The 50,781-nt window shown below is 63.0% G+C and carries 42 protein-coding genes and 1 tRNA gene (1 of these 43 running past the window's edge); 21 read left to right on the top strand and 22 right to left on the bottom strand.

The annotated features are described in order from the left end of the window. The first annotated feature begins 215 nt into the window (after nucleotides 1–215). Together ACTJJN_RS18980 and ACTJJN_RS18975 are read left to right on the top strand one after the other, a co-directional pair. Nucleotides 216–292 (top strand) — tRNA-Asp (locus ACTJJN_RS18980). A gap of 200 nt (nucleotides 293–492) precedes the next feature. Then, complete coding sequence (locus ACTJJN_RS18975) at nucleotides 493–1,317, top strand: DUF2242 domain-containing protein (protein ID WP_012053268.1); 825 nt, start codon at nucleotides 493–495, stop codon at nucleotides 1,315–1,317. 290 nt (nucleotides 1,318–1,607) lie between these two features. Here the strand turns inward: ACTJJN_RS18975 and ACTJJN_RS18970 are convergent, their stop codons facing one another. From ACTJJN_RS18970 to ACTJJN_RS18920, 11 genes are all read right to left on the bottom strand, one after another. Continuing rightward, on the bottom strand, nucleotides 1,608–2,648 hold the full coding sequence (locus tag ACTJJN_RS18970) for an AraC family transcriptional regulator (RefSeq protein ID WP_017147831.1): 1,041 nt from the start codon (nucleotides 2,646–2,648) through the stop codon (nucleotides 1,608–1,610). 4 nt (nucleotides 2,649–2,652) lie between these two features. Then, nucleotides 2,653–3,771: a nitrilase-related carbon-nitrogen hydrolase gene (locus ACTJJN_RS18965; protein ID WP_014754038.1), complete on the bottom strand. Its 1,119-nt coding sequence runs from the start codon at nucleotides 3,769–3,771 to the stop codon at nucleotides 2,653–2,655. Nucleotides 3,772–3,943: 172 nt separating this feature from the next. Next, nucleotides 3,944–6,499 carry a fimbria/pilus outer membrane usher protein gene (locus ACTJJN_RS18960; protein ID WP_014754037.1) on the bottom strand — a complete coding sequence of 852 codons (2,556 nt, stop codon included), beginning with the start codon at nucleotides 6,497–6,499 and terminating at the stop codon, nucleotides 3,944–3,946. An 83-nt stretch (nucleotides 6,500–6,582) separates the two neighbouring features. Beyond that, on the bottom strand, nucleotides 6,583–7,329 hold the full coding sequence (locus ACTJJN_RS18955; RefSeq protein ID WP_014754036.1) for a fimbrial biogenesis chaperone: 747 nt from the start codon (nucleotides 7,327–7,329) through the stop codon (nucleotides 6,583–6,585). A 71-nt stretch (nucleotides 7,330–7,400) separates the two neighbouring features. Continuing rightward, entirely contained in the window at nucleotides 7,401–8,000 is a 600-nt protein-coding gene (locus tag ACTJJN_RS18950; RefSeq protein ID WP_012053263.1) for a fimbrial protein, read from the bottom strand. Nucleotides 8,001–8,117: 117 nt separating this feature from the next. After that, a complete protein-coding gene (locus ACTJJN_RS18945) occupies nucleotides 8,118–8,765 on the bottom strand; it encodes a response regulator (RefSeq protein ID WP_012053262.1) in 648 nt (215 codons plus the stop codon). Nucleotides 8,766–8,834: 69 nt separating this feature from the next. Further along, the gene (locus tag ACTJJN_RS18940) at nucleotides 8,835–12,047 is read right to left on the bottom strand and encodes a hybrid sensor histidine kinase/response regulator (RefSeq protein ID WP_012053261.1); all 3,213 of its coding nucleotides are present in this window, start codon (nucleotides 12,045–12,047) and stop codon (nucleotides 8,835–8,837) included. 84 nt (nucleotides 12,048–12,131) lie between these two features. Continuing rightward, entirely contained in the window at nucleotides 12,132–13,325 is a 1,194-nt protein-coding gene (locus ACTJJN_RS18935) for an EAL domain-containing response regulator (protein ID WP_012053260.1), read from the bottom strand. Beyond that, nucleotides 13,322–16,129 carry an ATP-binding protein gene (locus ACTJJN_RS18930; RefSeq protein WP_012053259.1) on the bottom strand — a complete coding sequence of 936 codons (2,808 nt, stop codon included), beginning with the start codon at nucleotides 16,127–16,129 and terminating at the stop codon, nucleotides 13,322–13,324. The genes ACTJJN_RS18935 and ACTJJN_RS18930 overlap by 4 nt, the downstream gene beginning before the upstream one ends. A gap of 70 nt (nucleotides 16,130–16,199) precedes the next feature. Then, complete coding sequence (locus tag ACTJJN_RS18925) at nucleotides 16,200–17,189, bottom strand: fimbrial protein (protein WP_012053258.1); 990 nt, start codon at nucleotides 17,187–17,189, stop codon at nucleotides 16,200–16,202. A 25-nt stretch (nucleotides 17,190–17,214) separates the two neighbouring features. Then, complete coding sequence (locus tag ACTJJN_RS18920; RefSeq protein ID WP_014859530.1) at nucleotides 17,215–17,919, bottom strand: fimbrial biogenesis chaperone; 705 nt, start codon at nucleotides 17,917–17,919, stop codon at nucleotides 17,215–17,217. A 197-nt stretch (nucleotides 17,920–18,116) separates the two neighbouring features. Here ACTJJN_RS18920 and ACTJJN_RS18915 point away from each other — a divergent pair, with 197 nt between their 5' ends. Continuing rightward, a complete protein-coding gene (locus ACTJJN_RS18915; RefSeq protein WP_029611775.1) occupies nucleotides 18,117–18,461 on the top strand; it encodes a hypothetical protein in 345 nt (114 codons plus the stop codon). Nucleotides 18,462–18,589: 128 nt separating this feature from the next. Here the strand turns inward: ACTJJN_RS18915 and ACTJJN_RS18910 are convergent, their stop codons facing one another. The 3 genes from ACTJJN_RS18910 to ACTJJN_RS18900 are packed head-to-tail and all read right to left on the bottom strand — an operon-like array spanning nucleotide 18,590 to nucleotide 20,556. Beyond that, entirely contained in the window at nucleotides 18,590–19,429 is an 840-nt protein-coding gene (locus ACTJJN_RS18910) for an oxidoreductase (RefSeq protein WP_014754031.1), read from the bottom strand. A 43-nt stretch (nucleotides 19,430–19,472) separates the two neighbouring features. Beyond that, nucleotides 19,473–19,760, bottom strand: a complete 288-nt coding sequence (locus tag ACTJJN_RS18905) for a putative quinol monooxygenase (protein WP_012053254.1) — start codon at nucleotides 19,758–19,760, stop codon at nucleotides 19,473–19,475. A 31-nt stretch (nucleotides 19,761–19,791) separates the two neighbouring features. Next, nucleotides 19,792–20,556, bottom strand: coding sequence for an SDR family NAD(P)-dependent oxidoreductase (locus tag ACTJJN_RS18900; RefSeq protein ID WP_014859533.1), 765 nt, complete (start codon nucleotides 20,554–20,556; stop codon nucleotides 19,792–19,794). 297 nt (nucleotides 20,557–20,853) lie between these two features. On the opposite strand from ACTJJN_RS18900, the gene ACTJJN_RS18895 reads away from it, so the two are divergent. Beyond that, entirely contained in the window at nucleotides 20,854–21,759 is a 906-nt protein-coding gene (locus ACTJJN_RS18895) for a LysR family transcriptional regulator (protein ID WP_012053252.1), read from the top strand. A gap of 311 nt (nucleotides 21,760–22,070) precedes the next feature. Here the strand turns inward: ACTJJN_RS18895 and ACTJJN_RS18890 are convergent, their stop codons facing one another. From ACTJJN_RS18890 to ACTJJN_RS18880, 3 genes are all read right to left on the bottom strand, one after another. Continuing rightward, nucleotides 22,071–22,976, bottom strand: a complete 906-nt coding sequence (locus ACTJJN_RS18890; RefSeq protein ID WP_012053250.1) for a helix-turn-helix domain-containing protein — start codon at nucleotides 22,974–22,976, stop codon at nucleotides 22,071–22,073. A gap of 212 nt (nucleotides 22,977–23,188) precedes the next feature. Beyond that, nucleotides 23,189–23,443: an Atu4866 domain-containing protein gene (locus tag ACTJJN_RS18885; protein ID WP_014754027.1), complete on the bottom strand. Its 255-nt coding sequence runs from the start codon at nucleotides 23,441–23,443 to the stop codon at nucleotides 23,189–23,191. Nucleotides 23,444–23,472: 29 nt separating this feature from the next. Further along, nucleotides 23,473–24,210: an SDR family oxidoreductase gene (locus ACTJJN_RS18880; RefSeq protein WP_017147827.1), complete on the bottom strand. Its 738-nt coding sequence runs from the start codon at nucleotides 24,208–24,210 to the stop codon at nucleotides 23,473–23,475. Between the two features lie 511 nt (nucleotides 24,211–24,721). On the opposite strand from ACTJJN_RS18880, the gene ACTJJN_RS18875 reads away from it, so the two are divergent. The 5 genes from ACTJJN_RS18875 to ACTJJN_RS18855 all read left to right on the top strand — a co-directional run bounded on the left by ACTJJN_RS18875 (nucleotide 24,722) and on the right by ACTJJN_RS18855 (nucleotide 30,730). Then, complete coding sequence (locus ACTJJN_RS18875; RefSeq protein WP_029611774.1) at nucleotides 24,722–25,645, top strand: NADP-dependent oxidoreductase; 924 nt, start codon at nucleotides 24,722–24,724, stop codon at nucleotides 25,643–25,645. 347 nt (nucleotides 25,646–25,992) lie between these two features. Beyond that, nucleotides 25,993–26,256: a hypothetical protein gene (locus ACTJJN_RS18870; protein ID WP_324737504.1), complete on the top strand. Its 264-nt coding sequence runs from the start codon at nucleotides 25,993–25,995 to the stop codon at nucleotides 26,254–26,256. Between the two features lie 189 nt (nucleotides 26,257–26,445). Further along, nucleotides 26,446–27,300, top strand: coding sequence for an AraC family transcriptional regulator (locus ACTJJN_RS18865; protein ID WP_230623073.1), 855 nt, complete (start codon nucleotides 26,446–26,448; stop codon nucleotides 27,298–27,300). A gap of 263 nt (nucleotides 27,301–27,563) precedes the next feature. Beyond that, the gene (locus ACTJJN_RS18860; RefSeq protein ID WP_004577419.1) at nucleotides 27,564–29,600 is read left to right on the top strand and encodes an NADPH-dependent 2,4-dienoyl-CoA reductase; all 2,037 of its coding nucleotides are present in this window, start codon (nucleotides 27,564–27,566) and stop codon (nucleotides 29,598–29,600) included. A 236-nt stretch (nucleotides 29,601–29,836) separates the two neighbouring features. Then, complete coding sequence (locus ACTJJN_RS18855; RefSeq protein WP_014754022.1) at nucleotides 29,837–30,730, top strand: 1-aminocyclopropane-1-carboxylate deaminase/D-cysteine desulfhydrase; 894 nt, start codon at nucleotides 29,837–29,839, stop codon at nucleotides 30,728–30,730. On the opposite strand, the gene ACTJJN_RS18850 is transcribed toward ACTJJN_RS18855, so the two are convergent. Both ACTJJN_RS18850 and ACTJJN_RS18845 read right to left on the bottom strand, forming a co-directional pair. Then, nucleotides 30,721–31,266: a cytochrome b gene (locus tag ACTJJN_RS18850; protein WP_003247218.1), complete on the bottom strand. Its 546-nt coding sequence runs from the start codon at nucleotides 31,264–31,266 to the stop codon at nucleotides 30,721–30,723. The two genes, ACTJJN_RS18855 and ACTJJN_RS18850, sit on opposite strands and share 10 nt — an antisense overlap. A 162-nt stretch (nucleotides 31,267–31,428) precedes the next feature. Beyond that, nucleotides 31,429–32,451, bottom strand: a complete 1,023-nt coding sequence (locus ACTJJN_RS18845) for a DUF1853 family protein (RefSeq protein ID WP_017147824.1) — start codon at nucleotides 32,449–32,451, stop codon at nucleotides 31,429–31,431. Between ACTJJN_RS18845 and ACTJJN_RS18840 the strand changes: the two genes are divergently transcribed. The 11 genes from ACTJJN_RS18840 to ACTJJN_RS18790 all read left to right on the top strand — a co-directional run bounded on the left by ACTJJN_RS18840 (nucleotide 32,450) and on the right by ACTJJN_RS18790 (nucleotide 44,512). Next, nucleotides 32,450–33,340 carry an NAD(+) kinase gene (locus ACTJJN_RS18840; protein WP_003247220.1) on the top strand — a complete coding sequence of 297 codons (891 nt, stop codon included), beginning with the start codon at nucleotides 32,450–32,452 and terminating at the stop codon, nucleotides 33,338–33,340. The genes ACTJJN_RS18845 and ACTJJN_RS18840 overlap by 2 nt on opposite strands. Continuing rightward, the gene (locus ACTJJN_RS18835; protein ID WP_003247221.1) at nucleotides 33,340–34,311 is read left to right on the top strand and encodes a metallophosphoesterase; all 972 of its coding nucleotides are present in this window, start codon (nucleotides 33,340–33,342) and stop codon (nucleotides 34,309–34,311) included. The genes ACTJJN_RS18840 and ACTJJN_RS18835 overlap by 1 nt, the downstream gene beginning before the upstream one ends. Further along, nucleotides 34,308–35,195, top strand: coding sequence for a rhomboid family intramembrane serine protease (locus ACTJJN_RS18830; protein ID WP_440781512.1), 888 nt, complete (start codon nucleotides 34,308–34,310; stop codon nucleotides 35,193–35,195). The genes ACTJJN_RS18835 and ACTJJN_RS18830 overlap by 4 nt, the downstream gene beginning before the upstream one ends. Nucleotides 35,196–35,208: 13 nt before the next feature. Further along, nucleotides 35,209–35,469: a YeaC family protein gene (locus ACTJJN_RS18825; RefSeq protein WP_003247224.1), complete on the top strand. Its 261-nt coding sequence runs from the start codon at nucleotides 35,209–35,211 to the stop codon at nucleotides 35,467–35,469. Next, nucleotides 35,466–36,296, top strand: a complete 831-nt coding sequence (locus tag ACTJJN_RS18820; RefSeq protein ID WP_003247225.1) for a DUF2797 domain-containing protein — start codon at nucleotides 35,466–35,468, stop codon at nucleotides 36,294–36,296. The genes ACTJJN_RS18825 and ACTJJN_RS18820 overlap by 4 nt, the downstream gene beginning before the upstream one ends. A 13-nt stretch (nucleotides 36,297–36,309) precedes the next feature. Next, nucleotides 36,310–38,967: an aminopeptidase N gene (pepN, locus tag ACTJJN_RS18815; protein WP_047604543.1), complete on the top strand. Its 2,658-nt coding sequence runs from the start codon at nucleotides 36,310–36,312 to the stop codon at nucleotides 38,965–38,967. A gap of 271 nt (nucleotides 38,968–39,238) precedes the next feature. Continuing rightward, entirely contained in the window at nucleotides 39,239–40,279 is a 1,041-nt protein-coding gene (locus tag ACTJJN_RS18810; protein WP_440781511.1) for a WD40/YVTN/BNR-like repeat-containing protein, read from the top strand. Beyond that, the gene (locus ACTJJN_RS18805; RefSeq protein ID WP_180689488.1) at nucleotides 40,276–42,675 is read left to right on the top strand and encodes an efflux RND transporter permease subunit; all 2,400 of its coding nucleotides are present in this window, start codon (nucleotides 40,276–40,278) and stop codon (nucleotides 42,673–42,675) included. Before ACTJJN_RS18810 ends, ACTJJN_RS18805 begins: the two co-directional genes overlap by 4 nt. A 151-nt stretch (nucleotides 42,676–42,826) precedes the next feature. Then, nucleotides 42,827–43,117 (top strand): DUF5629 family protein, encoded by a 291-nt coding sequence (locus tag ACTJJN_RS18800; protein WP_003247229.1) that lies wholly within the window; start codon nucleotides 42,827–42,829, stop codon nucleotides 43,115–43,117. Continuing rightward, entirely contained in the window at nucleotides 43,083–44,213 is a 1,131-nt protein-coding gene (locus ACTJJN_RS18795; RefSeq protein WP_440781510.1) for a lactonase family protein, read from the top strand. The genes ACTJJN_RS18800 and ACTJJN_RS18795 overlap by 35 nt, the downstream gene beginning before the upstream one ends. Before the next feature lie 122 nt (nucleotides 44,214–44,335). After that, a complete protein-coding gene (locus ACTJJN_RS18790) occupies nucleotides 44,336–44,512 on the top strand; it encodes a hypothetical protein (protein ID WP_003247232.1) in 177 nt (58 codons plus the stop codon). Nucleotides 44,513–44,584: 72 nt separating this feature from the next. Here the strand turns inward: ACTJJN_RS18790 and ACTJJN_RS18785 are convergent, their stop codons facing one another. Genes ACTJJN_RS18785 through ACTJJN_RS18775 form a run of 3 tightly spaced genes read right to left on the bottom strand, consistent with a single transcriptional unit; the run spans nucleotide 44,585 to nucleotide 50,054 of the window. Next, nucleotides 44,585–45,178 (bottom strand): glutathione S-transferase, encoded by a 594-nt coding sequence (locus ACTJJN_RS18785; protein ID WP_003247233.1) that lies wholly within the window; start codon nucleotides 45,176–45,178, stop codon nucleotides 44,585–44,587. Further along, nucleotides 45,175–48,819, bottom strand: coding sequence for an AAA family ATPase (locus ACTJJN_RS18780; RefSeq protein ID WP_440781509.1), 3,645 nt, complete (start codon nucleotides 48,817–48,819; stop codon nucleotides 45,175–45,177). Before ACTJJN_RS18780 ends, ACTJJN_RS18785 begins: the two co-directional genes overlap by 4 nt. After that, entirely contained in the window at nucleotides 48,816–50,054 is a 1,239-nt protein-coding gene (locus ACTJJN_RS18775; protein WP_003247235.1) for an exonuclease SbcCD subunit D C-terminal domain-containing protein, read from the bottom strand. The genes ACTJJN_RS18780 and ACTJJN_RS18775 overlap by 4 nt, the downstream gene beginning before the upstream one ends. 489 nt (nucleotides 50,055–50,543) lie before the next feature. Between ACTJJN_RS18775 and ACTJJN_RS18770 the strand changes: the two genes are divergently transcribed. Then, a protein-coding gene (locus ACTJJN_RS18770) for a DUF2628 domain-containing protein (protein ID WP_003247236.1) crosses the window boundary here: on the top strand, nucleotides 50,544–50,781 show its 5' portion. The gene runs 194 nt beyond the window's last position; only the first 238 of its 432 coding nucleotides appear in the window; its start codon is at nucleotides 50,544–50,546; its stop codon lies off the right edge, out of view.

Here is a 50,781-nt window from a genome sequence, read left to right as displayed (position 1 = left end):
GCGGTAGTTCAGTCGGTTAGAATACCGGCCTGTCACGCCGGGGGTCGCGGGTTCGAGTCCCGTCCGCTGCGCCATCTTCGTTTCAAGGTCCCTAGAACACCTTGAAGCAAACACAAGAGAAGCGATCGTGTTATCGCTTTTTTTGTGCCTGCCCTGAGGCGATCGCGCCGGAAGGGTAGACCCAGGTTTCAATCGGGCGCAAGCCTGAATGATACGCAGCGGTAGTTCAGTCGGTTAGAATACCGGCCTGTCACGCCGGGGGTCGCGGGTTCGAGTCCCGTCCGCTGCGCCATCTTCGCTTTAAGGCCCCATGAACGCCTTGAAGCAACGTTAAAGCGACCTTCGGGTCGCTTTTTTCGTTGGTGCGCCTGGCAAGTGCCTGCCTTTACCCAGATTTACACCAGCCTGACAGATTCTTCACCGACCAGCGGTTCCTGTGCCTGCCTGCTGTGTTGCACAATAGGCACTTTCCCGACATACCCGGAATTCGCAATGACCAGATCTTCCGTCTTTGGTGCGCTCGGGCTGGCCCTGGTGCTGGCGGGCGTGACCGGTTGTTCCTCGAAAAAAGCGGCCGTCTACGAGCACGAGAACTTCGATGACTCGGGCACCTTCTCGCGCAGCTTTCCGGTGAGCGATGCCGGCTCTTGCGAGGCCGCCCGGCGTGCTTTGCTTAGCCAGGGATACATCATCACCAGCAGCGGCGCCAACCAGGTGGTGGGTAACAAGAGCTTTCAGCAAAACAGCGAGAACCACCTGCAGATCAGCTTCAATGTCACCTGTGCGCCGGACGTGAGCGACGATCAGCGCTCGACCATGTTCGCCAACGCCCTCCAGGACCGCTATGCGCTGAAGAAGTCCAACACCTCCGCCAGCCTGGGCGTGGGGGTGCTGGGTTCGGTGTCGATGCCGATCGGCTCCAGTGACGACTCGATGGTCAAGGTGGCCAGTGAGACGGTGACCGCGGCGCAGTTCTATGACCGCTATTTCGCCTTGGTGGAGAGTTACCTGCCCAAGCCGAAAAAAGTGAGCAAGGCCAAGGTCGAAGCGCCAGCGCCGAAGGTTGAAAAACCGGCGGCTGACCTTGGGCTTCCGGAGCAAGCGGCGGCAAACCCGGTGGCGCCGGCCCCGGCAGCTGCGCCGTTGGTTGAAGCGACGCCTGCACCTGCGGGGGTAGCCCCGGCCAGCGAGGCGGCAGCGGCGCCGGTGGTGGATGACAGCCAGGGTTCGCAGCCTGTGGCCCCGCCGGCCGAAGCTGCACCCATTCAGGTGCAGCAGGATGCCCAGCCGGCCGAGGCCGCCGCCCCCTCCCTTTGATGGGTCGCCTGAACCGGCCTTTTCGCCGGCAGCCCGCGAAAGGGCCGGTTCAGGCTGTAAACATCCCCTGTTACAGACGCCTCGCGATAACTTCCTGAACACCTGCTACGTTTACCACTCATAAGCTTGTCATCATCCCTTCATCCCACCTGCTTAGGCTGAAGGCGATACCTACAAAGGCAAAATGAGCAAAGAGGACGCAGGGCAATGGATGAATACCAGGAAGAACTTCTCGAAACCCAGGCTTACGAACTGGACACCCCGGAACCGGCCGACGACGCCACCGAACTCTAGCCCGGCTGCCGCTGGCTGCGGCGGAACGCCCCCGGCGTGAGGCCCGTCCAGCGCTTGAATGCGCGCTGGAAGGCCTCGGCCGAAGCAAACCCCAACAGATAGGCTATCTCGCCAAAGGCCAGTTCCGTATCACGGATGTAGGTCTCGGCCAGGTCGCGCCGTGTTTCGTTGAGCAAGTCGCGAAAACGCGTGCCTTCTTCGGCGAGCTTGCGGCGCAAGGTCCAGCTTGGCAGTTGCAAGTGCAGCGCCACTTCCTCCAGGTCCGGTTCACGGCCGCCATTGAGCAGCGGGCCCAGCAGGTGAGTAATGCGCTCACCCAGGCTACGCACTCGCGTGCGCTGCAGCAGCTCTGCTTCGCACAACTGCAACAGGTGCTGCCAGGTACTTGGGCAATGCGCTGGGTTGGCCAGTTGCAAGGTGGCGCGGCTCAGACGCAGCTGATTGCCGTCGGCGGCGAATTGCACAGGCGTGCTGCAGAGCGTTTGGTAGCGGGCGGCATAGGAGGGCGCGGCAAACTCGATCTCCAGGCGTTCAGCCTGCACTGGGGTGCCGGCAAGGTCGGTCAACTGGGCCAGCCAGCCGGCCAACAGTGAGTCGACCACAAAGCGGTTGTAGTCGTTATACGGGCTGATGGAGTAGAAGCGCAGCCAGGCGCCCTGGGCATCTTCCACAAAGCGGGAATGGCCACGGTAGTTGGCCGCGTAAAGCGGCTCGAAGCGCAGCAGGGTGCGCGCGGCCTCACCCAAGGTGGGGGCCTGGGCCGCGGTGACCCCGGCCAGGCCAGCATGCGCCAGACGACTCAGGCGCCCCATACGCAGGCCTAGAGCAGCCTCGCCGCTCATTTCGATTGCCGCGTGGCCCAGATGCATGTAGCGGGGGATGGACAGGCGTGCGCCGGCTTCGCCCAGGCGTGTCGCGTCCAGGCCGTAGCGGCGCAGCAATGGTTCAGGGTCGTGGCCCAGCTCGCGCAGGGCTTCGCTCAAAGGCTGGACAAAACCCACCGACAGTTCGCCCAGGCGCACGCGGGGGCGGGCCATGGGCTTACAGCCACACATTCAGCAGGCGGGCACCTGGGCTGGGAGGGGCGGCAAGCAACGCTCCCGACTGGCGGGCAAAGCCCTGGCCATCGCTGCCCTGTTCCCAGAACTGCCCGCGCATGAACACGCTCATACTGCTGATGTCGGTTCCGGCCACTTCGGTCAGGCGTTGCCAAGCCGCCTGTTCACTGACTTCGCCGCGCTGCAAGGCCAGCCCGGCGCTGGCATCCTGGTGGCGATTTCCCCGCCAGGGTGCTTGCCAGCTGCCCTTGCCACTGAGAAACGCTGGGTTGGCGATCAGTTGTACGGCTTGTTCAGTCAGTTGCTGGTGGTTTTCCGGGTACCAGCTGTCACTGCCCACCAGTATCCCCAGGCGCCCGGCCGGGGTCTGCACGACCTGCAGCGGGTGCTGGCGGCCGTCGTGGACGTAGCGGCGCATTTCACTGTCGGGATATTGCTGGCGCTGGGGCTGCCCCAGTAGCGAGCCGTCACCGGCAAACACCACACTGCTGTTGAACAGCGGGCCACGGCCGGTATGCAGTACGCCTTGTTTCACATAAGGTTCGGGCAGCACGATCGAACCGGCCACCAAGGTGACGCCAAATTCCTTGGCCAGGCCGCCGAACAGCTGCTGGTAGTCTGCGGCCATCTGCTCGGCCTTCATGCGCAAGTGCGCATCGGCGCGCCAGTCGTCGCCGTCAGCGCCAAGAACCGCGAGGCCATAGCGCAGCGGGTTGCTCAGTTCCAGCCATTGTTGGGCTTCGTGGCTCTGGGTGACTTGATACAGCTCGCTCTTCTCTCCGCGCGCCCACAGCCAGGTACCGATGTGTTCCGGCAGCACCACCACCGTGCGCGGGTTCACCAGGCCTTGGGCGCGGGCTTGCTCCAGATAGGCTGCGAGCTTGCGGTGCAGGCGTTGCAAGTTCTGATAGTCGCCCGGGTACAGCAGTGGTTCGACACCGAGCAGGTTGCCGTGCTCGCCCGGGACGCCATGGTTAAGCGCCAGTTCGATGCGCAGGTCGGACAGGTAGTGGCCTTCCGGGCGCTGTTGGGTCCAGAAGCCATAGCCGCAGAGGGCGGCGATCATCACCAGCGCCAGAGCGCTTGCCAGGAGTTTTCGCATCAAGCGTGGGTATTCGCTAAAAATGGAGTGGCCATGCGGGAAATCAAGGACATGGTGCGGCCTTATTCATCAGCATCGGAATCCTTGTTGCGCTGCCTTCTTGCAGAGTCGCGTTTGATCATACCAAAGCTACCGGGCGCTTATGAGCATTCTCTGCAGACAAGAGCGGGTGTCACGGCCGGCAAGCCAGGCGCTGACGTTCATAGTTAACTGCCTTGTCCCGTTCCGGAAGGTTGTAAGGTGCCGAACACTGGCGCTCACCCCACTTGATGGTCAGGCTGCCCTGGTCCTGTTCCAGGAGTAACAATGCCTTGCCGCTCGGGTCGGAAATTGCCAGTTGCTGGCCCGCAGCGTCCTCGACCGAGGCCCCGAACGGTATCAGTTGACCGCGCTCGTCGAACAGCTCGAACTGCACCCGACGCCCGCTCTTGCCGGTATAGCGGGCAAGCACCACGGCACCGCGGCGAGGCACCAACTGCTGGGTGGCATTGTCGATTTCGATGTCGCCCCCCAGGTCACTGGTGTCCAGGCTGATCCAGTTGACGCGATAGGGCTGGGCGCTGGGGATCACCGCATAGCCATTGCGCCCGGTCTCCACACCGCTATAGCTGCTGATCTTTGCGCCCTTCACACCCGGCACTTCGGCCAGGGCGAAGGTCTCACTGAGCGACTGGCCGAGGTTGATGCCGCCCTGGTGGGCAACCACGGCGCCGGCAATGTTCAGGTTCTGCGAGTCGTAGCCGCGCCCCTGGCTATAGCCCAGGCTGATGTCGGCCACCGAAGTGCGGGTGTTCAGGTTGGCCGATGCCGAGCTGCCGCTGGTGCGGCTGTGGCCGCCCTGGATCGAGTAGAAGGTGTCGCTGGTCTCCGACAGGTAGCCGTTGATGCCGGCCTGGGTGGTGTCGTTGCCCTTCTGTGTGCTGGTGGTGACGAACGCCCGCGGTGCGCGGGCGCGGCTGCCGAGTGGGAACGATACCGACAGGTTGAGCTGGGTATCTTGCCCCGAAGGGCCTGAGTTCCCCAGCTCCTTGGTGCGGCTGACGTCCAGGTTGTAGGAGATCTCGCCCCAGTTGTTGCTGTATCCGGCGGTCAGGCTCTGCGAACCGCCGCGGTTCCAGTAGCGCTGGTCGGTGGCGGTCAGATACAGGCTGCCGAACGCGCGGTTGCGGCCCAGGCTCTGGTTGATGGTCAGGTCGGTGCGGGTCTTGGAGTTGCCACTGCGCTTGATCGCGCTGGCGCTTAGGTCCTCGACATGCTGGGTGAGGGTACGGAAGCCCTCGGTGGAATAGCGGTAGGCGGCCAGGGTAAAGTTGGTGTCGGTGCCGGTGAATGTCTTGGCGTATAGCGCCCGCAAGCTGTTGCCCTGGGTGGTCTGGCCCTGGGCCTTGCTCGAGGAGTGGGTGACATCGAGCGAAAAGGCGCCCAGCAGTGTGTTCAGGCCGCTGCCCACGGCCATTGCCTTATAGTCTTGGGTGGCTTGCAGGCCAAAGACGCCCGTCACGGTGTTGGTCAGGCCGTAAGCCAGCGTCGTACTGAGCATCTGCGGCGTGGCCAGGCCCTCCGTGTTGCTGTTGTAGCGTCCAGCGGACAGGCTGTACTTGACCTGACCGCCACGGACCATGAGCGGCAGGCTGGAGAAGGCCTGCACGGTGACCCGTCGACGGCCGTCGGCCTCGATGATGGTGACTTCCAGGTCGCCATTGGAGCCACTGGGGTAGATGTCGCTGATCTCGAACGGGCCGGGCGGTACGTTGGCGGTGTAGAGCACGTAGTTGTTCTGGCGAATCTCGACCCTGGCGCTGGTCTGCGCCACGCCACGCACCACAGGTGCGTAGCCGCGCTCGCTGTCGGCGCGCATGCCTTCGTCCGAAGCCAGCTTCAGGCCGCGGTAGCGCACGCTGTCGAACAGGTCGGTGTCGCTGAAAATGTCACCGGCGCTGAACTGGCCTTTGAGCGCGGTCACGTCGTGCTGCACATAGCTGCGGTTGCTCTTGAAGGTGTCCGGCTGCCCGGTGTCGCTGCTGAAGTTCGACTCGTTGCGCAAGCGCCAGCTGCCCAGGTTGATGCCGTTGCGCAGGCTCAGGTTGTTGGCGATGCGGGTCTCGGCATCGCCGGCGCTGCGGCTGGTGTTGAACTGATAGTTCACGAACGCCGCAGACACCCCTGCGTCCCACAGTTGCGGGTCGACGTAGCCGCGCAGGCCGCGTTTCATGGCAACCTGCGGGATGCTGGCGGACAGGCGCAGGTGACCCGAGTCGTAGCTCAGGCTGGCCTGGTCGATCAGTGCGGCCAGGTCGTGGCAGGCCGAGGCGGTATCCAGGCGCCCCTGTGCCTTGAGCTTGTCCATGTCGATACCCAGCTGCTCGAGCAGTTCCAGGGTCAGGCAGGGTTCCACCCGCCCAGTCTGTGGGTGGCGGTTGAATTCGATGTCACGCCGGCCTACCAGCACTTCGTTGCTGTACAGGTCTACCCGGTAGTTGCCCGGCAGCACGCTGTTGGCCGACAGCAGCATTTGCAGGTCGACCGCCGATTGCGCGCCCTGCAGAAAGGTGGTGTTGAAGCCCTGCAGGTGGGCGGCGTCCTGCGCCGATGCAAGGCTGGGCAGCGCGGTGCAGATGACCAATGACAGGGCGTTGAGCTTCCAGGCCGGACGAAGCGTGCCGCCACTGAACGCGTGCGCGCCTGCATCGGCTCCCTCGACGGGGTGGGGGGCGATGGACAGAGACATACCAGAAACCTATTTCATATCCCGGCACGGGCTGGGCACGGGGAGGCCGCACGCGACCAGGGCACGAGGTGGGGGCTACGATTTCACAAGGTGATGGCGAGTTCGGCAGGCTTGGCGCTACCCGGCTGGGCAGTGTTCAAACGCAAGGAATATCCATGTTGGGCGCCATAGTCGTTGATGCTCTTGAACGTCAGCGTCAACGGGCCGTCCACCTGGGAAAATACCGAGGTGAATGTCTTTTGTTCGCCAGGGGCGATCATGGTCGAATCGGCGTTAAGCACGGTTTGTTTCCCGCTTTTAAGTTCGATATCGGCCATCGACACGTGATACAGGCTGGGGTTGTTCACGGTCAGTTGTGGCTTCCCGGCGCGCTGGGTCAATTGCCAGACCAGTTGTTCGGGGGCCAGCAGGGCATTGCCGGGCAAGTTGGCCGGGCGGAAGAAAATCTTGATACGTTGGCGCACCGCCAACTGCAAGGTATTGGCCTGGGTACTGGCTTGCGGAATTTCCTGGACATTGAGCCAGACCACCGACTCGCGATCGGTCGGCAGGCCTTGGCCTTCATAGAGAATACGCAGCAGTTGTTCCTGCTTGGGCAATACTCTGGCCAACGGTGGAGTAATGGCGAACGGTGCCTGTGCACGGTCGCCGGCATCTACCCAGGATTGCACCAGGACTTCCTGGTTGCCATTGCGCACGATGACATTGGCTTCTTTGTGCGCACCGTCGAACACGACGCGCGTAGCGCTCAGGGAGATGCTGGCAGTTGCCTGGGCGGCGACGAGCATGCCCAGCAACCCGAGAACGGGGTACAGAGAACGACGCAACATGGTTGGTTACCTTGCGGGGCGAAGAAGTGGCGAGGCTGGTCAGCCTCGCGCAGGGAGCAGCGGCGAAGTGATTACTCGTACTGCAGGATGAACGGCAGGGTGGCGTCACCGCGACCGGCGGTGGCAGTGCCGGCGGCGCCCGTGGTGACGTACGCCGCAGAGAAGCTCAGGGTGGCGTCGCCGCCCTCGGCGCCAGTGCCGTGTACGTCGCTCTGGATCTTGGCAGTGGCAGCCGAGCTCAGGTCGATCAGGTTGCCATTAGGGTCGAGCAGGGCAATGCCAACGTTGGCGGCAGTGCCGGTGCCTTTGGTCAGCGCCAGGACCTTCTTGCCGGTCACCAGGCCCGAGCCGCCGCTGTTGGCATCGAAGATCATCGCCACCTTGGTGCCGAGGTTGCAGTTGACGTTGAGGTTGAAGTCCTTGCCGGTCACGCGGCCAGCCGTCGGGTTTTCGGCGGTGCCCATGTCCTTGATCGAGACGCTGCCCATGTCTACGGCGATCACGCGGTCGGCGTTGGCACCATCGACCGAGCAGGCGTCATTGTTGATCACGCCGGTGAAGGAAATCTTGCCGCTGCCGCCGTTGACTGGCCCGGTGGCCTCGACGGCCAGTGCACCGGCCGAAGCGGTCAGGAGCGAGAGGGTCAGGGCGGCCAGGGAAAATTTATTCATATTGATGTCCACATGAGAGTGAGTAAGTGCTGCAACTTAATGCACGCTCACAATAAGTCAGGTGGTTTCTCTGGCCCATCAGACGAATCTTAATGGTGGGGCAATGACGCTCGCTAGTTAATTAAAGATATGACTCGCCAGGCAATAGGCCAACAATTCCTGATCGCTGTTCACTTCAAGTTTGCGCATCGCGGAAACTTTCTGCGCACTAATGGTCTTGGTACTTCGATGTTGGCTACGGGCGATCTCACTGACACTTTGTCCGGCAACAAACAGGCGCAGTATTTCGAATTCCTTGGGTGACAGGTTTTCCACCCGTTGATCGATGGCGGTGTTACAGGCGATCACCGACTGCCTTGCCGGTGCCGGCGCCCGGTAGGTGCTGTTGCGGGCGACGGCATTGAGGGCCTTTTCGATTTCGCCATGCAACTGGCTCTTCTGGATCACGCCGTCCACGCCCAGTTCCTGCAGCCGTGTCAGGATCAGCGGGTTGGAAATCATCGTCAGCACGAGGATGCGGACGGCGGGATAGTGACGTTTGAGGTAGTCGATCAGTTTCAGGCCGTCACCGTAGGGTGAGTCTGCCGGCATGTTGTAGTCGGAGATGACCATGTCCACGGGTTGGCGTTCGAGCAGTTCGATCAGCCCTTGCGAACAGACGGCTTCGCCGACCACGCTAAAGCGTGGATCGCGTTCGACCAGTTCCCGGACGCCGAGCAGCACGATGGGGTGATCGTCGGCGATGATGACCTTGAGTTTTTCCATAAAAGACGACCCGTTAGCCGGTGCGGATGGGAGGGTTGTTTCCATGCGCTATCAGCGCTGAAGTTGATTCTATGCGAGGGCATCGAGTATTGCTGACAGCCTGTCCAGCACCCCCCCCAGCTTATCGGCCAGGGCTGCGTCGAGCGGCGACTCGGCCAGCGCGGTTTCCAGCGCACAGCACTGCTCGGCCAGGGGCCGGGACTGTACCGCGCCTAGGGCGCCGGCGATGCTGTGCAGGCGCTCGCCAAGACGCCGCTGGTCGCCTTGCTCAAGGGCCAGGCGCAACTGCTGCATATCCTCGCGCAGGGTGGTGATGAACAGCGCGCGCATGGCGTCGGACACTTGCACGGTATCGGTGGCTGCAGGGGAGGGGGAGGCGCTGAGGCTGTCCGCTTGCGCGCGGCTGGGTGCTTCGGCCAGTGCTGGCCGACACAGACGGACCAGATGGCTGCGCAACGCCTGCAGGCTCAACGGTTTGACCATCCAGGCATTCATGCCCACCTCGAGGCAGCGCTGGCCTTCTTCTCGCAGTGCATTGGCGGTGACGCCGATGATCGGCAACCGGGCGTCGTGCTGGCGCAGGGTCCTGGCCAGTTCGTAGCCATTCATCAATGGCATGTTTACGTCGGTCAGGACCAGGTCGAACAGGCCTGGCTGCCAGCGTTGCATGGCCTGTTCACCGTTGGTCGCGACCACCGTGGTGCAGCCCAGCGCCTCGAGTTGCTCCTGCAGGATCGCCTGGTTGATCGGATTGTCCTCGGCCACCAGGATATGCAGGCGCAGAGCGGCGCGTTGCTGTTGCGCGGTGTTCTGGTCATCGGGCGACCCGCCCTGGCGCACGACCGCGATGAGCTGGGCGATGGCCCGCACGTCATGCAGGTCTACCCGCCAGCAGCCGTCGACGAACGCGCCGGGGGTAGGGCCGTCGCTGCTGGCGCAGATCCGTTGGCCATGCCAGGTGGCGGCGTCCGGGCAGTCGAGCAGGTCTACCAGCAGGGCCTGGTGGTTGTCCTTCTCCAGGGGGGGAATCGTCAGGGTCGCGGCGATACCCAGGCGCTGCAGCCAGTCGACGCCATGCTGGGCAAGCTCCGGTATCGGCGCACGCACATACACCGGGGTCGGGTCGGGCACTGCGCTTGGGCTGTCGCTCAGCGCCCCCTGGGCCAGTGGCAGGCTGATGTTGAGGGAAAAGCTGCTGCCCAGCCCCGGCTCACTGACCACCTTGATCTGGCCACCCATCATGTCGGCCAGCCAGCCGCAGATCGGCAGGCCCAGGCCCGCACCGCCCTCGCTGGAGGCGTCGGCGACCTGGTAGAACAGCTCGAAGAGCCTGGCCTGCTGTGCCTGGGAAATGCCAATGCCGCTATCGGCAACCTGCCATTGCAGGCGCACGTGGGTGTCGTCGAGCGCCAGCACGCGGGTGCGCAGCACCACCCGGCCGGTGTCGGTGAACTTGATGGCGTTGCTCAGCAGGTTGTTGAGGATCTGGCGGATGCGTATCGGATCGCCCACCACCTGCGCCGGCAGGCGGGCGTCATGGCAGGCATAGAGCAACAGGCCCTTGCGCTCGGCGAAGGCGCGATAGGTGCGCACGGTGTCCTCGAGCATGTCCAGCGGGCAGAACGGCACGGGTTCGAGCGCCATCTGCCCGGATTCGATCTTGGTCACGTCGAGCACGTCACTGATCAGCTGGAACAGGGTTGCCGAGGAGCGCTGGATAGTGTGCAGGTAGCCTTGCTGGCGTGCATCCAGGTGCGTCAGGCCAAGCAGCTCGAGGGTGCCCAGCACGCCGTACAACGGGGTACGGATCTCGTGGCTCATGGTGGCCAGGAACAGGGTCTTGGCGGTGTTGGCGGCGTCGGCGGCGCGCCGGGCTTCGTCGAGCGCCTGGGCGTCCTCGACATGGCGGGTGACGTCGTTGAATGCGTAAAGGCGCACGTCTTCGCCGTGGTAGCGGGTCGACACGAAACCGACCTGCAGGTGGCGGCCTTCGACCTGCAGGTAGTGCTCGCCACTGCGGGTGTGGCCCACTGCCGAGGCGAGGGTACTGACCAGCTCGCGGGTGCCCTGCCATTGCTGCGCCCGCTGGTTCTCCAGCAGCACCTCGTTGTCGGCGCTGCGGACCACGCACAGGCCGGTCGGGGCGGTGTCGATGACCACCCGGCTGAAGGCCTCGCTCTCGGTGATGATCTCGTGGGCCGCGCGCGCAGGCAGGATGACCTGGCGCTGATACCAACGGATGACCACCCGGCCCAGCCCGATGAGGACCAGGAACGTGGCGGCGATGCCGGCCAGCGACCAGAACGCGTAACGGAAGAAGTGCCGGTAGGTCACGGTGTAGATCGCACTCCAGCCACCGTTGGCCTGTTCGTGGAGACGGAATACCAGGCCTTCGGGCTTGATGTTGAGGCCTTCATGCACCCCCTTCAGGGGCGCGGGCGCGCCGATCAGCACCTCGCCGGCTGGGGTGATGAGGTTAAAGTGGTCATACACGGTCCAGTCCATGATGCGTTCGAAGTCATCGATCTGGGCCAGGTCCACCAGCGATGCAACTTGCGTGGCTTGGCCCTCTGCCTTGCCCGAGCGCAGGGGGACGTTGGCGTAGGCCAGCACGCGTGGCGGGGAGGCCTGGTCCGGCTGCTCGACATAGCTGCGCCAGACGATCCTGCTGCCTGGGCCCCATTCCTTGTCCTGAGGCTGGCGCGCAATGACCTGCCTGATCACATCGATGAACGGTTCATTCTCCAGCTTGCCCCGCCCGCGTCCTGCGGCGGGAACCGTAATGTCGTAACGGGCATCCGGCGAGAACAGGAACACCTGCGGCGATCGGTACGGAGAGGCCGACCAGAACATGCTGTAGAAGCTGGCCAGGTTCGCCCCCAGGGTGAAGATGTCCGATACTTCGCGGTCAGCCAGGTTGCGTGGGTCGAATTTGAGGCTGAACGGCATGGAAAATGGAAAGATCTGGCCCTTGTAGATGTCCGGCCCTTCCTCGGGCATGGGTGCCAGCGCCGGCTCGAGCGCACGTGGGTAGTCGAGCAACTCCCCCTTGGCGCTGCGTTGCACGAGGGCCTCAAGGAAGGTTTCCTGCTCCTGTACATTCTCCATCAGCCGGGCGAAGTGGATGCTGACCGTGTCGCTGTGTTCGTCGATCAGGCGCTCGAGCGACCAGAGACTGAAGCCGGCCAGCAGCAGCGCCAGGCCCAGCAGGACGGTCATGCCTTTGTTCAGGCGCAGAGAGCTGCGGGCCAGGTTTTCCAGCAGGGCGTTGTACTGTTTCATGCAAGGGTCCGCAAGGGCGTGGGGGCATCGATACCCAACGAATATTACCTTTGATGCCCGGCCGGCGCTGAGAGTTACAGCCGGTCAGTAGGCTGACGGGGGACCGTCGTTGTGCAGCAGGCGCTGGAACTGTTCCGCCGACACGGCATGGGAGATCAAAAAGCCCTGCACCTGGTTGCAGTCGACCTTGCGCAGCATTTCGAGCTCCTGAGGCGTCTCGACCCCTTCGGCGACCACGGTGAGCCCGAGCTTGCGACCCAGGGCAACGATGCTGGCCAAGGCCGAGGCCAGGCTCTCGCTTTCATCGCAACGCTGCACCAGCGCCCGGTCTATCTTCAGTTCGGTGAAGGGCGTCGAGACCAGGCTCATGTACGAGCTGTAGCCTTTGCCGAAGTCGTCCTGGGACAGGCCGAAACCTTTCATGCGCAAGCGGCAGGCGCCTGCATAGAAGTTGCTCAGCTCTTCGGGAATGGAGCATTCCATCAGCTCGAAGCACAGCTTGCCGGGCACGCCTTGGTGGTGCAGGACGAATTCCAGCAGCCGGTCGGCCAGGTCATGGCTATTCAGCAGGTGAGTCGGCAGGTTGATCGAAACCGGGATGTCATAGCCCCGTTCGCGCCAGCGCGCCTGGGCATCCATGGCTTGCTTGAGCATCACCCACAGCAGCCTTTCCTCCAGGCCAAAGGCATTGATCGTTGGCAGGAAGGTGCCTGGCAGCAACACCCCTTGCTCCGGGTGCATCCAGCGCACCAAGGCCTCTGCCGCGACGATGCGACCATTGTGCAAGGACTTCTTGGGTTGGAACCAGGCCTGAAAAGCTCGGTTGTTCAAGGCATCGACCAAGGTCTGGCGATCGAACTCGGGCGTGGCCGGTGCCGCCTGGGCCGGTGCCTGATGGTGCAACTGCAATTGGTCGATCAGGCTGCGCAGCGCGGCGGGTTCGACCGGCTTGGAGATCAGCCCGAGCACGTCCACGCCGAGGTTCTTGGCCACCAGGCTCGCCGCCATGAGCATGCGCCGCGAGGCCACGCTCATGATCGCCAGGCCTGGCTTGTGGCGCAGGCCGGCAAGGTGCTGGATGAATTGCACACCGTCCATGCCGGGCATCAGCAGGTCGGTCAGCACCAGGTCGAAGTCACGCTGGCGCAGGCGCTCCAGCGCTTCCTGGCCATCCCGGGCTGCTTCCAGGTTGAAGCTGCCAAGCTCGCTGAACAAGTGTTGCAGGTACATATGCTGGAAGGGGTGGTCTTCGACGATCAGGATGTTAAAGGTCTTCAAGGGCTACCTCGATACGGGGCCAGGCAGTTGAACAGGACTTGCAGGTTGAAGGGCTTGATCAGGCAGCGATCCATGCCGGCGGCCAGGCACAGTTCTTCCTCGCCGCGCAGGGCATTGGCAGTGGCGCCGACGATGGGGCGGGTGCAGCCCAACTGGCGCAGGGCCCGGGTCAGTTCGTAGCCGTTCGTGCCGGGCATGTTGACGTCGGTCAGCAGCAGGTCGAAATGCTCGCGCTGCCAGGTTTGCAAAGCCTGCTCGCCATCGCTGACCAAGGTCACGCTGCAGCCGAGCTCCTCGAGCTGGTCGCGCAGGATCAACTGGTTGATGACATTGTCCTCGGCAACCAGCACGTGCAGCCCCAGCGGCTCGGTCAAGGGGGCCGGCGCGGCGGGGTCCCTGGGACGGCGCAGGCCCTGGGCCTGGCCGACAGCATGGTGCAGGGCGCCCAGGTCGTTGAGGTTGACCTGCCAGTGACCGGCCTCGTGCCGCGCCTCCCAGCAGTCCTGGGCGCTGGCCAGGATTCGCGGGCCGGGCCATTCGGCGACCAGCCAGCGTTCGACAGTGCCGGGATGCAGCTCGACCAGCAGTTCGCCGGGCAGGGCGCTGCCTGGCGCCGGCGCGCCGACCTGCGCACGCGCCCCCCAGCGGCAGAGCCAACCACTGATGGCTTCAGCCAGTTCGTGTACGGGCGATACCACGTGAATGCGTTCGCCCAGCAGGTTGAACGGGGCGCTGGTGCGGCCTGACGCCACTTCCAGGGGTAGGGTCAGGCTGAAGCTGCTGCCCAGGCCCAGCTCGCTGACCAGGCGCAGCTGGCCATTCATCAATTGCGTCAGGCGCTGGCAGATCGGCAGGCCGAGCCCGGTGCCGGGAATGACTTGGCTATGGCCTTCGGTCTGGTAGAAAGGCTCGAAGATGAACGGCTGGTCCTGTTCAGCGATGCCCTTGCCCGTGTCCGAGACCTGCCACAACAGGCAGGAGCGTTCGCCGTCGCGGTTGAGCAGCCTGGCCCGCAGCACCACGCGGCCGCAATCGGTGAACTTGACCGCATTGCTCAGCAGGTTGTTGAGGATCTGGCGGATCCGGTTGACGTCGCCGATCAGGTGTTCCGGCAGGCGTGGGTCCAGGCAGCTGTAGAGCTGCAGCCCCTTGCTCCTGGCTGCCGCGCTGTAGCCCTGGACCACCTCGCGGACCAGGTCCGGGGCACTGAACTCGCTGAGTTCGAGGGCCAGCTGACCGGCCTCGATCTTGGACACGTCCAGCACGTCGCAGATCAACTGCAGCAAGGTTGACGAGGAGCCTTCGATTGCCCGCAGGTAATCGCGCTGCTGGGCGTCGAGCACGGTGCGCGACAGCAGCTCCAGGGTCCCCAACACGCCGTACAGCGGTGTGCGGATTTCGTGGCTCATGGTCGCCAGGAACTGGGTTTTTGCTTCGTTGGCGGTGTCGGCCGCGCGCCGGGCGTCCTCCAGCGCGGCCTCGATCTGCTTGCGTGCGCTGATGTCGCTGAACGCGCAAAGCAGCACCGGCTCGCCCTTGTAGCGGGTTGGCGAGCAGCTCAGGTACAGGTGGCGCCCTTCGGCGCTCTCGAAATAGTCGCTGCACTGGCCTTCGTGTCGCTCGAAAGCCTGCTCGATCCATTGCGCGCTACGCGCACCGCGTGCCGGGTCCTGGCCCAGCCACTGCTGGGCCAGGTGGTTCTCCAGCACCACCTGGCCATCGCTGCGGCGCAACACGCACAGGGCGACAGGTGCGGTTTCGATGACGTCGCGGCTGAACATCTCGCTTTCCACCAGCGCGCGGATGCGTTCAACCGTGGGGGTGAACAAGCGCTGGTCGAACCGCTGGATCAACACCCGAATCAAGGTGATGCTGAGCACGCAGAACAGCAAGGCACCCAGCAGCTGCTGCCACAGACCGGCGAGGATCGCGGACAGGTCGATTGCGTAAACCAGTTGCCAGTCCGAAGACATCAACGGCTTGCTGATGACCAGGTACTCCGGCAGGAGCCCCTGGCCGGCGAAGCCGAAGAAGTTGTTACCCACGGGATGGTGCAGCGAACGGTCCAGCGCCGGGCCTGGGGTATTGGTGAACACCAGCATGCCGTCGGCATTGAACATCATGAACTTACCCGCGCTGGCATCCTCGAGCGACGGCGACACTGCATGGCTGTCGATTTCCAGGCCTAGCCAGCCAGAGTCCGGGTCGCGTGCGTCCAGGCGCAGGAAGATGAACAGGCGCGAACCTTGGGCGCCCTGGTCGGCCAGCCACAGTTCCCGAGGGGCCGTGGCCCGCAGTTCCGCAGCGCGCAACTGCTCCAGCAGGGCGGGCGAAGGCAGCGAGGCCTGGGCGTCATCGTTGTACAGCCAGCGCATGGGGGCCTGAGCCGCTGTGTCGACATACAGCAGGTTGACCCGCCGGGCCTCTAGGTAGGCACACATGCGCTGGGTCAGCCACAGGCTCCAGCGTTTGCCCGGCTGGCTGCCCAGTTGCAGGTGCACTTCCTCGCCCGGTGCCAGGGGCAGCCAGTCGACACCCGGCGCCGTTTGACGCACGGCTGCTAGGCTCAGGCTCTCCAGCAGCGCCTCGCGGTTGGTGAAGAAGGTATGGGCCTCGGCGATCGCGCTGCTCATGGCACCATGGCGCCGAGCGATATCGGTGTTGAAGGTAAAGGACAGGAAATTGTAGGCCGCGCCGAGAATGCCGGCCGATAGCACGATCGCCAGCAACCGAAGCAGGCGGCGTGCTGCCTCGGGATTGGAGAGCAGGGGGTTGATCTGTTGCAGGTAGGCTTTGAGTCGCATCCCGCAAATCTAGGCAGGCCGCTGGCAACTGGACATCAGACGATCCTTAAAGGCCGCCTGGCCGAAGGTTTTACTGGTAGTACAGGTCGACCAGCGCCGTGGCTTCGAACGGACCGGAAATGGGCGCCGAGCGCCAGATCAGGTCGGCGCGGAACGGGTTGTGGATCACGCCCGGCGCAGCCAGGTCGGCCAGCTTGAACCAGGTGGCGAAAGGCACCGGCTGGTTGCTGTCCTGCTGGGTCAGGGCAATGCCGACGGAGGTGTTGTTGGCGGGCACCAGCAGCTTGTCGATGACGCTGGCGCTGCCAGCGACCGGGGTGAAGCGGGCGCTGACGGTGTAGGGCGTGTCGCAGGATCTGGTCAGGTCGAGGCTGAAACTGGCCGAGCTGGCGACCTGGCCGACCTGTGCCGAGCTGGCCAGGGCACGGCGGAAATTGACCACCGAAGGCAAGATGGTCAACTCGGGAGAGCAAGGCACGAAGCGGATGTTGTTCATGCCGGTGACGACATAGTTGAGGTTGCTGTCGGGTTTGGGGTTGAGCATGTACCCGCCGTCCAGCTGGAATACCCGGTATTCGCTGAGCGTGCTGGCTTGTCCGTTGGTTGGCGTTGCGCCGTACTTTTCGATGAACACCGTAAAGTTCAGGGTGAAGCGGGCCTTGTACCAGCCTGTACAGTTCGCCCAGTCGCAACCATGAAACGAGTTGTAGCCAGTGGTGACGGCGCCCGAAGTCTGAGTGATTTTCTGCGAGCCGTAGCGAATCCCGACCCGTATGCCCTTGCCTATACTGGCTTTGGCCGGGTTGACATAGAAATAGACATCTTCCTTGATGCCGGTTTCATAGTCGTCGGCGCAGATGACCGGAAGCGAGTGTGGTGCCGACTCCCAGATGATCGTGCCGTCAGGCGCGTCGGCCGGTACCGCCAGTGCAGTGCCCAGTGCCTCCTTGAATACCGTCGCCATGGACGGGTCCAGCTTGCAGGACAGCGCGTAGCTGGTGGCGGGGCAGCTGGCGGCGACGAAAAGCAGGCCAAGCAAGTGTTTCCGGATCAGGTTCATGAGTGGGTATCCTGTGGCGGTGTGTTCACGGCAGCGCGATGTGGTGGCGCTTCTGCAGGCCGATATCGGTGAGTTCGCTGAACGCCACGCGACTTTGCGCGGGCAGGGGCGAGGGCGCCTCGAGGGTGAGCGATGCCCCCGGGCGCAGCAGAACGTAGTCCGCAAGCTGGCGCGACTGCCCGGGGCTGTCGAGCTGGAGGTTGACCAGCGAAACATGAAAGGCACTCGGGTTGCTGACTTCGATCAGGCCAGGCTGACGTGCGCGCCATGCCAGCCCCTCGACCGCCTCGCTGGCCGAGCCTGGCAGGCCGGCGGGGCGGTAGAACAGCTTCAGGCGCTGGCGAACGGCGAATTGCAGGGTATTGGCCTGTTCGGGTTTGCGCGGGATCTCGAGGATGTTCAGCCAGAACAGTGACTCCCTGTCCTCGGGCAGGCCCTTGCCGGCGTACAGCACCCGCAGCATGTGCCGGCCGTTGGGCGGTATCAATGCCAACGGTTGGACGATGGCGAAGGGCGCATCGGCGCGTTCGTCGGTACTGCTGACCCAGCTTTGCATGACGGTGTCGAGGTCGCTGCGATTGACCACGCTGATGCTTGCTTCCTTGTTCGAGCCTGGGTAAATGAGGCGTGTGCCCTCGACTTTGAGCTGGCCCCAGGCACCGGACGCCAGGCCCATCAGGACCAGCGCCGCCATGGCTGGGCGCGAGAGGGTATGAAGCAAGCGCGACATGGTCAGGGCAGGGCTCCGGTGAGGGTGACTGGGAAGGGCCTGGGCATCCTAGACAGCTGGGCCGCCCCCGGCTTTGAGACGTTTCTTAAATTGCCGCGTGGTTTAAATGCCTGCTTTGTGAACTGCCTCACGCGCGCAGACGGCCCGGTCACTGCTCATCCGATAGGCTCAAACGTGGGTATCGGGGAGTGGAAACCATGAGCGGCAAGCGATTCGCATTGAGTGTTGCAATGAGTCTGGCCCTGGTCGGTCAGGCCCAGGCAGGCGCCGTCGTCGCCTCGGGCATGCTGCAGTTCACTGGCAGCATCGTCGAGCCGTCCTGCACGACTACCGTGGGCAGTGCCGGTTGGCGTATGGATGACTGTCCGGCGCTGGCGCGTGACAGCGTCATCGGCATTGAGGGCGTGGACGGCCAGGCACTGCCGGCGCTGGCGGTACGCGTCGATCAGGGGGCCACGGTCGACCAGGCCTACAGGCTGGTCGACGGGCGCGGCGAGCCGCTGACCCAAGGCCATTACGTGGTGATCCTGACCTCACCTTGAGGGCGGGCAGCCGCTCGCTCGCGCTTTGGAGAACATCTTCAGCTTCAGCGCTCAACACAACATGAATTGCCGTACAGGCAATCCGCCAGTTCGTTTGGATGGCAGCTCGGGAAGCGAGCCGCTGGTTCTCAACCCTGGGACGCTGGAAAATCGACGCCGCGAGCGGTGGCTTCCCAGAGGCTGAACTCCGTACGCATGGCGGACAGCTTGGCCATCGCCACATCGAATGCTCTGTTGCCCAGCAGCAGGCGGTGTGGTGGCTGAGGCGAAGTAACCGCAGTATGAATCGCCGCAGCTGCACGGGCCGGGTCCCCCTCCTGCTTGCCGACCGAAGCGTGGTAGGCACGGCGCGCCTTACCTGCGGTAACCTCGTAATCCGCTATCGGTTCCGGCACTTCACCCGATGAGCCTGCCCATTCGGTGCGAAATGCGCTGGGCTCGACCGTCATGACACCGATCCCCAGGGGCTCAAGCTCAGCACGCAAGGTTTCCGATAACCCCTCGACAGCGAACTTGCTCGCGCAGTAGTAGCCTACTGCGGGGAAGCCCGCGAGCCCACCTATGGAGGTCAGGTTCACGATCATGCCCTGACGCCGCTGGCGCATGCCGGGCAGCACTGCCTGGATCATATGGGAGGTGCCGAAGAAGTTAACGTCGAACAGGCGGCGCGCCGCCTGCGGGTCTGTTTCCTCGACAGCGGCGAAGTAACCGATACCGGCGTTGTTGACCAGTACATCCACCCTGCCGAATACGCGTTCAGCTTCAGCCACCACGGCCTTGGCCTGTTCGGCATCGGTTACATCCAGTGGCAGTACCAGCGATTGGCCGAGGCTGGCGAGATCCTGCACCTGTTCGGTCTTGCGTGCGGTGACAACCACGCGCTCGCCTTGCTTGAGCAAATGGGCTGCAATGTGGCGGCCAAAACCGGTGGAACAACCGGTTACCAGCCAGGTGTTCTGTGTACTCATGGGAGGGTCCTCCTGCAAGTGGTCGGGTTCAGTGCTTGATCGTCTAGGCGCGCCGCTCGAACGTATGGACCTTGGGGACCTCGCTGCAGAACGTGTCGAGTTCGGTCATGAAGGCCTGCACATAAGGTGTCTGCAGATGTCCGTCAAAGGCCTCGGACGAGTGCCAGTCCTCGTAAACGAGCCAACCCTCGACCGAGTCGCCCGATTGGTAGATGTCGTAACGGACGCAGCCAGGCTCCTGCCGTGTGGGGCCGACCAGCGCCAACAGGCGCTGGCCGAGGGCACCGCTTTGCCCGGGGCGTGCGGTGAAGAACGCGAGCTTTGTGAGCATGCTATGGGCTCCTTTATGGGTGATAGACCGATCAACCGGCGGTCACGGTCATGCCGCCGTCGGCCATGACAACCGAACCGACCATGAAGCTGGCCCGTTCGGACGCGAGAAACGCGACGAGCTCGGCAATTTCTTCCGGCTGTGCGGCACGGCCGATGGGGGCCGCTTCGCCGTGCTTGGCAAGAAAGCCAGGACCGTCTTCGACCACGTCATTGAGGATGTTGGTGACCACGTCGCCGACGCCGATGGCATTGACGCGGATACCGTACTCGATGGCTTCGAGTGCCAGCGTACGGGTCAGCTGTGCCAGCGCACCCTTGGAGGCGGTGTAGGCCGCGATGGTTGGAAAGGCGAAGTAGGCGGCATAGGAGGCGATATTGACGATTGCGCCGGACTTGTTAGGCATCATTGCCTTGACTGCCTCGCGGCAATGCAGAAAGGCCGCGGTGGTATTAACCGCCTGGATGCGCTCCCAGTCTTCGCGGGTCATGTCGATGACCAGTTTGTTGATGATGATCCCGGCGTTATTCACCAGGATGTCCAGCCGGCCGAACCGCTCGACGGCAAGGCCGACGGCACGTTCTGCAGCGCCATCTTCGCTGATGTCCGCCACCAGTGGGACCAGCCCTGGACGTGCGAGGTCTTCTACGGCAGGGTCGATATCTTCGGCAACGACCTTGGCGCCACGTGCATGCAGCAAAAGCGCAATTGCCTTGCCGATGCCACTGGCGGCGCCGGTGACCAGCGCGACTTTGCCTTCGACTTCATGGGGAATGTTGGGCGTGATAGTAGTCATGATGCTCTCCTGCGTTGTGAGCCGAGGAGACATTCGCCGGCTCTAGCCCGTAAGGGACGGCTTTACTGTCGCGCAACGCGCAGAGAGAGGCTTTCGTAAGCTTGCCGAGGCTGTCGGGATTTTGCGCCGATATGCAGTCTCTCGGTCCGTAAGCGCAAATCATGCTTTGAATCGCCAGCCAACCCCGCCATCCAGGAGCGGAGTAAACACAGGGGCACCTGGCTCACCGGGGCTTTGACCCGCTGGCTTACCTGCAAACCTCAGATAATATGAGCCGGAACGTTCGAGAGAAGAGCAATGATTTCAGACCCGGGTACCCCAACGCTCGATCAACTGCGGGTATTTCTTGCAGTAGTCGATGTCGGCAGTTTTGCTGGAGCAGCGCGCAAGTTGCATCGCGCCACTTCAGTGGTGAGCTACTCCATTGCCAACCTGGAACTGCAGCTGGGCGTCAGCCTTTTTGATCGCAAAACCACCCGTAAGCCGCAATTGACCGACGCCGGCCGGACAGTGCTGGCCGAGGCGCGCACCATCTACAGCAGCATTGACGGGCTGCGCGCCAAGGTTCGCGGTTTGCTGCATGGCCTGGAAGCCGAAGTGCATCTCGTGCTTGACGTAATGTTGCCTCGCGAGCGTATGGTCGATGCGCTGAAAGCCTTCCGAGAAACGTTTCCAACCGTATCCCTACACCTGCATATAGAGGCGCTTGGCGCAGTGACCCAACGGGTGCTCGACCGCGGCGCCACGTTGGGTGTGAGTGGCCCTCTGACCACAAGCATTGATGGCATTGAACGTATCGGCGTAGGTAAGGTGGCGCTGGTTCCGGTGGCCGCGCCTGACCACCCGTTGGCGCAACCGGGTCCACACCCGCCGGGTTCAGGTCGCGCACATGTTCAACTGGTTCTGACAGATCGTTCACGGCTCACTGCAGATCAGGAATTCGCGGTGATCGGCACACGCACGTGGCGCCTGGCGGATTTGGGCGCCAAGCACATGCTGCTTCGCGAAGGCATCGGCTGGGGCAACATGCCGATAGACATGGTTCGCGATGACCTGGCCACCGGACGCCTCGTGCAAGTCGAACTGCCCGACTGTTTTGGCGGCGATTATGCGTTCGATGTTATTTACCGCACCGACACGCCTCCCGGCCCGGCCTCGAAATGGCTGATCGAACGGTTTAAGGCTCAGGCCCGATCCTCCTGACCATTCGAAAAAGTCGAACCTGACGCCCGGCGCATCTATGAACAGGAGTATGTGCTCTTCGTGCGTGTCAAGGACGGCAAGCTTGCCTTTATCCGTGAGTACTTCGACCCGGTCCGGGCTGCCGTTGCCCTGAATGCGCCGATTCCTGCGTTGGCCAGTTAAGGTGTCGCTCGCGCTTACGCAACGCCGCTGCACGGTTGCCGCTTCGCTGAGCCCCTGGCTGTTCGGCTGGAGGGATCTTGAAGGCACACTGGGCGGTCGGTAACAAAAACCGATGCGTTCGCCGAGCTTCTATACGGCATCATATTCCCCTATTGGCGGTATTGCGTGGGCGTTACGCCCACCTCGCGTTTGAACACCTGTGAGAAATGGCTGTGACTGCTATACCCAACCTCCAGGCCTATATCGATGATGCTCTGATCGGTCTCGAGGAGAAGCTGCCGGGCCCGAGCCATCCTCAACCTGATGAAGAACTGCAAGGGTGAATATCCGGCGGCTTTTTTGAACATTCGGCTGAAGTGGCATTCACTCATCCCGGCAACCTCGGCCAACTGCCTTAAATTGAAGTCCCTTGCCAGATCGGCTTCCATGGCCGCCAGCACGCGCCGAAACTTGTACGCAGGGAGAGCGTTGCGGCGTGGGCGATCGTCCGCTGAGCTATCCAGATAATTGCGGGCAAGGTAGACGGCGATGCATTGGGCCAGACCCTGCAAATAGAGCGGGCTTGCGCCACGTCCCATGAGTTCCAGCCGAACATGCTCCAGCAGTACCGACAGTCCTTCGTCACGCCCGCCTGACACTTCCCGCAGGCGAACGGCCTCGACAGGCCCGCCCATTACTTCATGGATGGCTTTTTCCAGGAGCGGGACACCGAGATAGATGTGCATGACTTCAAAGGCGTCTGCGCTGGAGACGTTCCAACGCATCTCATACGGTTGCGCCGAAGTGGTCAAAAAGAAATCGCCTTTAGCAACTTCGCTGGTTTCCCATTGGCCCCCAAGCTCACGTTCCTGTACGGCAGCGTTTCCCGAAATGATCCAGACCAGCAAGGGTTCGGCCACCGCTGGGACGATGAAGTTACCTTCCTCACGTTCCCGGTTGAAAATCTGCACCAAGATGTCCCGGTCGGCCAGCACGTCCGAAGCGGCAATTCGCTTGCCCCGGATGTGTGCCTCCAAACCATGGGCAGAAGTCCGCTCTGTCACATCCAGGGTCATAGTGTCCTCCCTCTTTCTTGGCGAGTACGCAGGATAAAAGCTGCCTCGCTTCCTGGGTGCCGTACGGTCAGGTACAGGTTCAAGGCGGACAGCGCGCGGTGTATTTCACCTGATCTGGTCACGGCAGTGAGAACACACTCTGGACGCAACGGCAGGGCTTTCAGGGTTCAGAGTCACGACAAAGCCGGAATGTCTCCATTCCGGCTTGCGCTTCAACGTTCGGGGTATAAAACCATCCCGGCGTGGTACAACACATTGTTGCGAAACTCACCATCAGCGGTAAATCCAGTGTCATCGACATACTCGATGTGATCACCCTCCAACCAATAGCGGCCCTGGTAAGCACTTGCTTGCCGACCGCGTGCTTCGTCGTAGCGGCCCCCGGGCAAGAGTTCATGGCGAATCCGACCGTCAGCCGTCACCCACATGCCAACGTATGTGTTCTGGTTTCCATATGGCTTGCCCATCTCTGTTCCTCGCTATCGTCAATAGAGCATCAGAATGGACTCGCGGTTGGACGCACGATCAGCTCGCTGACGTCGACATCCGCTGGCTGCTCGACCGCGTAGGCAATCGCACGGGCAATGGCCGCAGCGGGAATCGCGATCTTGCGAAACTCCCTCATCTCCGCGCGTCCGCCTTCATCCGAAATGCTGTCGGCCAGCTCCGATTCGGTAACGCCTGGTGCAATCACCGTGACTCGAATATCACCCCCGACCTCTTGACGCAGACCTTCGGAAATTGCCCGGACGGCATATTTGGTGGCGCAGTACACCGCAGCAGTAGGGCTCACGGCGTAGGCACCAATTGAGGCGATATTGATGATCTGGCCAGCACGCTGCTGTTGCATGAGCGGCAGCGTTGCAGCAATACCGTGTAGTACGCCGCGAATGTTCACGTCGATCATCCGGTTCCACTCATTGACCTTCAACGCTTCCAGTTTCGAGAGTGGCATTACGCCGGCATTGTTGATGAGTACATCGACGCGACCATGCAATTCGACAGCGAAATCGATGAAGGACTGCATGTCGTCCAGGCTGGTGACGTCCAGTGCCAGCACATCAGCGGTACCGCCTGCTGAACGAATGTCATCGGCCAGGGCTTCAAGGCGGTCGGTACGGCGGGCCCCCAGAACGACGCGAGCGCCTTTGCTGGCGAGCAGGCGGGCTGTGGCTTCGCCGATACCACTGCTGGCGCCTGTAATCACGATGACTTTGTGTTCGATGCCGTGCATTTTTTTCACTCCTGTTACTGGTTTCAGAGGCACCTGCTGACCGGCAGGTGTTGAAGCAAGAGTAAAAATCCTGGGGGGAACAGCGTTATGTGATTCCTGCGGCAGTCATGCACGATCCTGCTTGATTGATCTGCGACTCCTCTCAGCCCTTTGCCCGATCCTGGACTGTCTGAGGGCTGCACGAACCGGATACAACTTTTCTATTTATTCGAACATAAATGCCGAAACTAACCGGCTATTAAGCAAAGGCGTATGGAGCCACACTCTCACCCGAACTGCTGCAGTCGTACTGGCGTTGTTCAGTGTTCTCACCGCAGCGATTTTCCACAGCGCGCTGGCCGACCAGGCCCAGTTCATCCATTTCTTCAAGAACATCGCGATGGCCGGTGGCTTGCTGCAGACCGTGGCTTTTTTGGTGCAGGCCGCTTCAGCTTGGACGCCCGTCGTCAGTAGTCGAAGTGCAGCACCACAGAGCATCTGGGGCATCATCACCTTACCAATGGGAAAAACTATGAAAGCTATCCAAGTGGCACAGTACGGTCAGGTTCAGGGGTTGGAACTCAAAGATGTCCCAGATTTGGTGCCCAATGACGACCAGGTTTTAATCAATGTCGCGGGGAGTGGAGTCAACCCGATTGACTGGAAGATCCTCTCAGGGGCAATGAAGCAATTCATCCCATTGTCTTTGCCCTATACGCCGGGGGTCGAGGTTGCCGGTACCGTTGCAGCGGTTGGCAAAAATGTCCACGGGTTTGTTGTGGGGGATGAGGTATTCGGTTTCATAGGCATAGTCGGTGGCTACGCGACTCAGGCCGTGGTAGCCGCCGACAGGCTTGCGCATAAGCCCGCCGGCCTGCCGCTCCTCCACGCCAGTGGCATTCCTGCTGCAGCGCTTACCGCCTGGCAAGCACTGCATGAACACGCCAACCTACAGTCGGGTCAAACAGTGTTGATTCACGGGGCTGCGGGAGGTGTAGGAAGTTTCGCCGTACAGCTGGCTCGCCTGGCCGGTGCCTATGTATTGACAACGGCCTCGGCCGGCAACCGAGACTACCTGTTTTCACTCGGGGCGCAGCAGGTCATTGACTATACCGCGCAACGGTTCGAAGACGTGGCTGAAGAGATCGATGTTGTTCTCGACCTGGTAGGAGGAGAAACGCAAGACCGTTCGTGGACGATTGTCAAACGAGGAGGTGTACTTGTATCTACCGTCAGCCCACCCGACCCGCAGAAGGCGCTTGAACACGACGCTGTCGGCAAACATTTCGCTACCCGTTCGGACGGGCGCCAGTTAGCACAGATCGCGCAATTGATTGCTGAGGAGAAGTTGCGCGTCGAGGTTGAGGTGATGCCACTTTCCAAGGTGACCGACGCTATAACGCTGAGCTCAGGGGGGCATACCCGCGGCAAGCGTGTCCTGGATGTCAATCGTTGAACAGCGGTTAACTGTATTAGGCTCTTTATGCAAAGCCTGGGAAAGGGATGCCTGCTCCTGCCTGAAGCCTGAGCCCCGAGATGCCTCGCCGCAGGAATGTGCAAAATCATCGCAGGAAACCCATAACGGGTTCATTACCGCCGCCTTAATCTGAGCCCAAGCAGCAAGCGAACCCACTGCTGCTGCCGGCCATCAGAGCGACCAAGCCTGGAAGCATACAGGCATCAACGTCACGCATTGCACTGACAACCGGCAACGAATCCATCGCTAATTTCGGAGTCGCTGTCATGAAAAATGTTAACAAAATGATGATTGGAGTCGCCTTAACTGTTCTGAGCGCAAGTTCGATGGCGCTTCCAGCCAAAGAGCAAGGCAACTGGACCCATAAACCTTGCAAATACCTGTGTGCACCAATCCTGGTCGAGGACGGTGCAGACCGACTCAATGGCCGTCGGGTTGCCGAGGACGGTGCAGACCGACTCAATGGCCGTCGGGTTGCCGAGGACGGTGCAGACCGACTCAATGGCCGTCGGGTCGCCGAGGACGGTGCAGACCGACTCAACGACCGGCGTGTAGCCGAGGACGGTTCGGACCGAGTCATCAATGCCTGATGTGCCTGGGCTGCGCCAAAAGCCCGGAAAAACCGGGCTTTCGGCAGATCAAATGATCCATTCGGCATCTACCCAAATGGATGCGAACCCACCTATCCTCTGCAATCGGGACAGCCGAACGGGGAGGTAACGGTAGGGAGTGATCTGGACGATGAGCTGACACGCCTCAGGGCCGAACTGGCATCAGCGATGCAACGTTTTGCTCCGACATACGGCGTCTATCAAACGGCGATTGATCCGTTGCATTTCATACGCAGCGACACGCCAACAGACGTCATCCATACGGTTCATAAACCGGGATTGTGCATAATTGTACAGGGCCGGAAACAGATCCAGTTGTGGGATGAAAGCTATACCTACGATCAACTGAACTATCTGGTTGTCTCTGTGACACTGCCTCTGGCTGGGCAAGTGACCGAGGCCTCTCCAGAGAGGCCCTACTTCTGCATTCGCCTGGATATCGACCCGGCAGAAATCGCTCAGCTGATTGCCGACGTCAGCCCGATCGGCGTACCCAGCCAGCCATCTCGTCGCGGCCTCTATCTGGACAGGATTGATACCCCATTGCTTGATGCCATGTTGCGACTGGTACGTCTGTTGGATGTGCCCTCCGATATCCCGGCATTGGCTCCGCTGGCCCTCAGGGAAATATTCTACCGGTTGCTCAAAGGCCAGCAGGGCCAGCGATTACATGAGATAGCCATCAACGACAGCCAGACCCACCGGGTGACAAGAGCTATCGAATGGTTGAACAACAACTATGCGCAGCCGCTGCACATCGATGAGTTGGCGAGCTATGTCAATTTGAGTAATTCCACGCTTCACCACCGATTCAAGGCAATCACCGCGATGAGCCCGTTGCAGTACCAGAAACAACTGCGTCTGCAGCACGCACGAAGGTTGATGATTTCAGAAGGGCTGGATGTTTCCACGGCCGGGTTCACGGTGGGCTATGAGAGCCCGTCACAGTTCAGCCGAGAATACAGCCGGATGTTCGGAGCCCCTCCAAGCAAGGACATCGCAAAGATTCGATCGATGGGATGAGTTGCAAGGTGGAACGGGCATGCAAAGAGGCTCCCCCTATGCCCCGCAAGCAAGTAAAGGGGGGCAGCGTAGGGGTATTGATACCGGTCGGGCCTATGCGTCAGCCCTCAGCAGTCTCGCTGTGCGCCAGGATCAATAACTTGTCAGTTTCGATCATTGAGCCCTTTCAAACGGCTGTTTAATGTCGCTGACAGACAAACGACGGGGCCCGCCACCCAGTGAGGTGCCCGCAATCCGTGATCACGCCATCAGGGGACCTTTCCATGGCCGCCGACCGCTACCCGCACCTGCTTGCCCCGCTGGACCTGGGCTTTACCACCTTGCGCAACCGCACCCTGATGGGCTCGATGCACACCGGCCTCGAAGAGCGCCCCGGCGGCTTCGAGCGCATGGCTGCATACTTTGCCGAGCGCGCCCGCGGTGGCGTTGGCCTGATGGTCACTGGCGGCATTGCGCCCAATGATGAAGGCGGGGTGTATTCCGGTGCGGCAAAGCTCAGCACCGAGGAAGAGGCCGACAAGCACCGCATCGTCACCGAGGCGGTGCACGCTGCCGGTGGCAAGATCTGCCTGCAGATCCTGCATGCCGGGCGCTACGCCTACAGCCCACGCCAGGTGGCACCTAGCGCGATCCAGGCGCCGATCAACCCGTTCAAGCCCAAGGCGCTGGACGAGGAGGGTATCGAGAAGCAGATTGCCGACTTCGTCAATTGTGCCGTGCTGGCCCAGCGTGCCGGTTACGACGGTGTCGAAATCATGGGTTCGGAAGGTTACTTCATCAACCAGTTCCTGGCCGCCCACACCAACCACCGCACCGACCGCTGGGGCGGCAGTTATGAAAACCGCATGCGCCTGGCAGTGGAAATCGTCAGCCGGGTGCGTGGCGCGGTAGGGCCGAACTTCATCATCATCTTCCGCCTGTCGATGCTCGACCTGGTCGAGGGTGGCAGCACCTGGGACGAGATCGAGCTGCTGGCCAAGGCCATCGAGCAGGCCGGCGCTACCTTGATCAACACCGGAATCGGTTGGCACGAGGCGCGTATTCCGACCATCGCCACCAAAGTGCCGCGTGCGGCCTTCAGCAAAGTCACCGCCAAGTTGCGGGGCGTGGTGAGCATTCCGCTGATCACCACCAACCGCATCAACACCCCGGAGGTGGCCGAGGCGGTGCTGGCCGAGGGCGATGCGGACATGGTCTCGATGGCCCGACCGTTTCTCGCCGACCCGGACTTCGTCAACAAGGCCGCAGCCGGTCGCGCGGATGAAATCAACACCTGCATCGGCTGCAACCAGGCCTGCCTGGACCACACCTTCGGCGGCAAACTGACCAGCTGTCTGGTCAACCCGCGTGCCTGCCACGAGACCGAACTCAACTACCTGCCTGTACGTACGGTGAAGCGCATTGCCGTGGTCGGCGCCGGCCCGGCTGGCCTGGCGGCGGCCACCGTGGCGGCCGAGCGGGGCCACGCGGTGACCCTGTTTGACGCCGCCAGCGAGATCGGTGGCCAGTTCAACGTGGCCAAGCGGGTGCCGGGCAAGGAAGAATTCTTCGAAACGCTGCGTTACTTCCGCAACAAGGTCAAAAGCACGGGCGTCGACCTGCGCCTGAATACCCGTGTGGATGTGCAGGCACTGGTGGGCGGCGGCTTTGATGAAATCATCCTGGCTACCGGCATCGCCCCGCGTACCCCGGCCATTGCGGGCGTGGAGCACGCCAAGGTGCTCAGCTACCTGGACGTGCTGCTCGAGCGCAAGCCTGTGGGCAAGTCGGTGGCCGTGATTGGCGCGGGAGGTATCGGCTTCGATGTGTCCGAGTACCTGGTACATGAGGGCGTGGCCACCAGCCAGGACCGAGCGGCATTCTGGAAAGAGTGGGGCATCGATACCCACCTTCAGGCGCGAGGTGGTGTGGCCGGGATCAAGGCCGAGCCGCATGCCCCGGCGCGGCAGGTGTACCTGTTGCAGCGCAAGAAATCCAAGGTGGGTGACGGGCTCGGCAAGACGACCGGCTGGATTCACCGCACCGGGTTGAAGAACAAGGGGGTGCAGATGCTCAACAGCGTCGAGTATCTGGCTATCGACGATGCCGGCCTGCACATTCGTGTGGACGGCGGCGAGCCGCAGGTGCTGGCGGTGGATAACGTGGTGATCTGTGCCGGGCAAGATCCGCTGCGCGAGCTGCAGGAAGGGCTGGCGGCGGCGGGGCAGTCGGTGCACCTGATTGGTGGCGCGGATGTGGCGGCCGAGCTGGATGCCAAGCGGGCGATCAACCAAGGCTCGCGGTTGGCGGCTGAGCTCTGAGGTCGTTGGGGCTGCGTGAACCCGACACCTGCACGTGTAGGAGCGGGCATGCCCGCGAAACAGGTGACGCGGTGGATGGCACCGGCTTTGCCGGTGTTCGCGGGTGAACCCGCTCCTACGACGGCCTGTGCCGGGGTATCGATGCCTGTGTCGAGCCACCCTGGCACTGTGATGCCTCGGCGGGGGTGACTCATCGATTACAAGCGCTTGCGGGATTACCCTGTACACTGCGATCCATGCATGTATTCGACCTCCCCCCAGCCCCCCTGCAGTTTCTGGACTTGCCCTGGCTGCGGCAAGCCCAGGTCCAGGCCGCCATTCTGCGCCTGGACCTGATTGACCCGCTGATCAGCGGCAACAAGTGGTTCAAGCTACGCCACCACCTGCAACAGGCCGGCGCCAGCCATGCTCCAGGCCTGATCAGCCTTGGCGGCAACCATTCCAACCACCTGCACGCCTTGGCCGCTGCCGGCAAGCGTTTCGGCTTCGCCACCGTCGGCCTGTTACGCGGCCATGCCCAGGACACGCCAACCGTGCGTGACCTGCAGGCGCTGGGCATGAAACTGCATTGGCTAGGCTACGGCGGCTACCGTGCGCGCAACGAGCCAGGCTTTTGGGCTTCCTGGCAGGCGCGCTATCCAGGCTGGCACTGCATCCCCGAAGGGGGCGGCGGGCTGGCCGGTGCGCAGGGCTGCGCGCTGATCATGCAGCAGGCGCGCGCGCAAATCTCGGCCTTGGGCTGGTCAGACTACGACGCCTGGTGGTTGGCTGCCGGAACGGGGACTACCTTGGCCGGCCTGGTGATGGCCGAGGCAGGGGCGCATGCCGTGCATGGCGCCTTGGCCGTACCCAGGGATCATGGGGTGCCGGAGACGGTGGCAGCACTGGCCGGCACGCACGGCTACCAGCTACACGACGCCTGCCGTGGCGGTTTCGGAAAATTCGACGATGCGCTACTGACGTTTATCGCCGACTGCGAGCAGCACACTGACGTGCCGCTCGAAGCCCTCTATACCGGCAAGGCTCTGCTGGCCTTGCGTGATCAGGTCGCTGCCGGGCTGTTCAAGCCCGGCAGCCGCCTGATCTTCGTACACACAGGTGGCCTGCAGGGGCGACGCGGTTACTTGTAAGGCAGCATGCGCAACAGCGTGTTGTCGCGCTGCACATAGTGGTGGTAAAGCCCGGCCAGTGCATGCAGGCCGATCAGCCAGTAGCCCCAGCTGCCAATACGCTCATGCCAGCCTTTGATGAACTTGGCCTGGTCCGGGTTCGGGCCGATCAGATGGGGCAGCTCCAGGCCAAAGAACGGCACCGGTTTGTCGGCGGCGCTGAGGATCAGCCAGCCGGCCAGCGGCAGGCCGATCATCATCAGGTACAGTGCCAGGTGCATCAGGTGCGCCAGGCCAGTCTGCCAGGCCGGTGGTTTTGGCACGATGGGCGGCGTCGGGCGGCTCAGGCGCATGGCCAGACGCAGCCAGACCAGCACGAACACGCTGAGCCCGAGCATGAAGTGCAGGTCCTTCATCAGGTTGCGTTCGACGCTGTCCTTGGGGAACAGGCCGCGCAATTCGATGAGCGCATAGACAGCGGCCAGCAGCACCAGCATCAGCCAATGCAGGGCGATGGACAGGCGCGCGTAATGGGTCGCGGGGTTGGATGAAACCATGATCGGTCCTCGTCATCAGGTCGGAAAGGCGCTCTTGCTGGCGCTCAGGTACCATTGTAATGGTTACCAGAAACGAATCTTTGCGCTGGGTCTGTGAAAATTCTGTTGCCAGCCACCGGCCTCTTCGCGGGCGGGCCCGCGAAGGGGCCGGAACAGGCGACATCAGTTACCGGGCAGATACGGCCAGTCATCAGCCACCAAAAACACCCGCTCTGCCTCCTGCCAGGCACCCTCGGCATCAGGCACCAGTCGTACCAGCAACTGCGCCGGTGCCTGCTGCTCCAGCACATGCAGCCACGCCGCAAACTGCTCCGCCTGCCAGCACTCACCTGACGCCACCCTAGCCGGCGCCAGCCAGGCATGCCGCTGCAGCGGCTGCCAACGCTCGCCCTCGGCCATCACCCAGTCCCGCCGACGAAGCCAGCGCCCGCGCAAATGTTGCGGGTTGGCGCCCTCCGGCGCCTCGGCATGCCCAGGCTGTGGATAGAACAGGTAACCACCCAGCCACATTTGCGCCTGCACCTGCTCCACCCCTAGCTGGGCCAGCGCCTGACGGCTGTGCGCCCCCTTGGACATGGGCAACTGGTGCCCCGCCAGGTGCGCAAGCTTGGTCCCCAGCCGGTCATGGCAACCTGGCCCCAGCCAGGCATGGGGATCGTGCCCGGCGCCTTCCGGGCCCAGGTACAGCTTGATCGCCAGTTCCAGGTGGTGCACGCCGTCGCAGTCGCGCAACACCACGTCGAGCTCGCCCAAGGTGCGCCCGCCGTCGCGAATCGCCAGGTTGGCGGCCAGCAGCTCGATGCCTGGCGCCTGGCCCAGGGCAAATTGCCACAGGCGTTCGTAGTAATGCCCCAGGCGCCGGCTGCCCAATTGCGCCAGCCACTCGCGCAACGGTCGGTCATCGGCATCCAGGGCCCGCAACCATTGTTCAAGGCGTTGTGGCTGCTGCGCCCACAGGCTGCCCGCCAGCGGGTGTCGCTGGGGGCAGGGCGGGGCGCTGAGCAGGGGCGGCGACAACAGGGCCCATGCCAGGTCACGCACGGTAGAGTGCTGCAGTTGTCGGGGCAGGTCGTGAAGCTGGGCGAATGGCGTCATCCTGCGAGCATAGCCGGTTTGCCGCTGCCCGGTGGTTTCGCCCATAATCGGCGCATCGTCACCCGCCGCAGAGCCTCGCAGGAGCCCCATGGAGCAATTTCGCAATATCGGTATCATCGGTCGCCTTGGCAGCTCGCAGGTGCTCGACACCATTCGCCGACTGAAAAAATTCCTCCTCGATCGCCACCTGCACGTGATCCTCGAGGACACCATTGCCGAAGTGCTGCCCGGCCATGGCTTGCAGACGTCCACCCGCAAGCTGCTGGGCGAGGTCTGCGACCTGGTCATCGTGGTCGGCGGCGACGGCAGCCTGCTGGGCGCTGCCCGCGCGCTGGCCCGGCACAACATTCCGGTGCTGGGTATCAACCGTGGCAACCTGGGTTTTCTCACCGACATCCGCCCCGACGAGCTGGAACAGAAGGTCGCCGAAGTGCTCGACGGCCACTACCTGGTAGAAAACCGTTTCCTGCTGCAGGCCGAGGTGCGTCGCCACCACGAGGCCATCGGCCAGGGCGATGCGCTGAACGACGTGGTGCTGCACCCGGGCAAGTCCACGCGCATGATCGAGTTCGAGATCTACATCGACGGCCAGTTCGTCTGCAGCCAGAAGGCCGACGGCCTGATCGTCGCCACCCCCACCGGCTCCACCGCCTATGCGCTGTCGGCCGGTGGCCCGATCATGCACCCCAAGCTCGATGCCATCGTCATCGTGCCGATGTACCCGCACACCTTGTCGGGCCGGCCGATCGTGGTTGACGGCAACAGCGAGCTGAAGATCGTGGTGTCCAAGGACCTGCAGATCTACCCGCAGGTGTCCTGTGACGGCCAGAACCACTTCACGTGCGCCCCCGGCGACACCATCACGGTCAGCAAAAAGCCGCAAAAGCTGCGCCTGATCCACCCGCTGGACCACAATTACTACGAGGTCTGCCGCACCAAACTGGGTTGGGGCAGCCGCCTGGGGAGCAGTGACGACTGATGCTCGATCCGGCGCGAAGTTTTGACATCATCGGCGACGTGCACGGCTGTGCACTGACCCTTGAACGCCTGCTCGACGCCCTCGGATACAAGCGCGTGGCTGGCGTGTGGCGCCACCCGCGACGTCAGGCGCTGTTCCTTGGCGACATCGTCGACCGCGGGCCACGCATTCGTGAGGCGCTGCACATCGTCCACGACATGGTCGAAGCCGGCCAGGCGTTCTGCATCATGGGCAACCACGAATACAATGCCCTGGGCTGGGTCACCCCGGCGCTGCCTGGCAGCGGCAAGGCCTATGTCCGCGAACACACGCCGCGGCATGCCCGGCTGATCGACGAAACCCTGACCCAGTTTGCCCAACACCCCGGCGATTGGCACGATTTCGTCAACTGGTTCTACCAGCTGCCGCTGTTCATCGACGCAGGGCGCTTCCGTCTGGTGCACGCCTGCTGGGACCCGCGGCTGATCGAGCCGCTGCGCCGGCAATACCCCGACGGACGCATCGATGAGCACTTCATCCAGGCCTCGGCGGTCAGTGGCAGTTTTGCCGACACGGTGTGCAACCGCCTGTTGCGCGGTACCGACATGCGCCTGCCGGACGGGCTGACGCTGACCGGCGGCGACGGCCTGACCCGCGCGTTCTTCCGCACCAAGTTCTGGGAAGAAGACCCGAAAACCTACGGTGACATCGTGTTCCAGCCCGATGCCCTGCCCGAGGAAGTGGCCAGCACCCCGCTCAGCCACAGCCAGAAGAACGCCTTGCTGCGTTATGACGAAGACCAGCCGATGCTGTTCGTCGGGCATTACTGGCGCAGCGGCCGACCGGCACCGATCCGCGCCAACCTGGCCTGCCTGGACTACAGCGCCGTGCTCTACGGCAAGCTGGTCGCCTACCGGCTGGATGATGAAACCCGTATAGACCCACACAAGTTCGTCTGGGTCGACGTCGACCGCCCACAGGCCAACCAATGAACATTATCGAAGTGATGCGCCTGCCGCTGTCGGTCGACCTCAGCGGCTTCGTCCACCTGTTGCAACGCCTGCAGGTACCGCACCGGGTCAGCGAGGAGGGCGATGCCCAGGTCCTCTGGGCCCCCGACACCCTGGCCGAAGATGTGCTGCAGCTTTACCAGCGCTACCCCGACGGCAACGCCGACCTGCCGGCCAGCGCCGACCCTGTAGGGGCGGGTTCGCCCGCGAATGCCCCCACACAACCTTCCCTGGCAGCCCAGGCCAAGACCTGCAAGATCACCACCCTGACCCTGCTGCTGTGCTTCATCGTCGCCGGCCTTACGGGGCTTGGTGACAACTTCACCACCATCAGCTGGTTCACCTTCCTCGACTTCCGTGTCCAGGGCGACTACCTGTACTTCACCTCGCTGGCGCAAACCCTGGATGACGGCCAGTGGTGGCGCCTGGTATCACCCATGCTGCTGCATTTCGGCGTGCTGCACCTGGCCATGAACAGCCTGTGGTACTGGGAGCTGGGCAAACGCATCGAACTGCGCCAGGGCCCGTGGGCGTTGCTGGGCCTGACCCTGCTGTTCAGCCTGGTGTCCAACCTGGCCCAGCACTACACCAGTGGGCCGAGCCTGTTTGGTGGTCTGTCCGGCGTGCTGTACGGCCTGCTCGGGCATATCTGGCTGTACCAGTGGCTGGCGCCTGACCGTTACTTCAACCTGCCCAAGGGCGTGCTGGTGATGATGCTGATCTGGCTGGTGGTATGCCTGACCGGCGTGGTCGGCACGCTCGGCCTTGGCCAGATCGCCAATGCCGCCCACGTCGGCGGGCTGCTCATCGGATGCCTGACCGGGCTCTTGGGTGGGGCGCTGGCCCGGCGTAAACTGTCGGCTTGAATCAGGAGACACTATGTCCACTTTCGCGCAAATGATTGAAAACATTACCCCGGAAATCTACCAGAGCCTGAAACTGGCCGTGGAAATCGGCAAATGGTCCGATGGCCGCAAGCTCACCGCCGAGCAGAAAGAGCTGTCGCTGCAGGCGGTCATCGCCTGGGAGATGAAGAACCTGCCTGAAGACCAGCGCACCGGCTACATGGGCCCGCAGGAGTGCGCGTCGAAGTCCGCGCCCATCGCCAACATTCTGTTCAAGTCGGACTCGGTACATTGATCGAACTCGCACGTGGCTCGTTGAGCAAGATGGCCGTAAGCCTGCAGGCACCGGTGGTGCAGTACAGCTTCCGCCTGGATGACACGCAGGTGCCGGTCAACCCCATGATCGGTCAGCGCCTGCGCCTGGAATACCTCGGCGCCATTCATTGCAGCCATTGCGGCAAGCGCACCAAGACCAGCTTCAGCCAGGGTTACTGCTACCCGTGCATGACCAAGCTGGCCCAGTGCGATGTGTGCATCATGGCCCCGGAAAAATGCCACTACGACGCCGGCACCTGCCGGGAGCCGTCGTGGGGCGAACAGTTCTGCATGACCGACCACGTCGTCTACCTGGCCAATTCGTCGGGGATCAAGGTCGGCATCACCCGTGCCACCCAGCTGCCCACCCGCTGGCTCGACCAGGGCGCCAGCCAGGCGTTGCCGATCATGCGCGTGGCCACCCGGCAGCAATCGGGCCTGGTTGAAGACGTGCTGCGCAGCCAGGTGCCGGACCGTACCAACTGGCGCGCGCTGCTCAAGGGCGATGCCGAGGTGCTCGACCTGCCGGCCATCCGGGAGCAGGTCTTCGAAGCCTGCGCCGACGGCCTGCGCGAACTGCAGGGGCGCTTTGGCCTGCAGGCGATCCAGCCGCTGCCGGACGCCGAAGTGGTGCAGATGAACTACCCGGTCGAGGCGTACCCGAAGAAGATTGTCAGCTTCAACCTCGACAAGGACCCGGTGGCCGAGGGCACGCTGCTGGGCATCAAGGGCCAGTACCTGATCTTCGACACCGGTGTGATCAATATTCGCAAGTACACGGCCTACCAGTTGGCCGTGCTCCAGTAAAAAGGACCTGCACATGCGTACCGAACAACCGCAAGTGATCTACCTCAAGGATTACCAGGCGCCGGAGTACCTGATCGACGAGACGCACCTGACCTTCGAGCTGTTCGAGGACCACACGCTGGTTCACGCGCAACTGGTCATGCGCCGCAACCCGGCACGCGGTGCCGGCCTGCCGCCACTGGAACTCGATGGCCAGCAGCTGGAACTGCTGCGCGCCTCCCTGGATGACCAGGAATTGCAGCCAGGCGACTACCGGCTCGACGCCGACAGCCTGACCATTCAGCCCAAGGCCGAGCGTTTCACCCTCGACACCAGCGTGAAGATCCACCCGGAAAGCAACACCGCCCTGGAAGGCCTGTACAAGTCGGGCAAGATGTTCTGCACCCAGTGCGAGGCCGAGGGCTTCCGCAAGATCACCTACTACCTCGACCGCCCGGACGTGATGAGCACCTTCACCACCACGGTCATCGCCGAGCAGCATCGCTACCCGGTCTTGCTGTCGAACGGCAACCCGATCGGCAGCGGGCCGGCCGAAGACGGCCGCCACTGGGCGACCTGGGAAGACCCGTTCATGAAGCCGGCCTACCTGTTCGCCTTGGTCGCCGGTGACCTGTGGTGCGTTGAAGACAGCTTCACCCGCCAGTCCGGCCGTGATGTGACCCTGCGCATCTACGTCGAGCCCGAAAACATCGACAAGTGCGACCACGCCATGGTCAGCCTGAAAAAGTCCATGCGCTGGGACGAAGAAGTCTATGGCCGCGAGTACGACCTGGACATCTTCATGATTGTTGCGGTCAATGACTTCAACATGGGCGCCATGGAAAACAAGGGCCTGAACATCTTCAACTCCAGCTGTGTGCTGGCCCGCGCCGAAACCGCCACCGATGCTGCGCACCAGCGCGTCGAAGGGGTGGTCGCTCACGAGTACTTCCACAACTGGTCGGGCAACCGTGTCACCTGCCGTGACTGGTTCCAGCTGTCGCTGAAGGAAGGCTTCACGGTGTTCCGCGATGCCGAGTTCAGTGCCGACATGAACTCGCGCACGGTCAAGCGCATCGAAGACGTCGCCTACCTGCGCACCCACCAGTTCGCCGAAGACGCCGGCCCCATGGCCCACCCGGTGCGCCCGGACAGCTTCATCGAAATCTCCAACTTCTACACCCTGACCGTCTACGAGAAGGGCGCCGAAGTGGTGCGCATGGTCCGTACCCTGTTGGGTACCGAAGGCTTCCGTAAAGGCAGTGACCTGTACTTTGAACGTCACGATGGCCAGGCGGTAACCACCGACGACTTCATCAAGGCCATGGAAGACGCCAACGGCGTCGACTTTACCCAGTTCAAGCGCTGGTACAGCCAGGCGGGTACCCCGCGTCTGGAGGTCAGCGAGGCGTATGACGCCGCCGCGCAGACCTACAGCCTGACGTTCCGCCAGAGCTGCCCGCAGACCCCGGACAAGGCCGAGAAACTGCCGTTCGTGATCCCAGTGGAACTCGGCCTGCTGGATGCCGCCGGCAATGACCTGCCGCTGCAGTTGGCGGGCGAAGACGCCGCTCAAGGGACCAGCCGCGTGCTGTCGGTGACCGAGGCCGAGCAAACCTTCACCTTCCAGGGCATTCAGGCCAAGCCGCTGCCATCGCTGCTGCGTGGCTTCAGCGCCCCGGTGAAGCTGAGTTTCCCGTATGACCGCGACCAGCTGATGTTCCTGATGCAGCACGACAGCGACGGCTTCAACCGCTGGGAAGCGGGCCAGCAGCTGTCGGTGCAGGTACTGCAGGAACTGATCGGCCAGCATCAACGCGGTGAAGCCCTGAAGCTCGACCAGCGCCTGATCACCGCCCTGGGCACTGTGCTGGGCAACGAATCGCTGGACCCTGCCATGGTGGCCGAAATGCTCTCGCTGCCAGGTGAGGCGTACCTTACCGAGATCAGCCAGGTGGCCGACGTCGACGCCATCCACGCCGCCCGTGAGTTCGCACGCCAGCAGATCGCCGAACACCTGTTCGACGCCCTGTGGGCGCGTTACCAGGCCAACCGTGAAGTGTCGCGCAGCACTGCCTATGTGGCCTCGGCCGAGCACTTTGCCCGCCGCAGCCTGCAGAACATCGCCCTGTCGTACCTGATGCAGAGTGGTAAGCAACAGGTGCTGGAGGCGACCCTGGAGCAGTTCGAGCACTGCGACAACATGACCGAGCGCCTTACCGCGCTGGCGGTACTGGTCAACTCGCCGTTCGAGGCCGAGCGCGCCAAAGCGCTGGCGGCGTTTGCCGAGCACTTCAAGGACAACCCGTTGGTCATGGACCAATGGTTCAGCGTGCAGGCGGCCAGCACGCTGCCGGGTGGGCTGGCGCGGGTCAAGGCATTGATGCAACACCCGGCCTTCACCCTGAAGAACCCGAACAAGGTGCGTGCGCTGATCGGTGCCTTTGCCGGGCAGAACCTGGTCAACTTCCATGCTGCCGATGGCTCCGGGTATCGCTTCCTGGCGGACCTGGTGATCGAGCTGAATGCGCTGAATCCGCAGATTGCATCGCGGCAACTGGCTCCGCTGACACGCTGGCGCAAGTATGACGATGCGCGTCAGGCGCTGATGAAGGGTGAGCTGGAGCGCATTCTGGCTTCGGGTGAGTTGTCCAGTGATGTGTATGAGGTTGTGAGCAAGAGTCTGGCGTAATTCTTGTGAATTGGGGCTGCTTTGCAGCCCTTCGCGGGTGAACCCGCTCCTACAGGGGGGCGTAACCTTGTAGGAGCGGGTTTACCCGCGAAGGGCCGCCCAGCGGCCCCGGCTTTCCCCGGCCGACAACAAAACATAACACCCCGCCCGTTGTCTTCCCGCAAACATCCCCGCTACGATCCCCTCAAGCGATTGCAGGCCTCTAGATCAGGCTTTTTGCAAAGCCTGCAATGCATTGACCCACCAAAAAGAACACAACAAGGGGGCAGTCATGAGGGAACAGTTACGTACGCCAGCCAGGCGTGGTGCCTGGCCATGGGCAGCCAGCGCGATGCTGGCATTGGCATTGGGGGTGTGGGCAGACAGCGCCCAGGCCGCGGCCGCCGACGAATACTCCACCGAATCGGCCAAGGCCAGCCAAAGCCTGTTGATCGACGCCACCCATGCCGGCAAGCGCCTGGTGGTGGTGGGTGATCGCGGCCACATTCTGTTCTCCGACGACCAAGGCAGTACCTGGACCCAGGCCCGGGTACCCACCCGGCAATTGCTCACTGCCGTGTTTTTCCTCGACGACAAGCGTGGCTGGGCCGTCGGCCATGACGCGCAGATCCTCGCCAGCAGCGACGGCGGCGCCACCTGGAGCAAGCAGTTCGAAGACCTCGCCCGTGAAGCGCCCTTGCTCGATGTCTCCTTCCTTGACGCTCAGCACGGCTTTGCCGTGGGGGCCTATGGTGCCTTGCTGGAAACCACCGATGGTGGGCAGCACTGGCAGGATGTGGCCGAGCGGCTGGACAACCCGGACCAGGTGCACCTGAACGGTATCGCCCACGTGCGCGATGCCGGCCTGTTCATCGTGGGTGAGCAGGGCGGCATGTTCCGCTCCACCGACAACGGCCAGACCTGGGCCAAGGTCCAGGGCCCCTACGAGGGCTCATTGTTCGGCGTGATCGGCACCGCCAGGCCGCAGACCCTGCTGGCCTACGGCCTTCGCGGCAACCTGTTCCGCTCCAGCGACTTCGGTGACAGCTGGCAGCCGATCGAACTCAAGGCCGCGCGCGGTACCCTGGAGTTCGGCCTGGCAGGCGCTACGCTTGTCGATGATGGCAGCCTGGTGCTGGTCGGCAATGGTGGCAGCGTGCTGCGCAGCACGGACGACGGCCAGACCTTCAGCGTGTACAACCGTGCCGACCGCCTGGCCCTGGCCGGCGTCAGTGGCCTGGCCAACGGCGGCCTGCTGCTGGTGGGGCAGGGGGGTGTGCACCTGGCCAGCGCCGAAGGGGCTGATCAGGCGGCCCGGGAGGTGCGCCCATGACCAGCAGGGAGAGCATTGCCATGCACCCGCATCACCAGGATAAAGCCACGCTGCTCGAACGCCTGATCTTCAACAACCGCCCAGTGGTCATCGCCCTGTGCGTGCTGGTCAGCATTTTCCTGTTCTGGCAGGCCACGCAGATTCGCCCCTCCACCAGCTTCGAGAAGATGATCCCGCTGCAGCATCCGTTCATCGAGCAGATGATGGAGCACCGCAACGACCTGGCCAACCTCGGCAACACCGTGCGCATCTCGGTGGAGGCGGTGAACGGTGACATCTTCGACAAGGACTACATGGAGACCCTGCGTCAGATCCATGACGAAGTGTTCTACATCCCGGGTGTCGATCGGGCCGGGCTGAAGTCACTGTGGAGCCCCAGCGTGCGCTGGAGCGAGGTCACCGAAGAGGGGTTTTCCGGTGGCGAGGTCATCCCTAACACCTACAACGGGTCGCAGGACAGCCTCGATACCCTGCGCGACAACGTGCTCAAGTCAGGCCAGGTGGGGCGTCTGGTAGGCAACAACTTCAAGTCCAGCATCGTCGACGTGCCGCTGCTGGAGAGCTACCCCGACCCGCAGGACCCGGGCAAACAGGTGAAGCTGGACTACCAGCAGTTCTCTCACCTGCTGGAAGAGAAGATCCGTGACAAGTTCCAGGCGCAGAACCCCAATGTAAAAATCCACATTGTCGGCTTTGCCAAGAAGGTCGGTGACCTGATCGATGGCCTGGTGATGGTGGCGATGTTCTTCGGCGTCGCCCTGGTGATCACCTGGGTGTTGTTGTACTGGTTCACCTGGTGCATCCGCAGCACTGTCGCCGTGCTCATTACCACGCTGGTGGCGGTGGTCTGGCAACTGGGGCTGATGCATGCGGTGGGCTTTGGCCTGGACCCGTACTCGATGCTGGTGCCGTTCCTGATCTTCGCCATCGGCATTTCCCACGGGGTGCAGAAGATCAACGGCATCGCCCTGCAGTCGAGTGACGCCGACAACGCCCTTACCGCTGCCCGGCGCACATTCCGTCAGTTGTTCCTGCCGGGAATGATCGCCATCCTTGCCGACGCGGTGGGCTTCATTACCCTGCTGATCATCGACATCGGGGTGATTCGCGAACTGGCCATTGGCGCTTCCATCGGCGTGGCAGTGATCGTGTTCACCAACCTGATCCTGCTGCCGGTGGCCATCTCCTACGTTGGCATCAGCAAGAAGGCCATCGAGCGCAGCAAGAAAGACGCGACCCGCGAGCACCCGTTCTGGCGCCTGTTGTCGAATTTCGCCAGTGCCAAGGTGGCGCCGGTGTCGGTGGTGCTGGCGCTGCTCGCCTTCGGCGGTGGCCTGTGGTACAGCCAGAACCTGAAGATCGGCGACCTCGACCAGGGCGCACCGGAGCTGCGCCCCGACTCGCGCTACAACCAGGACAACAACTTCATCATCAGCAACTACTCGACCAGTTCCGATGTGCTGGTGATCATGGTCAAGACACCGTCGGAGAAGTGCTCGGTCCATTCGACCATGGCGCCGATCGACGAGCTGATGTGGACCATGGAAAACACCCCTGGCGTGCAGTCGGCGATTTCCTTGGTCACCGTTTCCAAACAGGTTATCAAGGGCATGAACGAGGGCAGCCTGAAATGGGAAACCCTGTCGCGTAACCCGGACATCCTCAACAACTCCATCGCCCGGGCTGACGGCCTTTACAACGGCGACTGCTCATTGGCACCCGTGCTGGTGTTCCTCAATGACCACAAGGCTGAAACGCTGGAGCGCGTCACCGCCGTGGCCAAGGCGTTTGCCGACAGCCATGACAAGGAAGGCCTGCAGTTCCTGCTGGCGGCGGGCAACGCCGGTATCGAGGCAGCGACCAACGAAGTGATCAAGTCGGCCGAGCTGACCATCCTGATCCTGGTGTACATCTGCGTGGCAGTGATGTGCCTGATCACCTTCCGCTCGTTCGCCGCCACGCTGTGCATCGTGCTGCCCCTGGTGCTGACCTCGGTGCTGGGCAACGCGCTGATGGCCTACATGGGCATCGGGGTGAAGGTGGCGACCTTGCCGGTGGTGGCGTTGGGGGTGGGCATTGGCGTGGACTATGGCATCTATATCTACAGCCGCCTGGAAAGCTTCCTGCGTGCGGGGCTGCCGTTGCAGGAGGCCTATTACCAGACCCTGCGCTCGACGGGTAAAGCCGTGTTGTTCACTGGCTTGTGCCTGGCCATCGGCGTGTGCACCTGGATCTTCTCGGCAATCAAGTTCCAGGCTGATATGGGGCTGATGCTGACCTTCATGCTGCTGTGGAACATGTTTGGCGCACTGTGGCTGCTGCCGGCGCTGGCACGGTTCCTGATCAAGCCGGAGAAGATGGTGGGCAAGGAGGGGGGCTCGATTTTCGCCCATTGAATCGCAAGGGGGCCGCATTGCGGCCCAATCGCGACACAAGGCCGCTCCTCCACTAGGTTCGCGTTCCCGTGTGGAGGCAGCCTTGTGTCGCGATTGGGCTGCAAAGCAGCACCAGGGTTATAATGCCGCCACATCTTCCACAGGTACCCCCATGTCCCCCCTCGCCACCGCCCTGCAGTCCTGCGACATGCTCCTGATTGACGGCCTGCATGCCTTCGATTTCACCGCCGACGCATCCGGTCTCACCGTCGAATGCATGGACGGCCGCCAGCTTCGCCGCTGGTCCTTCACCCCCGAACAAGTCGCCGCCGCTATCGCCTCCGGCGATGAATGGCAACTCAACGATGCCAACGGCGAGCATCGGCTAGTCTGTATGAGTGCCTTTCGTGCCCCGGATGATGACCAAGATGAACCGGACCTGGACGAGCCTGCTGACCGCTAGCCTGATGAGCCTGACAATCTCTGCCCACGCCGCCACCTTGCTGGTGGGCAGCTACACCGATGGCGCCAGCCAGGGTATCTACCGCTACCATTTCGACGACAAGGCCGGCCAAATCGGCCCCACGCCCCTGCAGGTGGTGAAAAGCGTCAGCCCTTCGTGGCTGGTGCTGTCGGCCGACCAGCGTCAGCTGTTCGCGGTGAATGAGACCCCGCAAGGCCATGCCAGCAGTTTCAGCATCAGCAGCAACGGCGAAATCAAGCCGCTCAACCAAGTGGTCACCCTGGGCGACGAGCCCACCCACGCCAGCCTCAGCCGTGACCAGCGCTACCTGTTTGTGGCCAACTACGCGGTCAACCCCGACCCCGGTGGCAGCCTGGTGGTGATCCCGGTGGCCAAGGACGGCACGCTCAAGCCCGTGGTGCAACAGGCCCGGCATAAGGCGAGCGGGGTCAACCCTGAGCGCCAGGCCGGTGCCCACGTGCATTCGCTGGTGCTGTCGCCGGATGGCCAGCACCTGTATGCCAGCGACCTGGGTGCCGACAAGGTGTTCATCTACCGCTACGACGGTGCCAGTGCGGACCACCCGCTGACAGCGGCGATACCTGCGTCCGTGGCCTTGCCGCCGGGCAGCGGCCCGCGTCACTTGCTGTTCGACGCCAAGGGCCGGCACGCCTACCTCACCCTGGAAATGAACGCCGAGGTGGTGATGTTCGATGTGCAGGACGGCAACCTGGTTGAACGCCAGCGCTTACCCCTGACCGAGCGCCAGGAGGCCGCAGCGAAGGCGGCAGGTGGCTTGCACCTGTCGGCGGACGGGCGCTTCCTGTACGTGAGCAACCGTGGCACGGCCAATGAAATTGTGGCGTTCAGCGTGGGCAAGCAGGACGGCCAGTTGACGTTCCTGCAGCGTCGCCCGGTGGAAGGCGATCACCCTCGGGAGTTTGCCCTGGACCCGAGTGACAACTTCCTGCTGGTGGCCAACCAGAAGAGCAACCAGATCGTGGTGATACGTCGCGATCCGCGCAGTGGCAAGCTGCTGGAGACGGTGCAGACGCTGAAGCAGGATGCGCCCTCGGACCTCAAGTTCATCGAGTGATATCGATCAGCGTGATAATCGGTACTGCCGCAATGAATTTTTGCGTGCGGCCTCGGCGGCGTAAGTTTGACCCAAGGCCCAAAAGGGCCACCGTCAAACCACCGCCGTCGAGGTCAGCCCAGATGAACTTCAATCTCTTCCCGGTTATTGCCGCATCCGCCATTTCCGCATCGGTCGTACTGCCAGCGCATGCCCATGCCGACAGCAGCAAGGCTTCTGCCACCCACAGCTACACCGAGCAGTACCTGCGCCAGAGCGCCAATTTCCATGCGGCCCTGAGTGGCAAGCACCACCACTGAGCCTTGTGCGGTGTCCTGTAGGAGCGGCCTGCGTCGTGACACAAGGCCGCTCCTACAAGGTATCGCGTGAATTCATTTGGCCATCACTGACCTGAACAGTTCCGAAGCCAGCCACCCCTCCAGCCAGCTCCGCACACGCGGATAAGCCGCCTCGGCGAACCACTGCGGTTCGACCCCGGCAAACTGGCGCATCAGGGGCAGCAACGCGGCATCGGCCATGCTCGGGTGGTCGGCCAGCAGGTAAGCCCGCCCCACCAGCAAGCCTTCGAGCTCCGCCAGCCAGGCCTCGGCCTGCTGGCGGTAATGCTCGCGGGAATGCTCCGGGTAACGTTCGGCATACTTGTACAGGTTCACGTGCGCCTTGAACGTGGTGTCATTGCGCGCAATCAGCGTTTCAGCCTGCTGCGCAGCCGCAGGGTTGGCCTGTAGCCGCCAATCCTGCGGGTCGTTTTGCGTCAGCGCCCAGCGCATGATGTCCAGGCTCTCTTCCAGTACCTCGGCACCGGTATCCAGCACCGGTACCGTGCCCTTGGGCGACAAGGCCAGCAGCTCTGCCGGCTTGTTCTTCATCGCCACCTCGCAAATTTCCACCTCGCAGCCGGCATAGCGCAGGGCCAGGCGCGCACGCATGGCCCATGGGCAGCGGCGGAACGAGTAGAGGATCACCCGCACACCTCCACGTCACTGAGGCCATTACCCTGGCGCCGCACCTGGATCTGCACCGGGATGCGCTCGTGCATTTCCTGTACGTGGGAAATCACCGCCACTTTGCGGCCCTGGGCTTGCAAGCCGTCGAGGGCGTCCATTGCCAGTTGCAGCGACTCGGGGTCGAGGCTGCCGAAGCCTTCGTCGATGAACAGCGACTCGATACGCAAGGTGCTGGACGCCATCGACGCCAGGCCCAGCGCCAGGGCCAGCGACACCAGGAAGGTTTCCCCGCCCGACAACGAGTGCACCGAACGCAGTTCGTCGCCCATCTCGGTGTCCAGCACCAGCAGGCCAAGGGCGCTGCCGCCGCGCTTGAGGCGGTAGCGACGGGCCAGCTGACGTAGCTGGGCGTTGGCGTGGTGCAGCAGCAGATCAAGGTTGTAGCCTTGGGCGATCTTGCGGAACACATCACCGGAGGCCGAACCGATCAGGGCATTGAGGCGGGCCCAGCGTTGCCACTGCTGGTGGGCCTGTTCGATTTCTGCCGCCAGCGCCTGGTGGGCCTGCTGGCGGCGCTGATCGTCGGCCTGTTGTGCACGCAATTCGGCGCACTGCTGCTCATGGTTGACCAGCCGCCCGCGCAGCTCGGTCAGGGCGTGTTCCAAGGCTTCGGCCGAGGTGTCCACGGTCATTTGTGCGGCGTGTTGTTGCAGGCGCTGCTCACGTTCCTGCAGCAGCACGCGGCCCTGCTCGATGGCTTTTTCCGCGCCTTGCAAACGCTGGCGCAATTCATTGACTTGCGCGTCATCCATGGCCAGCAGGCGATCGAGGCCGGCATCGTCCAGTTCCGGATGCTCGCTGCGCCACTGGGCGATCTGGGCCTGCAACTGTTGGCATTCGGCATCCAGTGCCTGTTGTTGCTGGGTATTGGCCTTGAGCTCGCTGGCCAGTTGCACGCCTTGGGTGCGCAGATCTTGCAGGCGCTGGGCGGTGTCGGCATCGAGGGCGCGGGCTTGTTCCAGCGTGGCTTCCATATGCTGCTGCCAGGCTTCGGCACTGGCATGTTCGCCTAGCAGCTCGCCGAGCGACGTCTGGGCCTGCTGGCGCTGTTCGTCGAGGGCCGCGAGCGTGTGTTGCAACTGTTGCAGGCCTTGCACGCGCGCCTGTTGCTGATCGCGCAGTTTGTCCAGCTGGGCTTGCCGGGCTTGCTGTTCTTCCTGTTCGTCCTTGCGCTGTTCCAGTTGCTGCAGGCGCTGGGCAATCTGCTGGTCGAGGGCGAGGAAGGCATTGGACGGGTCGTCGTTGAGGGCCTTGAGCGCTTCCTCTGGCAGTACGCCGGCCAGGTCGTTCAGGCCTTGCTGCAACAGCTGTTCGTCGTTGGCCAGGGCCTGGTGCTGTTGCTCCAGATGGCGCTGGGCCTGTTGCTGGGCGTCGTGGGCCGCCTGCAATTGCTGGTTCAGGCGGGCGGCGTCTTTTTGCAGGGCCAGCAGGGCGCTCTGGCGTTTCTCGTCCTGGCTGATTTCTTCATCCAGGCGACGCAGCTGGCTGTCGAGCCAGGTGCTACGGGCCTTGTCGTCCTGCGGGGCGAGGGCTGGCCATAGGCTGTGTGCCTGTACCTGAGCCACCAGCGGTTGCAACTGTTCGCCCAGTTGCTGCTGTTGCTGCTGGAAGTCCTTGAGCTGGGCATTGACCACACCCAGCTGGGTACGCAGCTCCACCAGCGTGTTGTTGAGCGTTTCGACCTGCTTCTGCGCGGCGTGCTCTTCGGCCTGGTCATGGCGACCCAAGCTCTGCAGCAGCGCTTCAGGCTGATGGAAGGGGTGTTCGGCGCTGCCACAGACCGGGCAGGGTTCGCCGTCACGCAGTTGGTCACGCAGTTCTTCGACGCTGGTGTTGCGTGCCAGGCGTTGCCGTTCCAGCAGTTGACGGGTGAGGATCAACGCCTGCTCGGCGGCCTCCAGCTCGGCCTTGGCGGCGGTGCCTTCGGTAATCAGTTGCTGGCGTTGCAGCATGGCCTGCTGCTGCCGTTCGCGCAGGGCATCCAGCTGCTGGCGCAGCTCCTGTTCCCGGCCGTGCAGGCGTGACATTTCTTCTACGGCGCGCTGCTGTTTGCGGTTGTCCTGCAGCATGCCGCCGAGCAGGTCGATCTGTTCGGCCAGGGCCTGGGGTTCGGCCTTGGCTTCACGGAACAACAGGTCGTAGGCGTCGCGCTCGGCCTGCAGGTGCGCATTGGCCTGGCTGGCCTGGGCCTGCAAGCCGGGTAGCTCTTCTCGGCCCTTGGTCAGGCGGCCACCGATCAGCATCACCTGTTTCAGTTGCGGCAGGTAGGCGTGCCAGGCATTGGCCAGGCCCGCCAAGTGCTGGCTGTCGGCAAGCGCGGTGTCGATCTGCGCCAGTTGCTGCACGCTGCGCTGCTGGTTGTCTTCCAGCTGCTGCAGTTGCTGCTGGCCGTCAGCGACCTGTTGTTGCGCCTGTTGGCTGATGCTGCGCTGGGCGGCCAGCTCCTGGTCCAGGCGTGCCAGACTGTCCTGGGCGGCAAAGGCCTGGCGCAGGCGCGGCGCGTTCTCGCTGTGCTGGGCCTGGCGGTCGGCAAGCGCTTGGCGCGCAGTGTCCAGCGCCTGTTCGAGCTCGCGGGTGCGCACCTGCAGTTCGGCTTGCTGCTGCTGCTGTTCGGCCATTTTCGCGGCCACTGGCGCCAGCTGTGCGCTCAGGGCCTGTCGGCGGTGGAACTGGTGACGCTGTGGGGCCAGGCGCTCCAGGCGTGCCAGGTCCAGGCGTGGTTCGGCCAGCTGTTGCCAGTCCAGTTCGGCGGCCTGCAGCGTGGTGCTGGCTTCGGTGTGTTGGGCCTGTAGCTGGCATTGTTCATTCAGCCAGTTGCGTTGCTGCTCCAGCTGGCGCTCGCCGGCCTGGTCGGCCTTGAACTGCTGCTGCGCCTGCTCCAGGCGCTTGTCGAGCTCGGCACGGGCCTCGGCAGCCATCGGCAGCAGGTGGCTGGCGCGCTCTTTCAGGGCGTTGTGCGCCTCGCCGGCTTCGCGCGCCTTGCTGAAGGCACGCTGGCCCAGGCGGGTGTAGATCTCGGTGTTGGTGAGCTTTTCCAGCAACTCGCTGCGGTCTTTGTCGTCGGCCTTGAGGAACGCGCCGAACTCGCTCTGGGCCAGCATCACCGCACGGGTGAACTGTTCGAAGTTCAGGCCCAGACGGGCTTCGACCAGTTGCTTGTATTCGTTCTTGCCACTGCCGAGCACTTGCTCGCTGTCGAGGTCGTAGAAGCTTTGACGGCTGTGCTGCAGTTTGCCGTTGGCCTTGTCGCGGGCGCGGTTGGCTTCCCAGCGGGCGCGGTAGCGGCGGCCGTCGATGCCGACGAAATCGACCTCGGCAAACCCGCTGCCGGTGCCACGGCGCAGCAAGTTGCGCGGGTCGGAGGTGGGGATGTCGCCGTCGGCGTCCGGCACCTTGGCCTCACGGCCAATGGCATTGAGGCGCGGCACGGTGCCGAACAGCGCCAGGCACAGGGCGTCAAGCAAGGTGCTCTTGCCAGCACCGGTAGGCCCGGTGATAGCGAACAGGCCAGCGCTGGCCAACGGTTCTGCGGTGAAATCGATGTCGATCGGGCCGGCCAGCGATGCCAGGTTCTTCAGGCGGATGGCGAGAATCTTCATGGCTGTTCCTCTTCCTGCTGCACGTCCTGCAACAGCAGGGCGAAGTCGGCCAGCGCCTGCTCGTCGGCGGGGTTGCCGTAGGCTTGCTCCCAGGCGCGGCTGAACAGGTCTTGCGGGGTCATCTGGGCCAGTTCGACAAAGGCCAGGTCATCGTCCTCGGCGTTGTTGCGGCCGGCGTACTCGGCGCTGATGCGGATCAGCCGTACCGCCTTGCCTTCAAGCGCGGTTTCGATCTGCTGGCGCAGGTCGGGTTGCGGCTCGTCGAGCATCACCCGCACCTCCAGCCAGGGCTGGCGGTTGGGGTCTTCAAGCAGGTCGACCACGGGCAGGTCAGCCAGTTGCTGCAACAGCTCGCCCAGCGGTGCCGGGCCCACCCGTTGCAGGGCCACGGCGCGTGGTACGGGGCGTGGCTCGACGCTGACCAGGCCGTTGCCGTCCAGCTCCACTTCCAGGACCTGGTGCGGGTAGTTGATTTCGGCGAACGACAGCGGGATTGGCGAGCCGCTGTAGCGGATACGTTCTTCGCGGTTGACCTTCTGCGGTTTGTGCAGATGGCCCAGGGCGACGTAGCTGATAGCCTTGTCGAACAGCTTGGCCGGCAGCGCCTCGGCGTTGCCGATGATCAGGCTGCGTTCGGAGTCTTCCGACACCGCGCCACCGGCCATGTGCGCGTGGCTGATGGCGATCAGCGCCTGGTCTTTCTTGCGTTTCTTCAGGGCGGCGGCGATCAGTTGCTGGTGCACCTGGGTGATGCCTTGCAGGTAATCGTCACCCAGCTGCGGGCCGGTGACTTCGGCCGGCCGCAGGAAGGGCAGGGCCAGGCACCAGGCAGCGACCTTGCCCCGGCCGTTGGTCAGAGGGATCAGCAGGCGCTCGGCATCCAGCTGGCCCTCGTCCAGCCAGTGCACACGGCCCAACGCATGGGTGCGCAGGCGGCGCATGAGTGCGGCGGGCAGCTCGATGCGCGAACCGGAGTCGTGGTTGCCGGCGATCATCACAATGTCCAGCTTGGGCTGTTGCTCATGGGCCTGGACGATGAAGTCGTAGAGGCGTTCCTGGGCTTTGACGGGTGGGTTGACGGTGTCGAAGATGTCGCCCGCAATCAGCAGCGCATCCGGCTGGCGCAGGCGCAGCTGGCCGAGCAGCCAGTCGAGGAAGCAGGCGTGTTCGAAGTCGCGTTCCTGGCCGTGCAGGCTTTGGCCCAGGTGCCAGTCGGAGGTATGAAACAGACGCATGGATGACCTGTTGGTGTCGAGTCGAGCAAGCGAGGGCTTGGCTTGGGTGATGGGTGTTGCGCAAGGGCGGTATGTTAACCCAAGCACGGGGGCGCTGTGCGGCCCGAAAGTTCAGCGCTTGATCTCATCGGCGTACGGTGCTGGTTGTCCTGCAGGCAAGCCCGCGCATCAAACCCCTTGTTCATGGATGGCATTGGCTTATCGCGGTAGCGTCCTGCGACTCCAGGCGTTGACGCGGGTTGCCACGTTGGTTCCATGAAAAGCTGACATTGATAGCAGGGTGTCGCTCATCTCGGTTTGCCCCACAAGACGTGTCGCGGCAAAGCAGCGAGCACACGCTCGGCCACTTCCGCCTTGAACGTTCTGTGAGCTGGCTCTCGCTTTGTACCAGGGATCAAGCTTGCCCTCAAAAGTAGGCTGATCTACCCTCCGAAACGGCCATGATCACGGCTATTCGAAACCCACGGACGACAATCACAGGAGTCACCAATGGAAGGCATCCCTCAGACCCAATCTTCCCCGGATAACCTCAAGCCAAAATGGCGGGAGCGTTTCGCCTTCTTCGATCAGTACGGCGCCCCCACCTCCGAGTCATACAAAGCCGCATTCCGCGCCTTGCCATTCGGGAAGAAGTTGCTGATCAACAACAATTTCATAGCCTTTTTCTTCGGCCCGATCTATTGGTTCGTGCTGGGGCTGTGGAAGAAGAACCTGGTCATGCTGGCCA

The organism is Pseudomonas sp. 22515 (genome assembly GCF_052044625.1).
Lineage (GTDB): Bacteria > Pseudomonadota > Gammaproteobacteria > Pseudomonadales > Pseudomonadaceae > Aquipseudomonas > Aquipseudomonas alloputida.
This window is presented reverse-complemented; position numbering and strand designations above follow the sequence as displayed.

Bases quoted from the DNA above. Each gene is read 5' to 3' on its own strand.
- ACTJJN_RS18975 (WP_012053268.1), top strand. From the start codon at position 493: ATGACCAGATCTTCCGTCTTTGGTGCGCTCGGGCTGGCCCTGGTGCTG.
- ACTJJN_RS18970 (WP_017147831.1), bottom strand. From the start codon at position 2,648: ATGGCCCGCCCCCGCGTGCGCCTGGGCGAACTGTCGGTGGGTTTTGTC.
- ACTJJN_RS18965 (WP_014754038.1), bottom strand. From the start codon at position 3,771: ATGCGAAAACTCCTGGCAAGCGCTCTGGCGCTGGTGATGATCGCCGCC.
- ACTJJN_RS18960 (WP_014754037.1), bottom strand. From the start codon at position 6,499: ATGTCTCTGTCCATCGCCCCCCACCCCGTCGAGGGAGCCGATGCAGGC.
- ACTJJN_RS18955 (WP_014754036.1), bottom strand. From the start codon at position 7,329: ATGTTGCGTCGTTCTCTGTACCCCGTTCTCGGGTTGCTGGGCATGCTC.
- ACTJJN_RS18950 (WP_012053263.1), bottom strand. From the start codon at position 8,000: ATGAATAAATTTTCCCTGGCCGCCCTGACCCTCTCGCTCCTGACCGCT.
- ACTJJN_RS18945 (WP_012053262.1), bottom strand. From the start codon at position 8,765: ATGGAAAAACTCAAGGTCATCATCGCCGACGATCACCCCATCGTGCTG.
- ACTJJN_RS18940 (WP_012053261.1), bottom strand. From the start codon at position 12,047: ATGAAACAGTACAACGCCCTGCTGGAAAACCTGGCCCGCAGCTCTCTG.
- ACTJJN_RS18930 (WP_012053259.1), bottom strand. From the start codon at position 16,129: ATGCGACTCAAAGCCTACCTGCAACAGATCAACCCCCTGCTCTCCAAT.
- ACTJJN_RS18925 (WP_012053258.1), bottom strand. From the start codon at position 17,189: ATGAACCTGATCCGGAAACACTTGCTTGGCCTGCTTTTCGTCGCCGCC.
- ACTJJN_RS18920 (WP_014859530.1), bottom strand. From the start codon at position 17,919: ATGTCGCGCTTGCTTCATACCCTCTCGCGCCCAGCCATGGCGGCGCTG.
- ACTJJN_RS18915 (WP_029611775.1), top strand. From the start codon at position 18,117: ATGAGCGGCAAGCGATTCGCATTGAGTGTTGCAATGAGTCTGGCCCTG.
- ACTJJN_RS18910 (WP_014754031.1), bottom strand. From the start codon at position 19,429: ATGAGTACACAGAACACCTGGCTGGTAACCGGTTGTTCCACCGGTTTT.
- ACTJJN_RS18905 (WP_012053254.1), bottom strand. From the start codon at position 19,760: ATGCTCACAAAGCTCGCGTTCTTCACCGCACGCCCCGGGCAAAGCGGT.
- ACTJJN_RS18900 (WP_014859533.1), bottom strand. From the start codon at position 20,556: ATGACTACTATCACGCCCAACATTCCCCATGAAGTCGAAGGCAAAGTC.
- ACTJJN_RS18895 (WP_012053252.1), top strand. From the start codon at position 20,854: ATGATTTCAGACCCGGGTACCCCAACGCTCGATCAACTGCGGGTATTT.
- ACTJJN_RS18890 (WP_012053250.1), bottom strand. From the start codon at position 22,976: ATGACCCTGGATGTGACAGAGCGGACTTCTGCCCATGGTTTGGAGGCA.
- ACTJJN_RS18885 (WP_014754027.1), bottom strand. From the start codon at position 23,443: ATGGGCAAGCCATATGGAAACCAGAACACATACGTTGGCATGTGGGTG.
- ACTJJN_RS18880 (WP_017147827.1), bottom strand. From the start codon at position 24,210: ATGCACGGCATCGAACACAAAGTCATCGTGATTACAGGCGCCAGCAGT.
- ACTJJN_RS18875 (WP_029611774.1), top strand. From the start codon at position 24,722: ATGAAAGCTATCCAAGTGGCACAGTACGGTCAGGTTCAGGGGTTGGAA.
- ACTJJN_RS18870 (WP_324737504.1), top strand. From the start codon at position 25,993: ATGGCGCTTCCAGCCAAAGAGCAAGGCAACTGGACCCATAAACCTTGC.
- ACTJJN_RS18865 (WP_230623073.1), top strand. From the start codon at position 26,446: ATGCAACGTTTTGCTCCGACATACGGCGTCTATCAAACGGCGATTGAT.
- ACTJJN_RS18860 (WP_004577419.1), top strand. From the start codon at position 27,564: ATGGCCGCCGACCGCTACCCGCACCTGCTTGCCCCGCTGGACCTGGGC.
- ACTJJN_RS18855 (WP_014754022.1), top strand. From the start codon at position 29,837: ATGCATGTATTCGACCTCCCCCCAGCCCCCCTGCAGTTTCTGGACTTG.
- ACTJJN_RS18850 (WP_003247218.1), bottom strand. From the start codon at position 31,266: ATGGTTTCATCCAACCCCGCGACCCATTACGCGCGCCTGTCCATCGCC.
- ACTJJN_RS18840 (WP_003247220.1), top strand. From the start codon at position 32,450: ATGGAGCAATTTCGCAATATCGGTATCATCGGTCGCCTTGGCAGCTCG.
- ACTJJN_RS18845 (WP_017147824.1), bottom strand. From the start codon at position 32,451: ATGGGGCTCCTGCGAGGCTCTGCGGCGGGTGACGATGCGCCGATTATG.
- ACTJJN_RS18835 (WP_003247221.1), top strand. From the start codon at position 33,340: ATGCTCGATCCGGCGCGAAGTTTTGACATCATCGGCGACGTGCACGGC.
- ACTJJN_RS18830 (WP_440781512.1), top strand. From the start codon at position 34,308: ATGAACATTATCGAAGTGATGCGCCTGCCGCTGTCGGTCGACCTCAGC.
- ACTJJN_RS18825 (WP_003247224.1), top strand. From the start codon at position 35,209: ATGTCCACTTTCGCGCAAATGATTGAAAACATTACCCCGGAAATCTAC.
- pepN (WP_047604543.1), top strand. From the start codon at position 36,310: ATGCGTACCGAACAACCGCAAGTGATCTACCTCAAGGATTACCAGGCG.
- ACTJJN_RS18810 (WP_440781511.1), top strand. From the start codon at position 39,239: ATGAGGGAACAGTTACGTACGCCAGCCAGGCGTGGTGCCTGGCCATGG.
- ACTJJN_RS18805 (WP_180689488.1), top strand. From the start codon at position 40,276: ATGACCAGCAGGGAGAGCATTGCCATGCACCCGCATCACCAGGATAAA.
- ACTJJN_RS18800 (WP_003247229.1), top strand. From the start codon at position 42,827: ATGTCCCCCCTCGCCACCGCCCTGCAGTCCTGCGACATGCTCCTGATT.
- ACTJJN_RS18795 (WP_440781510.1), top strand. From the start codon at position 43,083: ATGAACCGGACCTGGACGAGCCTGCTGACCGCTAGCCTGATGAGCCTG.
- ACTJJN_RS18790 (WP_003247232.1), top strand. From the start codon at position 44,336: ATGAACTTCAATCTCTTCCCGGTTATTGCCGCATCCGCCATTTCCGCA.
- ACTJJN_RS18780 (WP_440781509.1), bottom strand. From the start codon at position 48,819: ATGAAGATTCTCGCCATCCGCCTGAAGAACCTGGCATCGCTGGCCGGC.
- ACTJJN_RS18775 (WP_003247235.1), bottom strand. From the start codon at position 50,054: ATGCGTCTGTTTCATACCTCCGACTGGCACCTGGGCCAAAGCCTGCAC.